The 51,584-nt window shown below is 44.1% G+C and carries 57 protein-coding genes; 13 read left to right on the top strand and 44 right to left on the bottom strand.

From position 1 onward, the window contains the following. From HY807_02620 to HY807_02695, 16 genes are all read right to left on the bottom strand, one after another. A partial coding sequence (locus tag HY807_02620) for a hypothetical protein (GenBank protein ID MBI4825300.1) occupies positions 1 to 116 on the bottom strand: 116 nt, incomplete at its 3' end. Between the two features lie 12 nt (positions 117 to 128). After that, entirely contained in the window at positions 129 to 2,207 is a 2,079-nt protein-coding gene (gene fusA / locus HY807_02625; protein ID MBI4825301.1) for an elongation factor G, read from the bottom strand. Positions 2,208 to 2,222: 15 nt separating this feature from the next. Then, a complete protein-coding gene (gene rpsG, locus HY807_02630) occupies positions 2,223 to 2,693 on the bottom strand; it encodes a 30S ribosomal protein S7 (protein MBI4825302.1) in 471 nt (156 codons plus the stop codon). Between the two features lie 18 nt (positions 2,694 to 2,711). Continuing rightward, on the bottom strand, positions 2,712 to 3,083 hold the full coding sequence (locus tag HY807_02635) for a 30S ribosomal protein S12 (GenBank protein ID MBI4825303.1): 372 nt from the start codon (positions 3,081 to 3,083) through the stop codon (positions 2,712 to 2,714). A gap of 133 nt (positions 3,084 to 3,216) precedes the next feature. Then, complete coding sequence (locus tag HY807_02640) at positions 3,217 to 3,927, bottom strand: YwiC-like family protein (GenBank protein ID MBI4825304.1); 711 nt, start codon at positions 3,925 to 3,927, stop codon at positions 3,217 to 3,219. Positions 3,928 to 3,931: 4 nt separating this feature from the next. Beyond that, positions 3,932 to 4,642 carry a tetratricopeptide repeat protein gene (locus HY807_02645; GenBank protein ID MBI4825305.1) on the bottom strand — a complete coding sequence of 237 codons (711 nt, stop codon included), beginning with the start codon at positions 4,640 to 4,642 and terminating at the stop codon, positions 3,932 to 3,934. 18 nt (positions 4,643 to 4,660) lie between these two features. After that, positions 4,661 to 5,206, bottom strand: coding sequence for a hypothetical protein (locus tag HY807_02650; GenBank protein MBI4825306.1), 546 nt, complete (start codon positions 5,204 to 5,206; stop codon positions 4,661 to 4,663). A 76-nt stretch (positions 5,207 to 5,282) separates the two neighbouring features. Continuing rightward, positions 5,283 to 5,951, bottom strand: coding sequence for a nucleotidyl transferase AbiEii/AbiGii toxin family protein (locus HY807_02655; protein ID MBI4825307.1), 669 nt, complete (start codon positions 5,949 to 5,951; stop codon positions 5,283 to 5,285). 33 nt (positions 5,952 to 5,984) lie between these two features. After that, positions 5,985 to 7,898, bottom strand: a complete 1,914-nt coding sequence (gene htpG / locus HY807_02660) for a molecular chaperone HtpG (protein MBI4825308.1) — start codon at positions 7,896 to 7,898, stop codon at positions 5,985 to 5,987. A 100-nt stretch (positions 7,899 to 7,998) separates the two neighbouring features. Then, a complete protein-coding gene (locus tag HY807_02665) occupies positions 7,999 to 8,385 on the bottom strand; it encodes a type II toxin-antitoxin system VapC family toxin (protein MBI4825309.1) in 387 nt (128 codons plus the stop codon). Further along, positions 8,385 to 8,621 (bottom strand): hypothetical protein, encoded by a 237-nt coding sequence (locus HY807_02670; GenBank protein ID MBI4825310.1) that lies wholly within the window; start codon positions 8,619 to 8,621, stop codon positions 8,385 to 8,387. The genes HY807_02665 and HY807_02670 overlap by 1 nt, the downstream gene beginning before the upstream one ends. Positions 8,622 to 8,829: 208 nt before the next feature. Further along, entirely contained in the window at positions 8,830 to 11,256 is a 2,427-nt protein-coding gene (locus HY807_02675; protein MBI4825311.1) for a hypothetical protein, read from the bottom strand. After that, positions 11,257 to 11,433, bottom strand: coding sequence for a hypothetical protein (locus HY807_02680; GenBank protein MBI4825312.1), 177 nt, complete (start codon positions 11,431 to 11,433; stop codon positions 11,257 to 11,259). It abuts the gene before it with no gap. 2 nt (positions 11,434 to 11,435) lie between these two features. After that, a complete protein-coding gene (locus HY807_02685) occupies positions 11,436 to 11,897 on the bottom strand; it encodes a hypothetical protein (GenBank protein ID MBI4825313.1) in 462 nt (153 codons plus the stop codon). Between the two features lies 1 nt (position 11,898). Next, complete coding sequence (locus HY807_02690; GenBank protein ID MBI4825314.1) at positions 11,899 to 12,114, bottom strand: KTSC domain-containing protein; 216 nt, start codon at positions 12,112 to 12,114, stop codon at positions 11,899 to 11,901. A gap of 290 nt (positions 12,115 to 12,404) precedes the next feature. Then, complete coding sequence (locus HY807_02695) at positions 12,405 to 13,112, bottom strand: alpha/beta fold hydrolase (GenBank protein MBI4825315.1); 708 nt, start codon at positions 13,110 to 13,112, stop codon at positions 12,405 to 12,407. A 70-nt stretch (positions 13,113 to 13,182) separates the two neighbouring features. Here HY807_02695 and bioC point away from each other — a divergent pair, with 70 nt between their 5' ends. Further along, a complete protein-coding gene (bioC, locus tag HY807_02700) occupies positions 13,183 to 13,959 on the top strand; it encodes a malonyl-ACP O-methyltransferase BioC (protein MBI4825316.1) in 777 nt (258 codons plus the stop codon). Between the two features lie 9 nt (positions 13,960 to 13,968). Here bioC and HY807_02705 read toward each other — a convergent pair whose 3' ends face one another. The 4 genes from HY807_02705 to HY807_02720 all read right to left on the bottom strand — a co-directional run bounded on the left by HY807_02705 (position 13,969) and on the right by HY807_02720 (position 15,548). After that, positions 13,969 to 14,430 (bottom strand): peptidylprolyl isomerase, encoded by a 462-nt coding sequence (locus HY807_02705; GenBank protein MBI4825317.1) that lies wholly within the window; start codon positions 14,428 to 14,430, stop codon positions 13,969 to 13,971. 216 nt (positions 14,431 to 14,646) lie between these two features. Then, on the bottom strand, positions 14,647 to 14,907 hold the full coding sequence (locus HY807_02710; GenBank protein ID MBI4825318.1) for a hypothetical protein: 261 nt from the start codon (positions 14,905 to 14,907) through the stop codon (positions 14,647 to 14,649). 11 nt (positions 14,908 to 14,918) lie between these two features. Next, positions 14,919 to 15,236: a HigA family addiction module antidote protein gene (locus HY807_02715; GenBank protein MBI4825319.1), complete on the bottom strand. Its 318-nt coding sequence runs from the start codon at positions 15,234 to 15,236 to the stop codon at positions 14,919 to 14,921. An 18-nt stretch (positions 15,237 to 15,254) separates the two neighbouring features. Next, positions 15,255 to 15,548, bottom strand: a complete 294-nt coding sequence (locus HY807_02720) for a type II toxin-antitoxin system RelE/ParE family toxin (GenBank protein MBI4825320.1) — start codon at positions 15,546 to 15,548, stop codon at positions 15,255 to 15,257. A 151-nt stretch (positions 15,549 to 15,699) separates the two neighbouring features. Between HY807_02720 and HY807_02725 the strand changes: the two genes are divergently transcribed. The 4 genes from HY807_02725 to HY807_02740 all read left to right on the top strand — a co-directional run bounded on the left by HY807_02725 (position 15,700) and on the right by HY807_02740 (position 21,730). After that, positions 15,700 to 18,141, top strand: coding sequence for a TIGR03960 family B12-binding radical SAM protein (locus tag HY807_02725; protein ID MBI4825321.1), 2,442 nt, complete (start codon positions 15,700 to 15,702; stop codon positions 18,139 to 18,141). A gap of 1 nt (position 18,142) precedes the next feature. After that, the gene (locus HY807_02730) at positions 18,143 to 19,624 is read left to right on the top strand and encodes an Rne/Rng family ribonuclease (protein MBI4825322.1); all 1,482 of its coding nucleotides are present in this window, start codon (positions 18,143 to 18,145) and stop codon (positions 19,622 to 19,624) included. Between the two features lie 79 nt (positions 19,625 to 19,703). Next, complete coding sequence (gene larE / locus HY807_02735; protein MBI4825323.1) at positions 19,704 to 20,552, top strand: ATP-dependent sacrificial sulfur transferase LarE; 849 nt, start codon at positions 19,704 to 19,706, stop codon at positions 20,550 to 20,552. Further along, positions 20,549 to 21,730 carry a (Fe-S)-binding protein gene (locus HY807_02740; GenBank protein MBI4825324.1) on the top strand — a complete coding sequence of 394 codons (1,182 nt, stop codon included), beginning with the start codon at positions 20,549 to 20,551 and terminating at the stop codon, positions 21,728 to 21,730. Before larE ends, HY807_02740 begins: the two co-directional genes overlap by 4 nt. Before the next feature lie 30 nt (positions 21,731 to 21,760). Here HY807_02740 and HY807_02745 read toward each other — a convergent pair whose 3' ends face one another. Next, positions 21,761 to 21,943, bottom strand: coding sequence for an SAP domain-containing protein (locus HY807_02745; protein ID MBI4825325.1), 183 nt, complete (start codon positions 21,941 to 21,943; stop codon positions 21,761 to 21,763). Positions 21,944 to 21,974: 31 nt separating this feature from the next. Then, positions 21,975 to 22,466: an Hsp20/alpha crystallin family protein gene (locus tag HY807_02750; protein MBI4825326.1), complete on the bottom strand. Its 492-nt coding sequence runs from the start codon at positions 22,464 to 22,466 to the stop codon at positions 21,975 to 21,977. A 151-nt stretch (positions 22,467 to 22,617) separates the two neighbouring features. Between HY807_02750 and HY807_02755 the strand changes: the two genes are divergently transcribed. Beyond that, on the top strand, positions 22,618 to 22,950 hold the full coding sequence (locus HY807_02755) for a PilZ domain-containing protein (protein MBI4825327.1): 333 nt from the start codon (positions 22,618 to 22,620) through the stop codon (positions 22,948 to 22,950). An 80-nt stretch (positions 22,951 to 23,030) separates the two neighbouring features. Here the strand turns inward: HY807_02755 and HY807_02760 are convergent, their stop codons facing one another. Next, positions 23,031 to 23,693: a cation transporter gene (locus HY807_02760; GenBank protein ID MBI4825328.1), complete on the bottom strand. Its 663-nt coding sequence runs from the start codon at positions 23,691 to 23,693 to the stop codon at positions 23,031 to 23,033. 165 nt (positions 23,694 to 23,858) lie between these two features. On the opposite strand from HY807_02760, the gene HY807_02765 reads away from it, so the two are divergent. The 6 genes from HY807_02765 to HY807_02790 all read left to right on the top strand — a co-directional run bounded on the left by HY807_02765 (position 23,859) and on the right by HY807_02790 (position 26,767). Beyond that, positions 23,859 to 24,098 carry a type II toxin-antitoxin system VapB family antitoxin gene (locus tag HY807_02765; protein ID MBI4825329.1) on the top strand — a complete coding sequence of 80 codons (240 nt, stop codon included), beginning with the start codon at positions 23,859 to 23,861 and terminating at the stop codon, positions 24,096 to 24,098. Further along, the gene (locus HY807_02770) at positions 24,082 to 24,477 is read left to right on the top strand and encodes a PIN domain-containing protein (protein ID MBI4825330.1); all 396 of its coding nucleotides are present in this window, start codon (positions 24,082 to 24,084) and stop codon (positions 24,475 to 24,477) included. Before HY807_02765 ends, HY807_02770 begins: the two co-directional genes overlap by 17 nt. A 90-nt stretch (positions 24,478 to 24,567) precedes the next feature. After that, positions 24,568 to 25,083, top strand: a complete 516-nt coding sequence (locus HY807_02775; GenBank protein MBI4825331.1) for an ORF6N domain-containing protein — start codon at positions 24,568 to 24,570, stop codon at positions 25,081 to 25,083. Between the two features lie 146 nt (positions 25,084 to 25,229). Beyond that, positions 25,230 to 26,072, top strand: a complete 843-nt coding sequence (locus tag HY807_02780) for a hypothetical protein (GenBank protein ID MBI4825332.1) — start codon at positions 25,230 to 25,232, stop codon at positions 26,070 to 26,072. 158 nt (positions 26,073 to 26,230) lie between these two features. Next, positions 26,231 to 26,437, top strand: a complete 207-nt coding sequence (locus HY807_02785; protein MBI4825333.1) for a zinc ribbon domain-containing protein — start codon at positions 26,231 to 26,233, stop codon at positions 26,435 to 26,437. A gap of 39 nt (positions 26,438 to 26,476) precedes the next feature. Next, positions 26,477 to 26,767, top strand: a complete 291-nt coding sequence (locus tag HY807_02790; protein MBI4825334.1) for a hypothetical protein — start codon at positions 26,477 to 26,479, stop codon at positions 26,765 to 26,767. Between the two features lie 395 nt (positions 26,768 to 27,162). On the opposite strand, the gene HY807_02795 is transcribed toward HY807_02790, so the two are convergent. The 6 genes from HY807_02795 to HY807_02820 are packed head-to-tail and all read right to left on the bottom strand — an operon-like array spanning position 27,163 to position 34,931. Then, on the bottom strand, positions 27,163 to 29,082 hold the full coding sequence (locus HY807_02795; GenBank protein ID MBI4825335.1) for an aconitate hydratase: 1,920 nt from the start codon (positions 29,080 to 29,082) through the stop codon (positions 27,163 to 27,165). 30 nt (positions 29,083 to 29,112) lie between these two features. Beyond that, a complete protein-coding gene (gene rseP / locus HY807_02800; GenBank protein ID MBI4825336.1) occupies positions 29,113 to 30,459 on the bottom strand; it encodes an RIP metalloprotease RseP in 1,347 nt (448 codons plus the stop codon). Between the two features lie 25 nt (positions 30,460 to 30,484). Next, entirely contained in the window at positions 30,485 to 31,630 is a 1,146-nt protein-coding gene (locus HY807_02805; protein ID MBI4825337.1) for a 1-deoxy-D-xylulose-5-phosphate reductoisomerase, read from the bottom strand. After that, positions 31,627 to 32,448, bottom strand: a complete 822-nt coding sequence (locus HY807_02810; protein MBI4825338.1) for a phosphatidate cytidylyltransferase — start codon at positions 32,446 to 32,448, stop codon at positions 31,627 to 31,629. Before HY807_02810 ends, HY807_02805 begins: the two co-directional genes overlap by 4 nt. Positions 32,449 to 32,463: 15 nt before the next feature. After that, complete coding sequence (locus HY807_02815) at positions 32,464 to 33,159, bottom strand: isoprenyl transferase (protein ID MBI4825339.1); 696 nt, start codon at positions 33,157 to 33,159, stop codon at positions 32,464 to 32,466. Beyond that, on the bottom strand, positions 33,156 to 34,931 hold the full coding sequence (locus HY807_02820; GenBank protein MBI4825340.1) for a VCBS repeat-containing protein: 1,776 nt from the start codon (positions 34,929 to 34,931) through the stop codon (positions 33,156 to 33,158). The genes HY807_02815 and HY807_02820 overlap by 4 nt, the downstream gene beginning before the upstream one ends. A gap of 164 nt (positions 34,932 to 35,095) precedes the next feature. Here HY807_02820 and HY807_02825 point away from each other — a divergent pair, with 164 nt between their 5' ends. Continuing rightward, a complete protein-coding gene (locus tag HY807_02825) occupies positions 35,096 to 36,889 on the top strand; it encodes a KUP/HAK/KT family potassium transporter (protein ID MBI4825341.1) in 1,794 nt (597 codons plus the stop codon). 23 nt (positions 36,890 to 36,912) lie between these two features. Here HY807_02825 and HY807_02830 read toward each other — a convergent pair whose 3' ends face one another. From HY807_02830 to HY807_02900, 15 genes are all read right to left on the bottom strand, one after another. After that, complete coding sequence (locus tag HY807_02830; GenBank protein MBI4825342.1) at positions 36,913 to 38,388, bottom strand: MCE family protein; 1,476 nt, start codon at positions 38,386 to 38,388, stop codon at positions 36,913 to 36,915. Next, positions 38,385 to 39,143 carry an ABC transporter ATP-binding protein gene (locus tag HY807_02835; protein MBI4825343.1) on the bottom strand — a complete coding sequence of 253 codons (759 nt, stop codon included), beginning with the start codon at positions 39,141 to 39,143 and terminating at the stop codon, positions 38,385 to 38,387. The genes HY807_02830 and HY807_02835 overlap by 4 nt, the downstream gene beginning before the upstream one ends. Further along, positions 39,143 to 39,916, bottom strand: a complete 774-nt coding sequence (locus HY807_02840) for an ABC transporter permease (protein MBI4825344.1) — start codon at positions 39,914 to 39,916, stop codon at positions 39,143 to 39,145. Before HY807_02840 ends, HY807_02835 begins: the two co-directional genes overlap by 1 nt. Positions 39,917 to 39,985: 69 nt before the next feature. Then, complete coding sequence (locus HY807_02845; protein MBI4825345.1) at positions 39,986 to 40,936, bottom strand: restriction endonuclease subunit S; 951 nt, start codon at positions 40,934 to 40,936, stop codon at positions 39,986 to 39,988. After that, positions 40,933 to 42,783 (bottom strand): N-6 DNA methylase, encoded by a 1,851-nt coding sequence (locus HY807_02850; protein MBI4825346.1) that lies wholly within the window; start codon positions 42,781 to 42,783, stop codon positions 40,933 to 40,935. Before HY807_02850 ends, HY807_02845 begins: the two co-directional genes overlap by 4 nt. A gap of 104 nt (positions 42,784 to 42,887) precedes the next feature. Beyond that, positions 42,888 to 43,946 (bottom strand): XRE family transcriptional regulator, encoded by a 1,059-nt coding sequence (locus tag HY807_02855; GenBank protein MBI4825347.1) that lies wholly within the window; start codon positions 43,944 to 43,946, stop codon positions 42,888 to 42,890. Then, complete coding sequence (locus tag HY807_02860; GenBank protein ID MBI4825348.1) at positions 43,939 to 44,526, bottom strand: hypothetical protein; 588 nt, start codon at positions 44,524 to 44,526, stop codon at positions 43,939 to 43,941. The genes HY807_02855 and HY807_02860 overlap by 8 nt, the downstream gene beginning before the upstream one ends. Before the next feature lie 165 nt (positions 44,527 to 44,691). Further along, complete coding sequence (rodA, locus tag HY807_02865; protein ID MBI4825349.1) at positions 44,692 to 45,816, bottom strand: rod shape-determining protein RodA; 1,125 nt, start codon at positions 45,814 to 45,816, stop codon at positions 44,692 to 44,694. 6 nt (positions 45,817 to 45,822) lie between these two features. Continuing rightward, complete coding sequence (gene mrdA / locus HY807_02870) at positions 45,823 to 47,682, bottom strand: penicillin-binding protein 2 (GenBank protein MBI4825350.1); 1,860 nt, start codon at positions 47,680 to 47,682, stop codon at positions 45,823 to 45,825. Positions 47,683 to 47,701: 19 nt separating this feature from the next. Then, complete coding sequence (locus HY807_02875; protein MBI4825351.1) at positions 47,702 to 48,208, bottom strand: hypothetical protein; 507 nt, start codon at positions 48,206 to 48,208, stop codon at positions 47,702 to 47,704. Further along, complete coding sequence (gene mreC / locus HY807_02880) at positions 48,205 to 48,993, bottom strand: rod shape-determining protein MreC (protein ID MBI4825352.1); 789 nt, start codon at positions 48,991 to 48,993, stop codon at positions 48,205 to 48,207. The genes HY807_02875 and mreC overlap by 4 nt, the downstream gene beginning before the upstream one ends. A gap of 12 nt (positions 48,994 to 49,005) precedes the next feature. Next, complete coding sequence (locus HY807_02885; protein ID MBI4825353.1) at positions 49,006 to 50,031, bottom strand: rod shape-determining protein; 1,026 nt, start codon at positions 50,029 to 50,031, stop codon at positions 49,006 to 49,008. A gap of 10 nt (positions 50,032 to 50,041) precedes the next feature. Continuing rightward, complete coding sequence (locus HY807_02890; protein ID MBI4825354.1) at positions 50,042 to 50,500, bottom strand: hypothetical protein; 459 nt, start codon at positions 50,498 to 50,500, stop codon at positions 50,042 to 50,044. 151 nt (positions 50,501 to 50,651) lie between these two features. Next, complete coding sequence (locus HY807_02895) at positions 50,652 to 51,083, bottom strand: hypothetical protein (protein ID MBI4825355.1); 432 nt, start codon at positions 51,081 to 51,083, stop codon at positions 50,652 to 50,654. Further along, the gene (locus HY807_02900; protein ID MBI4825356.1) at positions 51,080 to 51,361 is read right to left on the bottom strand and encodes a nucleotidyltransferase domain-containing protein; all 282 of its coding nucleotides are present in this window, start codon (positions 51,359 to 51,361) and stop codon (positions 51,080 to 51,082) included. The genes HY807_02895 and HY807_02900 overlap by 4 nt, the downstream gene beginning before the upstream one ends. Positions 51,362 to 51,584: the final 223 nt, after the last annotated feature.

Below are 51,584 nucleotides of genomic sequence, written 5' to 3' on the forward strand. Positions count from 1 at the left end.
CCAAATGCCAAATATTTAGTTATAGCTGCCGTTAATGTCGTCTTCCCATGGTCAACATGCCCTATTGTTCCTACGTTAACGTGCGGCTTCCCTCTGTCAAATTTCGCCTTTGCCATTACTCCCCTCCTTTATTCCCCTTTGGCCTTGGAGATTATATCTTCTGAAATATTTTTCGGGACTTCCTCGTAGTGCTCAAACTGCATTGTATAATTAGCACGGCCCTGCGTGTTAGATCTCAAATCAGTAGCATAACCAAACATTGAAGAAAGAGGAGCATGACAAGTTATTACCTGAACCGGCCCCCTCTGCTGCATGCTCTGTATCTTCCCGCGCCTTGAATTCAGATCGCCGATAACATCCCCCATATACTCTTCAGGAGTTACAACCTCTATTACCATTATAGGCTCGAGCAAAGCCGGGGATGCATTTTTTGCTCCGCTCTTAAATGCCATCGACCCTGCTATCTTAAATGCCATTTCAGATGAGTCAACCTCATGATACGAGCCGTCAATGAGAGTCACCTTCACATCAACAACAGGGAAACTTGCCATCACCCCGTTTTCAAGCGCCTCCTTGACTCCCTTTTCAACAGCGGAAATATATTCTCTCGGTATTGAACCGCCGACTACCTTATTAACGAACTCAAACCCACCGCCCGGCGCAAGCGGTTCCATATCTATCACCACATGACCGTATTGGCCGCGGCCTCCGGACTGCCTTATAAATTTACCTTCTGCCTTTGTTTTCTTTTTTATTGTCTCTCTGTAAGCTACCTGAGGCTTCCCGATATTGGCGCCTACCTTAAATTCCCTGATAAGCCTGTCGACTATTATCTCAAGATGAAGCTCACCCATACCTGAAATAATTGTCTGGGCGGTCTCTTCGTCAAAAGAGACCTTAAATGAAGGGTCTTCCTGTGCAAGTTTTCCAAGTGCGATAGAAAGCTTTTGCTGATCCGCCTTTGTCTTCGGCTCGATTGCAACAGATATAACAGGAGCAGGAAATTCCATTTTTTCAAGTATAACGGGGTGATCCTCGGAACAAAGCGTGTCGCCTGTCAAGGTGCTCTTTAATCCTACTGCAGCAACTATATCACCTGCATGTACATCCTTAATATCTTCCCTCTTATTTGCATGCATCTTAACAAGCCTGCCTATACGCTCTTTCACATCTTTCGAAGAATTATAAACGTAGGATCCGGTCTCTAAAACACCTGAATAAACCCTTAAGAAAGTAAGCTGCCCCACAAACGGGTCGGTCATTATCTTAAACGCAAGGGCAGAGAACGGCTCGTTGTCATCAGGCCTTCTGACTACCTCATTGTCTGAACCAGGATCAATTCCCATTATTGGCGGGACATCTAAAGGAGAAGGAAGAAAGTCTACAATTGCATCAAGGAGCTGCTGGACTCCCTTATTTTTAAATGCTGTACCGCAAATGACCGGGGTAATTTTTAACTCATTGGTGCCTTTTCTCAGAGCTTTCATTAACAGGGCGCTTTCGACATCTTCCCCTGCCAGAAACTTCTCCATTATCTCATTATCAACATCAGCAAGAGCCTCAATCATCTTCTCTCTGTATTGAATAGCCATTGGGATCAAATCATCTGGTATATCACATTCGCGGTATGTAGCCCCAAGATCTTCAGCATCATATATATATGCCTTCATCTTTACGAGGTCAACAGAACCCTTGTATTGATCCTCGCTTCCAACAGGCATCTGGAAAATAACAGGATTAGCTCCCAGCCTGCTGACCATGGAATTGACGCTCATGAAGAAATCAGCGCCGATCCTGTCCATCTTATTGATGAACGCTATCCTGGGAACCCTGTACTTCTCTGCCTGGCGCCATACTGTCTCAGATTGCGGCTCAACTCCTGAAACAGCATCAAAGACAGCAACTGCTCCGTCCAAAACCCTGAGAGCACGTTCCACTTCAATAGTGAAGTCAACATGTCCCGGGGTATCAATAATATTAATTCTGTGATCATTCCAGAAACAGGTTGTTGCCGCAGAAGTGATCGTTATGCCCCTCTCCTGCTCCTGAACCATCCAGTCCATAACAGCTGTGCCCTCATGAACCTCTCCAATCTTATATGTCACACCCGTATAATAAAGGATGCGCTCGGTCGTAGTGGTCTTGCCGGCATCTATATGCGCCATTATCCCGATGTTTCTTGTCTTATCCAGTGATATAGATGTCATAACCGCTTCCATAACCTACCATCTGTAGTGGGCAAAAGCCTTGTTGGCCTCTGCCATCTTGTGAGTGTCTTCCCTCTTCTTAATAGAGGATCCTGTATTATTTGCCGCATCCATTAATTCTGCAGCCAGTTTTTCTCTCATAGTCTTTCCGGGGCGTTTTGCAGCAAAACTAATTATCCACCTGTAAGCCAAAGCCTGGCGCCTGTCCGGCATTATATCAGTAGGCACCTGGTAGGTAGCTCCCCCGACACGCCTGGACTTAACTTCTACTGCCGGCTTGACATTATCAAGCGCAGACTTGAAAACCTTTAACGGGTCATTCCCGGTCTTTTCCTTGATAATATCCAGCGCGCCGTAACAGATCTTTTCTGCCACAGACTTTTTCCCTTCTTTCATGAGCGAGTTAATGAACTTGCTCACGACCTTGCTGTTATGTATCGGATCCGGGAGGATCTCTCTTTTATCTGCTACTTTTCTTCTTGGCATTTTTTTTACCTTTGGTAATTATTTTGGTCTCTTTGCTCCATACTTCGAGCGTCCCTGTCTGCGTTCAGTAACACCTAATGTATCCAGCGTGCCTCTTACAATATGATATCTGACACCGGGAAGGTCTTTAACCCTGCCGCCTCTTATCAGGACTATGGAATGCTCCTGAAGATTGTGGCCGACTCCCGGGATATATGCGGTCACTTCCATCTTATTGGTAAGTCTTAACCTTGCAACTTTTCTAAGAGCTGAGTTCGGTTTCTTCGGAGTGGTTGTATAGACCCTGGTGCAGACCCCTCTTCTCTGAGGACATTCCATCAGAGCCGGGCCCTTGGCCTTACTCACCACTTTCTTCCTGCCATTTTTTACCAGTTGTTGTATTGTCGGCACGTTCCCTCCGTTTTACCCTTCAAGCACTGCTTTTGATAAACCAGTTGTAAGACTATACAGAATATCAATTAATACTTTTTTTGTCAACAGGTTGAGAGATAAAAAGATAAATACCTGAAGATGTGGGGGTTTATTATATATAAAAAAGATATAAAAGTGTTAAAAACATAATGCCTTTTACAAGCTCGACATTACCTGTAACCTTCAATTTCTCATCTCTGAACCATATGGCATTTGCAATGTTCTCCAGCAAAGGAAGCAGCATTATGCAGGGTATATTTCTGTAATAATAAATGATCAAAACAGAGAAACAGTAAGTGGCCATTACCGCTCTGAAGAAGGCCGTCTTTTTCATCCTCATTCTTACCTTGAATACTCCAGCGCCAAAGAAGAGGAACACAGCAACATAAAGTTTTAATGATAAGACTCCGGTTGCCATAAAAAAAATAATCGGCGCAGCCATGGTCAGCAATGAAAAACCTGCAAGTTCAGCTATAAGAAGATGCTCCCTGTTGACAGCAATGAAGAACAGGTAAAAAACAACAAGAGGGGAAAATACAATGAAATGCGTCAGGCCTCTTTCCAAGAACGGCGACAGAAGAAGCAGACCTGAAGTTAGAAATAAGGCTGTCCATGCCAGAGCAGCTTTATCCATACGCCTGCCTTTGACAAGAGGGGAAAGTAACGCCTTAGAATTAATAAGAAGCGCAATGCCTGCCGAGGTCAGAAGTATCTTAAATAATGTTCCATACTCGCTGATAGTCTTTGCGGCCAAAATCCCGGCAGCACAGGACAACACAAAAACAAACCATGCGCCATGCTCTTTAACTAAAGGGATTCTCATGGCATTATTTCTCTATCAGATCCATCAGCTCCTGCGCCGCACGGTTATCTAACAATTTAAGCTTTTCATATATCTCATGGGCAGAATCACTGTCATGCAGTGCAATATAGGCGATCCCAAGATTATAATATGCCTCGGCATTATCAGGCCTGAAATTTATAAATTTCTCATAAGCCTCCACAGCTTCTTCAAATCTCATCAGCAGTGCATAGTTAAAACCGAGGTCATAATAAATATCAACATCCCCAGGGCTTATTTCCAGGGCCTTTTCATAAGCTGCTGCAGCATTCTTGTGCATACCGAGGGTGCCGTAGTTCCAGCCGAGATTGATATAAGCTTCACTAAAATCAGGCTTAAGCCGGATCGCCTCTTTATAGGCAGCGACCGCTTCTCTGTACAACTCCATGTTGCTGTAGTTAATGCCGAGGTTGAAATATGCCTCAGCAAAGTCAGGCTTGAGCCTGACCGCCTCCTTATAAGCGTCTGCAGCTTCACTATACTTGCCTATCCTGGCATAGCTGAGCCCTATATCGAATTGTATCCCTGCATCCCGGCTTTCTGTAGCAGCAATAGTATCGTTTTCAATTGCAGTATTTAACACGGCATCAGAGACCCCTGCAAACATAAGCAATATGAAATTAAGGATTACAATATGCGCTAAGAAAAGCCTGCCGCTAAAAAAGGATATCTTCATCTTTCCAGAATAAACTTTCACCTTTTAATATTAATCTGATCAAGGAAATGTTACAGCCTGAAATTTACCGTTCTTGTCTGTGAAATGCAATTTCTTAATATCCTTCCCGGAGATCAGATACTCAAGAGTAGCGTTTATCTCATCAGAAGAAGCGCCTTCTATCTGCTTTCTTACGAGATAAATGGCATCTACCACCTTGATACTGCGATGATGAGGATTGACGTACAACTCATCCAGCCCGGCAACAAGCTTATCACTTGCTATACCTTTGATAAAAAAGCGGGTCAAGTCCTTCTCATTATCATCCTGAAGATACATGATAAGTGAAGTTATTTCATCCTTCTTCTCCCCGGTTATTTTTGTGGATACCTCCTCATTTTTCATGTCCTTATTGATCATATCAGCCTGGCTGCTGATGGCTACATACGCCCCTCCGGCTATAAAACCGCCTATAAAACCATACTTGGACGGGATGTCCCATTTAACCCATTCATTTCCGGAAAAATGAAAGACATCTAAAACCTCGGAATGGCCGGTTGAAACAAAACTAAAGAGCAGTGCTATTAACAAAAGCGTTCTTTTCATAATACCCTCCTCATGTAGTATCTGATCGATCTGTATTTATTGTAAATCAAATGGGGAGATTATGGAAAAAAGGAAGTTATTTGCCGGATACAAGCACTCTTTCCAGGTCAGAAGAAAACTGTTTCGATTCCCGCTTAAAAAGAACCTTAACCTCGTCCCAGCTGACTTTATGGCCCTTCATGTACACAGGCTCAGGATTAAAATCAGCGCCGGAAAAATCAACAAGCGACCGGCCTATATCAATGGCATTCACCCGTTCTTTGCCAAAGCGCTTCACCATGTGCCAGGCGACATCAGTGAAAGGGGTATCTTTCAGGACAAAATAAATGTCCGCAAAATCACCTTTGGTGCCGTTCTGGCTTACAGCCATAAGTTTCATGGTGACTATATCCAGAACACCGGCGACCCGGATACCCTCAACAGATAACGTCTCCTGAATGAACGGGTAATCATATTCAAGCAGAGAGAATCTCACACCATCCACTTCAGCAAAAAGATATCCGTCTTCCTCGGAAATAATATTAAAAGGCCGGCCGGTCCTTCTTATATCTGCAATCAGGGATTCCATACTGAAGCAGATGTCTGTGTAAAAGTCCAGGTTGCCGGATATCCTGTGACCTATCTGCAATGCCAGTGCAGTTCCTCCTGCCATTGTCCCATGATATTTTTTGATTATATCCTTGAGGCTGCGCAGAACCTTCCAGCCTGCATCAGAGAGGCACTCTTTATGGATATGTATCGTCATATGGGTTAGATACTCATATATGAAAAGATGATGCTAATTGTCGTTATGCCCGGCATTATCAACCATAAGTTTTGCAACAGCCTTTGCAAATGCGGCCGAATCCTTCGGCTTGGAACCCTCAAGCAGAAGCGCCTGATTGTAAAGAAGGTCTACGTACTCCTGAAGTATCGGGCTGTTCTTGTCTTTTTCAAACATACCGTTCATGGAATGCAATATCGGATGTGCAGGGTTTATCTCAAGTATCCTAAGATTTCTGGGCACATCCTGGCCCATCTGCCTCAAAAGCTTCTCAACCTGTGCGTCCATCTCCCCTTCATCCGCCACGAGGCAGCACGCGGAATCCCTGAGCCTTCCTGAAAGCCGCACATCCTTCGCATCATCCTTCAGCCGGTCTTTTATAAGGTCAAGGAGCGCCTTATACTTCTTCCCTGCCTTCTCTTTCTCCTCTTTATTGTTACTGTCCAGCGTAACATCGCCCTTGATCACCGATTTCAGCTTCTTCCCTTTATACTCAAGAGAGCTCATTACGATATCATCAATATCATCCAGCATTATGAGAACCTCATAGTCTTTCTCCTTAAAAGCCTCCAGATAAGGAGAATTAAGGGCCTCATCAAGTGAGGCAGCTGTTATGTAAAATATCTCGCCCTGCCCCTCTTTCATATCCTTAACATAGTCATGGATAGTCCTGAGCTTATCGCCTTCGGCCCTGGTGGACTGGAACAGAAGCAGCTCTGCTATAGCCTCTCTTCGTTGAAAGTCAAAGTGAATCCCCTCCTTAAGCACCCTTCCAAAGTCATAATGGAACTTCAGGTATTCGTCATAATCATTGTTCTTCATCTCAGCGAGGGTATCAAGTATCTTCTTGGTAAGGTTGTTCTTTATGATATCGATCTGCCGGTTGTTCTGAAGCATCTCCCTTGAAACATTCAGCGGCAGGTCTGACGAGTCAACGACTCCTTTCACAAACCTGAGGTAAGGAGGGATAAGTTCCTCGCAATGATCCATGATCTTCACCCTCTTCACATAGAGGGCGAGGCCCATCTTGTACTCCTTGTATAAAATATCCAAGGGCCTCTTTGCCGGAATATAGAGAAGCGCCGCAAACTCGTAATTCCCTTCAGCCCTGAAGTGTATGACCTTTGCCGGGTCGGAAAAATCATGCGCAATGTGCTTATAGAATTCATTGTATTCGTCGGCAGAGACATCTGATCTCTGTTTAAGCCATATCGCCTTCTGGGAATTGAGCTTCTCTTCCTCTTTAATTTTAATCTTCTCACCTTTCACGACGGTGCTCTCTTCCTCACGCTCAATATCCATAACTACAGGGTGTTCGATGAAGTCGGAGTATTTCTTGACAGTCTCCCGTATCGTCCACTCATCAAGATACATCTTATCCTCTTCCTTGAGATGCAGGATAACATCCGTTCCTTTCATATCTTTTGCAGCATCCTCAACCGTAAAAGTACCGTCAGCCGCTGATTCCCATCTTACACCTGTAGCCTTATCATGGCCTGCCTTTCTCGAAAGCACTGTAACCCTGTCCGCAACCATAAATGACGCGTAAAACCCCACGCCGAACTGACCGATGAGTTCAGGATTGTCCTTAACCTCCCTGCTCTGTATCGCAGCAAGAAACTCTTTTGTGCCGGAGTGGGCGATGGTGCCTATCTCCGCAATAGCCTCTTCCTTTGTCATGCCGATCCCGTTGTCGCTTATGGTCAGCGTCCCGGCGGACTTGTCTGCGGATATCTTTATCTTCCACTCCTTATCATCTTCAAGCATGTTCTTGTTCGTCAGGGATTCATAACTCGCCTTGTCGATAGCGTCAGACGCGTTAGAGATAAGCTCTCTGAGAAAGACCTCCTTATGCGAGTATAGAGAGTGAATCATCAGATCAAGTATCTGCTTTGTCTCTGTCCTGAATTCCATTGTCTGTTTAGTCATTAGAGTTACCTCGCTGAGTTAAATATGAATTTAAAAACACAAACATATATATAATTTAAAAAGCGGAGGAAAGTCAATGAAAGGCGCGGCGATTGCAATGTTACCAAATCGTTGAAACAACCCCAGACGCTCGCAGGGTTTCATCCTTCGTGATCAAAGATGAATTGTTATACAAAGCAGTCGCAGCTATCAGTCTGTCATGCATCTCCAGATCGGCTTCAATTTTGTCTGCGGCCCTCAATATTTCCACATTTAAGGGAACAATTTCAAAGCTTCCATTTTCTTCAATTCGCTTAAGTGTATCTTCAAACGAAATCGTAATCCTGCCTTTTCTTGCGATAAACATTATCTCGGCCAGAACAACAGCGGGCACAAATACGGTTCCTTCTTCTTCTGACGCCTGAAAAGCCTTAAGTGCGTCACTGCTCAACCGGCTGTCATCTGTAAAGTACCAGACAAGCGAATGAGTATCGGTTACATAGTCCATTAGATGCCCCTGCCTTTTTCATATGGAAAAAGTGACTTCCTGGCCTCAGTAAACAGTGAATCATCAATCTGGCTGCCCTTCCATATCCCGCGTAATGAAACCCGTTTACCTGTTTTTTTTACGCCTGCCTTAATCTCATCGGTCAATAAATGGATAATCCGGTACACATTCGGCAGCTTGTCGGCAGGAATTTTTTCGAGATCCTTTAATATTTTCTCTTTATAACTTGGCTGCATATTAACCTCCTCTTAGATATATTATTATCTCATAAATTCATCATTGAGTGCTTTTATAATCCACAAGTGCTTTCCCCCGGCATGAGGAAAAAGCGCAGAATTGTCTGTTTTTGGCTTGTTGAGCATTGCAAATAAAACGTCTGCTTCAGATTGAATGAGCATGATTCTTTGATTTCCACTCCTCCATTCAATTGTCTACCCTGCGGGATTACTTTTTCCAAGTAAATTTCAAATTCCCACAAGAACACTGCATTAAATTTCCAACAGCGTCATAATGTTTTTTTGAAATGAAATTATTACATTTTGAACATTTGGAAAGCCTTTCCAATTCCAAAACATCAGCGTAAAACATTTTCAGATCATCAATACTTTCAGAAAAGGTGCTGTCATGCGATGTCCTGTTGCCGAGGAATAGAGAAGCATTAAGTCTTTCAAAAACAGCCTGATCTTTCAATTCACATTTCCTATCCTTAAGTTTGCCTCTTAATTCTGAGAGCAATTCATTGGCCATTCTGTTTTCATTATGCTCGTTAAAAAGAAATCTTACCTTGACCTCAAGATTCAAGCAGACATTCTTTAAAAGACGTTCAAGATATTTTCGTATCATGTTCCCTAATTCTGAAGAGTCTGAGTTTTCAAGCTTGGCCTCAATCTTTGCCTTAATATCGGTCAAAGGCTCTTCAATACTTGCTCCAGTATCATGATCCCATCGCATTTTCTTAATCAGCCAGTTTTTCCCTTTGACCATATTTAAAACAATTTCGAACCAATCTCTTTCATGGGTGAAGAGAATTATCTGATAGTCACTAAACTTCTCTATCAAAAGCCTTGCGAATCGTGCTCGATGGTTGATATCAAAACTGGATATTACATCATCTAAAACAATAAACCTATTGAACTTGTTAAACGCCTTTACAGATGCTAAAAACAGACATATACCAAGACAATTCAAATGAGATTCACTTAAATACTTGTGGGGTGGTGATTCCGGTTGGCCGTGAAATTTAAATTGAAGGGTTATTCCTACAAACTCATCATCCTCATCAAGAGGAACCAGTTCTATTTCACTAACATTTTCAGAGGCATTCATAAATAAGTAGAGGTCATTTATGTCTTTGGATATTGACTCTAAAAATGAGCAAAGACCTTCTCTTTGCTTTTTTACAAACTCGTTATAAATAAGCTCCATAGACTGCTGCTGCTGTGTAAGAATTTCCGAAGCCTTTTTCATGAATTTAATCTCATTATAAGACTGTCTGACAGAGCTTATCTTGCTATATGCTGTGAATGTGAGGTCATCTTTCTTTCCAGTAATTATTTTTTCCTTTTTAGCTGCAAGGGCAGAAATTATAGTTTGAATAGCGGGTATATCTAAACTGATAAAATCCTCAGGCTTATTTATTAGTTCAAGCTCTGCAAGGGATGCCTTTTTGATTTTTTCCAATGCAGTTGACGTTGTCTCTTTTATTTGTTCAATTTCTTTTCGTATAGCAGTGTTTTCCTCTAAGAGCAAACATTTTTCTTTTAAAGCAGTTTCTATCTCTGTTAATGCCCCTTGAATAATCCGATGCGTTGTATTTTTATCCTCTATTGCTGCGTCTTTTTCTTTCTTAACAATAGCTAATTCTTCAAGTCTCTTTCTTAACTCATCAATCAGTTCCTCTCTGCTTTTATCCTCTAAGCAAAGCGGGCATTTATCATCTTCATACAATTTCTTCTCAAGAATAGAAAGCCCTTGTGATAATAAAGGTTCAAGATTTATTTTTTTGAGTTTTTCCTGATCTCTTGCAATCTGCTGACACTTTTCATAGAATGCCTTGTAAGACGAGCAACCACTATTAGAAGAAGCCGTGAAGCAATTCAAATTCTCAATAACTTTTTCATATGAAAGCTGCTGTGCAATAGCCTCTGTATCTTCCGGTTTCTTTAGAAACTCCAATATTCTATCAATGCTTGCATCGTCTTTAATTTCAATAAGCAGGTTCAGAGGCACAACCAATTCTTTAATAGCATTTAGGTATTGTTCATCGTCAATAATATTTTGGCCTATTTGTTCTATTATCTGAGCCTGCTTAATATTTATATAATTGTCGTAGTTTTTTATTTTTAGTTCTTTCTTTAAATCATTAACAGCCTTTTTCAAAACACCTTTTATCTTGGACACCTCGGAAAAACCTATTATCTGAGATATTTCTTCGAGCTTCTGTGCCTTGGTATATAAAATAAACCTCGATAAATCTTTGTACCTAAGGATAAGATTTTCTCGTAAAGATGCGTTCAGATAATCTTTAAAATCCTGAGAAGTATTTGAGTGCTCGCTGGTTAGCTTTGATTTTTTATAAAACAACTTTTTCCGACTGTCGCATTTTGAATCTGAGCAGTTCAACGTAGCATAAGCATCGTCACTATCTGGCAGAAAGATATTTCTGAGGGCAGACACCCCCTTGGTTCCAATTTCCTCTGTCGAAAGATGTTCAATTTTATCGTAATAAAACCATTCAAAGGCATCTGCGATAGAGCTTTTTCCGCTGCCATTATCGCCATAAATAAGCACTGACTTAGATGATTCAATATCTATTCTAATATCCCTTCTGATTCCTCTAAAACTACTTATTTCAAGGCTCTTAATCTTCATTTATTGCTTCTCTCTAACCGTGCTCAATTCATTGGATAGATTTGTGTTTGTCAGGTTGCCCTCTTGATATAGCCTTAAAATAACGGAGGCAACTTCTTTATTTACACCGTCAATATTCTCAATCTGAGGAAAGAACTCATCGAGTATCGCCTGTCCGCTTTTTATTTCATTCGTCATAGTTACCCCCTCTTTTCAAAATACTTCCAGGCAATTTCAAGAGTCATCGGCACATCATGTTTTTTGATCTCAAATCCGCTCTTGTTATTACAAATAGGATATACGCCGTATTTATCCAGAAAATCAAGGATAAAATAACTTTCTAAATCCTCTATGCGGTATTTCCATATCTGCTTCAGCATTTCAAAATTGAGATATGTAAAATATAGCCCTTCAGATTTTCGATAGTTGGAAATACCTTCATTCCCTGAAACACCCTCATAGTGATCAGAAAGCCTCTTGCCTATACTGTTAGTCTTCTTTTCGCTCATGCCTATATATATCAGACTCGACTTACCAAAGGGATATGGCATTTCAGTCTCCTTCAAAAAGATAAAATAAAGACCGCATATGCCTATCAATGGCTTGATATTCCTTAATTCAAAGTCCTGTTGTCTGTCAAAATTGATCTTAAATACTTTCATCTCACCTAATTTTCTTGAACCTGTATCCTCCCTTTTTTATATAAGTATCAAAGTATGTTCCATGAGAACCGGCTTTCATCAGCCCTTCATATTTTGATTCCGGCACATTGGAATATTGATAAATGCCTCCACTGTGAAACTCAATCTCTAAAACCATACTCTCAGGGTCATAACCAACTGACGCAAGATTTGACGATGATACCGCAGTTCTATTCATGTTCTACCTCCTCTGAAGCATGTCTTTCAATTTAAGAATAGCCGCTTCTTCTATGGCGTTTGCTTCGTCCGTTCTCTTTGAATTTTATGAATTATACCATTTCCGATTTTACGCCTGCGAAAAAACTTACATACATAGCAAACGGCACATTTCTATAGGATCAAAGATGATTCAGAGAACTTTTCATCAAGGCTCATTTTATTTCTCTTTTCAATTATTATTTATTAGAAAATCTCCCCTTGCCCCTCTTTGCCAAAGAGGGGTGACACACCAATATATTGTCAAGGCAACTATATTGTTTTCATAAATCGCCGGACCTCTTTCACAATTGATCCGAAAAACCGTATCGGCAGGTCATGTCCCACGCGCTCGATCAATTTAAATGAAGCTTTAGGAAGTCTTTCTGACAGAAACCTGCCTGCCTGCCAAGGGATTATGGAATCTTCTTTGCCGTGAATTACAACTGCAGGTATCTTAATGTTTCCCAGCAAATCTCGCAGGTCTGTATCCTGAAGATATCGAAGCCCTTTAATCAATTCTTCATTTCCTATCAGACAAGACGCATCTGCTTCTCTTTCAAGTGAATCCATATCTTCTACAAACGGTTTGTGAGTATTTATCAGAAAATTAATGAGCGTTGTTCTTGCATCCTTTTTAATCCCGCTTATCATGGCACGCAATACAGAAGGAGAAGTTCCGAGATCATAATCCTTACATGAAGTGAACCTGGATGCAGCGCTTATTAAAATCATGCCGTCTATCTTATTTTGGCAATGAACAGCAGCCTCCAGAACTGCCATCCCGCCTGTTGACCAGCCGACCAGAAGACAGTTTCCGCCTGCGTCATTGATGATATCCACAAGTCCCGTGGCATAACCTGAAGAGAGATCATGTATTGATACCATCAGGACATCAGAGAAGACTGAACATGCATCAGAAAGTTTTTGCAATGACTCTTTTGGAGACGCCCAGCCTGAAACAATAATTATTTTTTTCACAATGAAGATCCTTTCTGCAGCAAATCTGGTCTAATCTAATCCTGAAAGACTATAATTACAATACCACAAAATGATACTGCAAAAAGACAAAATAGAGTCGGCTTTTTCTCAGGCGGCAAAAACATATGACACATATGCTGATGTTCAGAAAGAGTCAGCCTCAAGGCTTATGCTCCTGCTTGAACATATTGATCCGGCATCAATTCTCGAAGTGGGCGGCGCGACTGGGAATTATACTATCCGGCTTGCCGAAAGATTCCCCGAAGCCTCAATTACCTCGGTTGATTTCTCCCGTGCCATGATAGATGTTGCCATGACAAAGATCTATGAAAAACCTAATGTGCGCTTCATCTGTAAAGACGCGGAGAAATTGCTCAGTGAAACTGGTGAGATGTATGACCTGATAACTTCTAACGCAGCGCTCCAGTGGTTCAATGATATAAACAACTCTGTTAGGAACATCAAAAAGCTTCTCGCTCCTCAGGGAACCCTTATCTTCTCTGTCTTCGGCCCTCAAACCTTTAATGAACTTTCAGGCGCTCTTGACCATCTTTACGGCAGGCAGGTAACGATTCCGGCGCACAGCTTCTCTCAGAAAGATGATCTATTATCAATGCTGAATGACATCTTTGACAGCGTGGTTTTAGAGGAAGTAAATTTAACGCGTAAATATGCCTCAACCTTTGACCTTCTCAGGCATATAAAAAAGACCGGCGCCACAGGCGGCCGGCCTTCTTTAAGTCTTAACAAATCTATGCTCAGAACAATGGATGAGTGGTTCAAACAAAATCACGGGGAGTGCACAGCAACATATCAACTGTTCTTTGTCACAGCCCGCAATAAATAAGCTTTTCTGCTATTCAACCACACTGACCTTCATCTCGATCTTTTCGTTCGGTTTATCACTGGCGTTACGAGGCTGGCTCACTATCTTATCAACAGCATCCATGCCTGATACAACCTCGCCGAATACCGTGTACTGCTTATCAAGGAATTTGGAATCAGCGACACATATGAAGAACTGGGAACCCGCGCTGTCAGGATTTGAAGATCTTGCCATTGAAACTATCCCGCGCTTATGTGACTTATCATTGAACTCAGCCTTGACTGAATACCCGGGGCCTCCGGTGCCGTTTCCGCTCGGGTCTCCGCCCTGTATCATGAAACCGGGAATTATGCGGTGGAACGTCGTGCCGTTATAAAAGCCCTTCTTTGCGAGATCAATGAAGTTCTTCACATGATTCGGCGCGACATCAGGAAAGAACTTGATCTCTATCTTCCCGAATTTGGTATCTAAAACAGCTTTTGTTGTTGACATCTTCTTGATCTCCTCTTTTGTAAACTTAGCGTTTTTTGTCTCAGCAGCATTAACATGAAAAGTGAAAACAGCCGTAAGCATCAATACTAAAAGTGTTAACTTGAATATTTTCATACTTCCTCCCTGGTTATCATTTTCCAACAGAAGTTATATTACCCAAATTGAATACGGAAGTGCAATAAAAGCTGGCAAAACAGTACTACACGCCCATAATTTTTAGTAATAGTGCACGAAATCCTTGAGATTCTCGTCATTCACATATACGCAATAATAATCGCACCATTCATCACTGCTCTTCAGAAACCCTATGCATGTAGCATCATCCGCGTATGGCCCTGCAATGATGTCTTCATCAATCCAAACACAAGTCATATACCAACCCGGGCCATTCCAGTATTCTTTTTCACCTTCAGCATAGGACAATCCCGCACCGATCAGAACAAGAAATGCAAATGCCAGAACCAATGGTCTAATCATAACTTTCATAGTCAGAAGTGTGCAAAGGCAGGTAATCTTTTTATCTTTTGTATCTCCTTCGCAGTTGAGGAGTGCGTTAGATGATATAGATCCCATGCCAATTGCAAATTAAGCCAAAACTGAGCATCCATGCCGAAAAGTTTCTCCAGACGAAGAGCTGTATCAGGAGTTACCCCCCGCTTCCCATGTATCAGTTCATTAACTCGGGGATATGAAACCCCAAGCTTTTCTGCCAACTCACTCTGCGTCATTTTCAGCGGCTTGAGAAACTCCTCCAGCAGCATTTCACCGGGATGCGTCGGCGGACCATTTCTGGGTATGCGAACCATCTTTTACCTCCTCACTATTCAGTGATAATCTGTAATTTCGACATTTTCTGCGCCATCGTCTGTCCACACAAAGCAAACCCGAAACTGATCGTTAATTCGTATGCTGTGCTGGCCCTTCCGGTTATCTCTAAGGGATTCCAGCAGGTTACCCGGTGGAATTTTTAACGATTCCAGGGAAACGACGCCATTAAGTTGATCAAGTTTTCGTTGCGCCACCCGCCAAATTTGCTGCGGACAGGCATGGCGTGCATTGCTGGTATTTTTCCTGTCAAAAATGTCCTCAGTGCCCTTGATACGGAACGATTTGATCACCGGGCTTCCTCTCGTTTTGACATCACCGCCATAATGAAATTATAACGGTATCCGTTATATATAGCAATGCCTAAAAATAAAGATAATATTTTCACCTTCGCATCCCCCCTATAATTGCATTAAAGCCTGCCCTATGAAATAATAACAGGCTATGAATCTTGCTTCTTTTCAGAGACCCAGCCAATATATAGGCAATGAGATTAATATCATCCGCAAAGAGGCCGGCCTTAAGGTTGCCCTGTGCTTTCCTGACACATATGAAATAGGGATGTCCCATCTGGGGCTGAAGATACTCTACTCAATAATAAACAGCATCCCTGATGCTTCTGCCGAAAGAGTCTTTGCCCCGTGGACAGACCTTGAGGCGCACATGAGGAAAGAGTCCATTCCGCTCACCTCTCTGGAATTCGGGCGGCCGCTTAAAGATTTCAGCATTATCGGCTTTACGCTTCAGTATGAACTCTCTTATACGAATATCCTGAACATGCTTGACCTTGGAGGGATTCCTATCCGTTCTGAAGACAGAAACGACAGCTACCCTCTTGTGATTGCAGGCGGGCCATGTGCTATGAACCCGCTGCCGTTGGTGCCGTTCATTGACGCCTTTGTAATAGGTGACGGAGAAGAGGCTATCCTTGAGATCATCGAGGCATGCTCAAATATAAAAAACAAAACCGGACAGCTTGCCGCACTCTCAAAGATCGAGGGGATATATGTGCCTTCTCTTCATGATACCCAAAAGGACAGGATCAGGAAACGGATTGTTGAGAATCTTGATGATGCGCCGTTCCCTGACGCCCCGCTTGTGCCTTATGCCGCACCTGTGCATGACAGGATAGCTATCGAGATCTCGAGGGGATGCACAAAGGGATGCAGGTTCTGCCAGGCAGGCATGATCTACAGGCCTCTTCGCGAAAGGTCAAAGGAGAATCTCCTCTCCATTGCGCTGAACTCACTCACAAAGACCGGGCATGAGGAGTTATCTTTCTCATCATTGAGCACAGGCGATTACAGCAGTCTTCTGCCGCTGATAAAGTCTATCAACAGCGCCTGTTCAGGTTCACATGTCGCTGTCGCCCTTCCGTCTCTCAGAGTAGGCGCTATAACACGTGAGCTTCTAAAAGAAGTAAATAATGTCAGGAAGACCGGATTCACCATGGCGCCTGAGGCAGGGACCAAAAGGCTGCGCGACATCATCAACAAGGACTTCACGGAAGAAGAGTATAACGAGACGCTCGAGATACTCTTTTCCGAAGGATGGCAAAGTATCAAGCTCTATTTCATGATCGGCCTTCCTACAGAGACGCGCGCTGATTTGGACGGAATAATAGATATGGCAAAGACAGCCCTGACAAAGGGCAGAAAGATCACAGGAAAACGGGTGAATATCAATGTCGGCATATCCGCATTCGTGCCGAAACCGCACACGCCATTTCAGTGGCATGGACAAAGCCCTTCTGTTGAACTTCGCGCTAAACAGGATATGCTGAGAAATGTGCTGAGGAAGAGGGGCATGAACTACAAAGGCCAGCATGTTGAAGTAACGCTTTTAGAGTCTGTCTTTGCAAGGGGTGATGCTCAGAGCGCGATCCTTCTGGAGGATGCGTGGAGGTCAGGATGCCGCTTTGACGGCTGGTCAGAGATGTTCGACTATAACAAATGGACAAAGGCAGCGGAAAAGTCAGGCATGAACCTTGAGAGCTATGCCTGCAGGACATTCGATCTTGATAAGAGACTGCCATGGGAATTCATAGATACAGGAGTGACCACGGACTTCCTGAGGTCTGAATATAACAAAGCGCTTCAGGGCATCGTGACCCCTGACTGCACCGATGTATGCACAGGATGCGGGCTCAAGTGCGCAAGCAGAAAGAATATAACGGAATGCAGTCCCGCTCAAACAGATATGCTTCCTATGACTCAAAGCATCAACAAGAACCTGCCGCCGTCAAAGATACGGGCCAGATATTCAAAGACCGGGGTGATGCGTTACCTTTCTCACAGTGAGGTCATGACCGCTATCCTCAGGGCTGCAAGAAGGGCAAGGCTGCCTGTCGGTTATTCATCAGGTTTTCACCCGCACCCGAAGCTATCATTCGGGCCCGCGCTATCGGCAGGGGTTGAGGGGCTAAGCGAGTATTTTGATATAGAACTGTCAAATATAATGAATCATACAGATTTCCTGAACCGGATTAACCTTGAACTGCCTGAGGGGTTAAAAGTGTTAACTGCTGAGATGATACCTTTAAAGGCCAGAGCGCTGGATGATTTCATATGCCGTTACAGATATGAGATACTTATTGACAATGATGCTGAAAAACATATAAATTCCTTTATGCAGTCTGCTTCAGTTTCCGTGTCAAGAGAGAAAGGCGATGTGGATATAAGGCCTTTGGTTGAGAAAGCAGAAGTAAATAACGGGAAGCTCTACCTAACTCTTAGAGATGATGGTAGAATAAAAGTCAGGCTATGGGAGATATTAAAAGGCTTGCTCTGTAAGCCGGCTGAGGAATTATACGCGCTGACGATAAGCCGAACCAATGTTTACGGCCTTGAAAGCGGTGAATGGACAGAACCTTTAAAGGATCAATAATATGCCCGGAAAGATAATAATGAACGTAACTCCTGAAGAGACCCGCGTAGGCCTTCTGGAGTCTGACAACCAGCTGCTCGAACTCTATATCGAGAGAAAGAAAGACGCCAGCCTGGTCGGCAATGTATATAAAGGAAAGATCGTAAAGATACTTCCGGGGATGCAGTCGGCTTTCGTTGATATAGGCCTTGAGAAAGCGGCGTTCCTTCATGCTGCTGACGTTTACTCATCTTATGACAACTCGATCTTCAGTGAAGACCTTGATGAGCCGATACCTGTCAACCTTCCTATTGAGGACATGCTTCAGGAAGGGCAGGATCTCTTTGTCCAAGTCTCAAAAGACCTTATAGGGACGAAAGGCGCGAGAGTCACTTCTTATATCACGCTGCCCGGGAGGCACCTCGTATTGATGCCGGGCGTCGAGCACATCGGCATCTCTCGAAGGATAGTCAATGAAGAAGAGAGGGAAAGGCTGATGCAGATAATCACCAGGCTCAAGCCTGAAAACTTCGGCTTCATAGTAAGGACTGCGAGCGAAGGATGCACGGAAGAAGACATTGAAAAGGACATAGCCTTTCTTATGCTTCTGTGGAAGAACATCCAGAGCAAGATGGGCAACCCTGATGCGTCCCGCCTTATCTACAGCGACCTGGACCTGGGGCTGAGAAGCGTAAGAGACCTCCTCGGCCTCGAAGTCGACCAGCTTATCATCGACTCTGAAGAAGAGTATGACAAGATAGTTGATTTCATTAAAAATTATTTCCCGAAATTAATCGGCAATGTGCATCTTTACGAAGGCCCTGAACCTATATTTGACGCCTATGGCATAGAGCTTGAGATCCCGAAGGCGCTGGGAAGGCGCGTATGGCTCAAGTCCGGAGGATACATAGTTATCGACCAGACCGAGGCGTTGATATCAATTGATGTCAATACCGGAAAGTATGTCGGCAAGGCTTCGCTTGAAGATACGGTACTCAAGACCAACCTCGAGGCTGTAAAAGAGATCGCGTATCAGATAAGGCTAAGGAATCTTGGCGGCATAATAATCATTGATTTTATTGACATGGAAAAAGATGAGAACAAAGAGAAGCTCTTCAACGTCTTTCAGGAAGCTGTGAACAAAGACAGGGCAAAATGCACTGTACTGCAGGTGTCGGAATTCGGGCTTATCGAGATGACAAGAAAGAGGGTAAGGGAGAGCCTCGGCCGTGTGCTGGCGCAGACATGCTCCTATTGTGAAGGCAAAGGATTCGTGAAATCTCCCACCACCGTCTGCTACGAGATATTCAGGGAGATCAGAAAGATAGGTTCGACAAAACGAAACGGTAAGGTCGTGATCACTGCCCACCCTCTTGTTGTGGATCTTATATATGAAGAAGAGAGAGAGGGGATCGAGAACATAGAAAAAGAGAACAATCTCAAGATCATAGTCAAAGCCGACAAGAATTATCACCAGGAATACTACGAACTGGTGATAATGTGAAGGCTTTGGCAAATCCCCGGCTGAACCTGTCATAATATAAACACATCCTGCCTTAAGGAATTGTTGCGGATACCGTCAGATGAAGACCAGTGAGAAGCTCAACAGATTAAAGAAGAACCTGAAAAAGATGGATCGGGCCATCATAGCCTTTTCAGGCGGTGTTGACAGCACATTCCTGCTCAAGGCAGCCTCTGTCTCCGGGCTTAAAGAGATACTTGCGGTGACCGCGGTCTCCCAAAGCCTTCCTGAAGAAGAGCTCTCTTTCGCAAAAGAGATCACCGCTGAATTAAATATCCCTCACAGGATCATCACATCAGATGAGATGAAGGATGAAAATTACTCAAATAACCCGCCCGACAGGTGCTATTACTGCAAAAAAGAGCTCTTCACAAAGCTGAAAGAGATAGCGTCTGAAGAAGGATTTTCTCACATCCTTGACGGCAGCAATGCCGATGATATGAAAGACTGGCGGCCAGGAAGGCGCGCGGCAGAGGAACTGAATGTAATAAGTCCGTTACTGGAAGCCGGCCTGAGCAAAAACGAGATAAGGGAGCTATCAAAGGCTTTTGGCCTCAGGACATGGGACAAACCATCATCTCCCTGCCTTTCATCACGCTTCCCATATGGACAGAAGATCACCTCTGAAGCGCTCGAGCGGGTCGGCCATGCTGAAGCTTATTTAAAAACATTTAACCTGAAAGATCTGAGGGTGAGAGACCATGGCGATATAGCCAGGATAGAGGTTCTTCCTGATGAATTCCATATACTCTTTGATGCGTCTGTCAGAAAAAAGATCACCGCATACCTCAAGGCACTGGGTTATAAATATATTACACTCGATCTCCGCGGTTTCAGCAGCGGAGGATTCAATGAACATTTAAAGATAGAGGGAACAGGGAATAAGGGGCAGGGTTCAGGAAAGAAATGAATGACGCAAAATACTGCAGCGAGCTCTCCAGGTGCGTAAAATGCGGCACGTGCAAATCACTCTGCCCTACCTACATGACATCCCTGAATGAATCCATGGGCGCAAGGGGCAGGGTCGCTATGCTCGAAGCGTTGTGTAAAGAAGGGCTTGCCCCGAGCAAAGTGCTGGCCGACAGGATATTCAACTGCATACTCTGCGGCGCATGCAAGGGCCTTTGCCCGTTAGGCATCAATATCCCTGAGATGATATATCATGGAAGGGCACTTCTTAAGGATTCATACCGTAATAAAAACCTGCTGAACAAAGCCCTGCAATATTCAGCTTCAGGCATGGACACCACTTTTTCTCTTTTAAGCGTCCTTCAAAAGATACTGTACCGTCCGCTCTACAGGTCAGGAAAGCTGCGCTATATGCCTGCCGTTACTTCTCATCCATTCAAAAACGGCATACAGGTCTATAAAAATACAAAAAAGATCGGAAGGATAGCGATATTCACAGGCTGCCAGATCAATTATTTATACCCCCATATCGGGGAAGCGCTTGTAAACATCCTCCTCACAAAGAGATACGAGGTCATAGTATTTAAGGGCGAAGTATGCTGCGGCGCGCCTATGAGAGGCGCCGGGCTTGAGGATGAGGCAAAGGCGGCGGCAAGAAAGAACATTAATACCTTTAAGATGACAAGGGCTGAAGCCGTGATCAGCATGTGCCCTACATGTACAAATACCATCAGGTCAGAATACCCTGAGCTTACAGGCGACACGATTACAAACATAATGGATGTGAACGAGTTTTTTATAAAAAACAATATAACTCAGGGGCTGGAACTGCCGCGCGAAGTTGTAACTTACCATGACCCATGCCATGCACGGTACGGAATGAAGATGACAAGAGAACCGAGGGAGATACTCAAAAGCATTAAAGGTGTTGAGTTCGTAGAGATGAAGAATGCAGATGAGTGCTGCGGGTTCGGGGGTTTCTTCAGCATGAATTACAAAGACCTTTCGAGGGCTATAGGAAGAAAGAAGTTTGAGAACATAAACAACACCCATGCCGGTACGGTAGTAACATCATGCCCGGGCTGTGTCATGCAGCTTGAGGATATAAAGAGAGAGACAGGCAGCGATGTAAAGATCAAACACATCGTTGAAGTAGTTGATGATGCGATGCACGGCTGAAAATCCTCACCCGGCACTATTTACTCAAAATCACGCCAGACAATCTTCTTTCCACAGGCAATCAGTCTGAGGACACCCGATCGACGCATCAGTCCTGAAACAATCAGAGTTGCCTTCTGCCTTTTGTATGGAACGAATAAGCTCGTCTTTCTTCTTGTTTAAATCTTTTACGCCGTTCTTCTTTGCGATCTTCCTGATATCCTTCAGGTTCATTTCATCCCCCATAATGTCCGTTCATATCTATTTATTCGATATCTAACTTCTTTTCCTTCTTTTTTGCCTCTTCAGTCTTCGGGATAGTGATCTTCAGCACGCCGTCTTTAAAGGATGCCTTGGCCTTATCGGCCTGTATCTCCGCAGGGAGTGTAAAAGAACGGGAGAATGATCCGCATGAGCTTTCATATCTGTAATAATCCTTCTTCTCGGTCTTCTCCTCTCTCTTCTTCTCGCCGGAGATCGTGACAGACCTGTTCGTCAGGTTTACATCTATATCCTTCTTGTCCATGCCCGGAAGCTCTGCCTTTAATACGATATTGCCGTTCTCTTCATAGATGTCCACCGAGGGCGACAACTCTCCCTTCTCAAAAATGCCTGGAAATCCAGGAATCAAATGCCGCCCGAAAGGCCTTCTGTATAAGTCCTCAAAAAGCTCCTCCATCCTCTCAAGAGGTGAAAGCCAGTGTGCCGGGCGCTGTATCTGAAGCTCTCCTTTTTCAGCCTTCTTCTCCTTTGCCATCTTTTCCCTCCTTAAATAATAATTAATCTTCCCATAATGGAGTAATATTTCTTACACAATTATCAGGGAATTGTCAGGATGTCAAGTAATTTTTATCATAGATCTATAACTGAGTTTGATAACTGTGAAATGTCATCTGCTATAATACGACATGGAAAAAAGGCGTTCTGAAAGAAAACAGGTACATATCAGGGTCAAGCTTACCGTTGGCGATAATAACTATGACGCTTTTATAAATAATGTTTCATATGAAGGTATAGGCTTAAATATAATATTAGCCCCTGAAGAAAGGGTGGACGGCATTCTTCCCAATACAATACTCGGATTGAGATTTCATCCAGGCCCGGCAGTTGAAGTAACCCTGAAGTGCGATATCAAATGGGTGAATATATCTTCCGATAAAAGTGTCGGGATCATATACATGATAGGCTCTGAAATTTTAGACCCGCCTGCTGAATACAAACATTTCATAAAGAATTTATAGATTGCTAAGAGGGGATTTATAATTCTCACCTTAGCAAGGGAACCTGCCTGCCGGTAGGCGGGGACACAAAGGGGCCTCTTTTAATCCTTCTTACATCCACAACCGCACACGACGCTTTTTGCCTTTGCTTTTCCGAAAGCTTCCTTCCCTTCCAGATAACAGAGCCACGCTATCACGAACGTCCCGGCTGAATCTATCCAGCCGATATGTGTCAGCTCATAACCCGCGCTTGCGAGCAGAAGCACGACAGAGAGCCGCAGGCAGGCTCGGGTGCAGGCCGCGTCCGAGAGAATGGCATCCGAATTGAGCTGCTTCCCGACCTTTACCTTATAGTGTATCAACAGCCACATCGCTGCAATGGATACCATTGAGACCACAATACCCCATAAGGCGGTATCCGGTTTATGCCCCTGAAAAAGATTGACAGCAGCGGTGATCGAGAGCCCGATGGTCAGGACATAAAATCCGGCTCCTGTTATCTTGAGCGCAGTCTGTTCAAAATGGTCAAGATTCTCTGTTCCGCTATTCCGGATCCTCCGCACCATGTGCCATATGGCGATGCCCGAGACCACCTCGACAAATGAATCCACGCCGAACCCGAAGAGAGACATGCTCCCGTCCTCAATGCCGAATATGACGGAAACAACGCCTTCGATGATGTTATAAAAGATCGTAAAGAGCGCCAGCGCCGCTGCCGTGGAGTAAAGTTTGCTGTTCTGTTGTTGAGAATTGGAATTTATCATGGATGCTTCCCTCTATATAATAGATTATCGGGATCAAATTACCGTAGTTTCACTTTCCTCTCTGATTAATTCCTTATATAGCCATGAAAGGCCAGACCGTATCATCTGTTTGACTTTTTATTAAAAACACGCATACAATTAATGCATATCAAGGAGGTGCATAATATGCGTGCGACATTAAACATACCCGACGACCTCGTTTCTGAAGTTCAGAAGCTGTCCGGCGAGAAGTCCAAGACAAAGGCGATAACAGCAGCCATGAAGGAATTTGTCCGGCAGAAGAAGATCAAAAAACTGATCGCGCTAAGAGGCAAAGTACAGATTGATTATGATTGGCAGAAGGAAGAAGAACTCGAGATGAAAGCGCAGAAAGAACGGGAGAAACTACATGGAAGAAAAAAATAACGGCATATTAGCTGACACAAGCGTATGGATAGAGTTCTTCAAACTGGAATCTTTAACAGGCAAGAAACTTGAGTCGCTTATAATTAAAAACTCCATATGGACCTGCGGAGTGATACTCTTTGAACTGCTGCAGGGAGTAAGGTCAGGAGATGAAAAGGCATTAATTCTTGAAACCCTGTCGGATATGAAGCATATGGAAATGACACAGCCGCTTTGGGGAAAGGCAGCTGAACTTTCCGCCTTATTAAAAAGGAAAGGGTTGAATCTGCCGCAGTCAGACATATTCATCGCATCCATCGCCATAGAACATAACCTCTCAGTATTCACCCTCGACAAGCATTTTAAACAGATACCCGGAGTAAGAATATATAAGGCATAACATCCATCACAATAGGCTATGATTGTATTCCCCTCCCTGGTTAATTCCTTATCTTGAAAATGCAAATGGAAATGGTCTTTAATTATAACCATGACCGATATCATCTCTGCTGAAATAATCGAGAAGAAGATCTATCTTATCCGTGGACTCAAAGTCATGCTTGACCGCGACCTTGCAGAACTGTATGAAGTAGACACCAAGGTTTTTAACCAAGCTATTAAAAGAAATGCCAAAAGATTTCCAGACGATTTTATGTTTCAATTAAGCCAATCAGAAGCGGCAGAACTTTCAAGGTCACAATTTGTGACCTTGAAGAGAGGCCAAAACATCAAATACTTACCCTATGCCTTCACTGAAAATGGAGTAGCCATGCTGTCCGGTGTTCTGAATAGTGACAGGGCAATAACGGTCAACATTCAGATAATGAGAACATTCACAAAACTGCGTGAAATGCTCTCGTCCCATAAAGAGTTAAGGCAGAAGATCGAGGAGATGGAAAAGAAGTATGACAATCAGTTCAAGATCGTTTTTGACGCCATCCGCCAGCTGATGACACCGCCTGAGACTAAGAGTAAAAAGATTATTGGATTTGGAGGAGAAAAGTGAGAAATTAAGGAAGTCCGACTTACATGATATTACAAATCCTACTTTTTGATTTTTATGCTTGCTTGATTACTAATTAATCAAGCATAATATGCGAAAATTCAAAAATAGATTTCCCTGAATACTTAAAAAGTAATTCTAAATTAGAAATGTACTTTAATGAAATCATAACTGCGATTATTGCAATACCAGATGTTGTCTGGGCTGCTATTATTGCTTCATTTCTCACATTAGGAGGCGTGTTATTAACTAATAGAGGAAGCAATAAGCGACTCACTAACCAACTATTGCACGATGCTCAACAAAGGGATAGGGAACGCAGCATGGAACTGAAACGAGAAGTATATCTTAAAGCAACTGAAGCCATTACAGTAAATCACATGATTTTAATGAAACTTACAAATTTAAATGTTCAAGAACTGGAAATAGCTCAACAATTTTCAAACGCTGCTGCAACTATTGCTAAAGTGAATATTATTGCATCTACGAAAACAGTGAACGCAGTATCTGATTTATCATCAGAACTTGGAGAAAACTATCTCCAACTTTTAGCTCAAAGAATCCCTCTTGTTCAACGAAAAGCCAATATCGAAGTTTTGAATATTCTTATTAACAAGTTTTCTTCTGAACGAGATCAGATGATTGAGTTAATGAAAAAAAGCAATATCCAAGGCAACTATGATGAAAGACTTTGGAAAGTCATTAATGACAATTTTGAATTTGCTGGAGAACAAATAAAGAAATATTCAAACGAACGAGACCAACTGTTAGCGTTGAATAATCAAGAATTAGTAAACTTTACAAAAGATTGTTTTCAGGCATCAAAGAAAGTCGGCAATTTTTTTATACCTGCAATTCAAGCTATTAGAGAAGAAATGGATATACCGTTTGATGAAGACGGATATAAAGATACCATAGAACGCTCGTGGTCAAAAGCCGAACGTTCTATGAGTAAGTTTATTGAAGAGTTAACAAACAAGAAAAACCAATAATAACAAACAGTGAAACTTCATTATTGATAATTAGAAAACTTTTATGAAATTTCTCGCCCCTTTGCCTAAGTGGTGGGAAAAGTTAGATTCCCAATCGACTGCTCACGGTATGATTTAAATCATACAAAACTCACCCGCCATTCCTGTTATAATTAATCATGCCGATATACGAATACAGGTGCAATGAATGCGGTGAAGAGTTTGAGAAGCTTGTCATGGGGAAGGATGCTGCTATCTCATGCCCGAAATGCGATTCAAAAGATGTAACGAAAAAACTCTCGGTCTTCGGCTTGAGCGGATCTGAGAAGCAGGCTCCGTCAGGATGCACTTCTTGCAGCAAGTCAAGCTGCGGCACACGTCATTAGGCATAAGTCACAATAGAAAATACAACAGGAGGTTTTGATATGGGAGAAGGATGCGGATGTGGTTGCGGCAGCGGCGGTGGAGGGCCTTTTGCTGAAGGCAGGGAGCTTGTGGAGTTTGTATCTAAGGCGCATGGCGGAGCGATCAAGGATCAACTGCTCCAGGACGGCGGGTTAAAAACAAAGTGCCAGGGATGCGGCGAGCCTTTTACACTTAAAACATTTGTAGGGAAATGCCCGAAATGCGGAGGCGTGCATGCTGTCTCGCCGCCGAGATGTTCTGATGCTGCGAATATCCAGTACGCGGGTAAAGGCTTTAAACTGCCTGAATAGATAGAACCTATCTATAAACTTAAGATTAAGATGTCATTCCCGCAAGCAAAGCGCGTCGGGAATCCCTACTGGAGAAAGATTCCGGACAAGCCGGAATGACTAAAACAGGGCACTTTATAGACATACTCTGAATAACCACGGCCACAAAAAAGACCCCTGCTAAACACAGGGGTCTTTTTTTATCTGCTTTACCTAATGTGAAAGATCGTGAATTATTTCTTTGTAGTATCAGCCTGTTCCTGTTTCACAGCGTTATCTCTGTACTTGCAGGTTGTGGAGCAGCCGGCCAATGTAAATGAGAGGACAATTAATAATACGGCAAGTTTTTTCATATAACTCCTCCTTTTATTGTTCAAGTCAATTTTATATAAATTATAAGTATTATTTGCAAATATTCAAGCTTTTTTTGTCTTTATGTAATTAAGCATCCCGCCGGCAAGGATCATCTCTTTCTCCCGCTCAGTAAGGCCATGCTCAATTTTATACTCTATTCCTGACTTGCCTGTCATCGTGACTGAGGCGGATGTCTTTATATCCTTTGCGAGCGACGGGAAGAATATCTCATCATTCTCACTTAACAGGTCATATATTTCATCCTTGACAGTAAGGGGAAGTATGCCGAAGTTCACAAGATTGTCCCTGTGGATGCGGGCGAAGGATTTTGCCAGGACAGCCTTGATGCCGAGATACATCGGCGCAAGCGCGGCATGCTCCCTGCTTGAACCCTGTCCGTAATTTGTCCCTCCGAGAATTATGCCTGCGCCTGAGGCTTTAGCCTTTGCGGGAAAAGAAGGATCAACCTTTGAGAAGACATATTCACTTATCGCCGGTATGTTCGACCTCAACGGCAGTATCTTGGCTCCGGCAGGCATGATGTCATCGGTGGTTATATTATCATCAACCTTAATTATTACCTTGGCTTTTAAAGATTCCCCGATCTCATCAGCCAGAGGGAACGGCTTTATATTCGGGCCTCTTAATATCTCAACCTTCTCAGGCTCTTCAGACGGAGGTATTATGAGTGAGTCGTCTATATCATATTTCTCAGGAACGCCTACAGGAGCAAAGCCTTTAACATATTCACGTGCATCGGTTATCGTGCCTGTGATCGCTGAGGCTGCCGCTGTGAGCGGGCTGCACAAGTAGACCTTATCATTCTGAGTGCCGCTTCTTCCCGGGAAGTTCCTGTTGAATGTGCGAAGAGAGACCGAGCCGGTTGGCGGAGACTGTCCCATGCCTATGCATGGCCCGCATGTGCATTCAAGCAGGCGCGCGCCTGCGGAGATAAGGTCGGACAGAGCCCCGTTCTCAGTTATCATCTTTAAGACCTGTCGTGAACCCGGGCTTATCGTCAGGCTCACCTTTGGATGAACCTTTCTTCCTTTCATAATCCTCGCCGCGGAAACGATATCAGCAAAAGATGAGTTGACACAGCTGCCGATGCAGACCTGGTCTACGGCCATTCCTGAAAGCTCTTTAACAGTCATCACCTTATCCGGGCTTGACGGCGCTGACGCAAGAGGCTCAAGCTCGTTCACAGCTATAGAAATCTCTTCATCATAAGATGCATCGCTGTCAGCCTTAAGCTCTGACCAGTCTTTTTCACGCCCCTGAGCCTTGAAGAATGCGAGTGTCTGTTCATCAGAGGGGAATATCGAAGAAGTGGCTCCAAGCTCTGCGCCCATGTTGGTTATCGTCGCCCTTTCAGGGAGGGTGAGGTGTTTGAGTCCTTCGCCGCTGTATTCAATGACCTTTCCGACGCCGCCCTTTACAGTGAGCTTCCTGAGAACCTCAAGTATTATGTCCTTGGCGCTTACGCCCGGCTGAAATGTGCCTGTCAGATTTACGCGCACCACCTTGGGCATCACAAGCCAGAAAGGCTCTCCTGCCATGGCAAGAGCGACATTAAGCCCTCCCGCGCCGATGGCAAGCATGCCTGCTGCGCCTGCATTCGGGGTATGGCTGTCTGAACCTATGAGCGTCTCTCCGGGTTTTGCAAACCTCTCCAGATGAACCTGATGGCATATGCCGTTGCCGGGCTTTGAAAAATATAGGCCGTACTTGCTTGCGATGGACTGAAGGAACCTGTGGTCATCCGCATTCTCATATCCTGACTGAAGCGTATTGTGGTCAACATAGCTGACCGAAAGTTTAGTCTTTACCCTGGGTATGCCCATGGCCTCAAACTCAAGATACGCCATCGTGCCTGTCGCATCCTGCGTCAAAGTCTGGTCAATGGAAATGGCTATCTCATTTCCGGGCTTCATCGTGCCTGAGACTAAATGCGCTGCTATAAGTTTCTGAGTGACATTCATAAGATAAACTCCTTCTTTTTTAATTCCGGCTTACCACTGCCCCCAGACCTTCTGCGCCCACGGCACGATAACCTTGATGGTGTCGTTATACAGAACAAAAGCTATAAGCATCAGAAGCAGGCCGAAGCCGATCTTTGTCAATATATCCTGAAATTTTTCATTTAAGGGTTTTCCCCTGACAGCTTCAATGCACAGGAATACGAGATGCCCTCCGTCCAGGACCGGAACGGGAAAGAGGTTGATGACAGCAAGGTTAACGCTGATCAGCGCGATGAGATAAAAGTAATCAGCCATTCCTGATGATGCAGCCTTGGACGCTTCATTCACAATTACGATCGGGCCGCCTAACATCTTTGACGACATGTTGCCTGTTATCAGCCTTCCTGCCACATCCAGCGTAAGGGCGCACCATCCATAAACAGCCTGAACACCTTTCACAGGCGCAGACCAAATACTTGAACTCTGGATAACATTAAAACCCATTCCCTTTGATATGCCTATCCTGCCGTCAGCATCTGTCCTGACCTTTATGTCTATAACAGCCTCGCCCCTTTTTACATTAAGAGTTATCTCTGTGTCAGGATTCCCTGATATCAGCTTTGCCATCTCACCCCAGTCGCCCACCGCCTCACCGTTTACAGCAAGGACCGTGTCGCCTTCTTTCAGTCCAGCCTTCATTGCAGGCGAATCCTTGACAATGCCCTCAAGCCTTGTAGAGAGCCTTGATATGCCGATATCACCGATAGTGCTCTCATCCCCATTCTTGTTTCTGACCTTAGTCTCCTGAGGAGTTACGGCAATATCAATTATGAGCTCGCCTCTTTTTACCTTAATAAAGACTTCTTTAAGGGGGCTCTTCATGACAACCTCGTCGATCTCTACCCAGGTGCTGATCTCCTTGCCGTTCACGGAAAGCACGGTATCCCCGGACCTCAAGCCTGCATTCATTGCAGGCGAGTCTTTGGTGATGCCCTCTATCTTTGTATTGGTCAGGTCACTTAAGACCGGTATTACCACCGGAAGGCTCGCGCTCAGGAATGCAACAAAAATAAGGTATGCAAGTACCAGGTTAAATATGGGCCCGGAGATCACTATGGCCGCCCTCTTCCATACAGGCTGATTATTGTAAGCCCTCGGGATGTCCTCCTCAGGTATCTCGTCTTCCGAATCCTCGCCTAAAGGTTTTACATAGCCGCCGAGAGGCAGAGCTGAGAGTATGTATTCCGTCTCGCCGATCTTCTTCCCGAATATCTTCGGCCCGAAGCCAATCGAGAACTTGAGTACCTTTACATTTACAAGCTTTGCAACGAGAAAGTGTCCGAGCTCATGAAAAAAGATCAGAAGCCCGAAGAGTATTACTGCCCATAGTATTGTCATAAATTAATTTCTCCAATGATTGTTATCAATTTCCGATGAACTCCCCTGCCTTATTTCTTGCCCATTCCGAAGCATGCATTACATCTTCAATGCTCTCACATGGCTTCACATCGTGAGCAGTCATTGTATCAGAAACGAGTCCCGGGATTCCTGTGAAAGGGATCCGCCCCTTTAGAAACTTCTCTACCGCAACCTCGTTAGCCGTGTTTAAAACAGCAGGCATAGTGCCGCCCGCCCTGATAGCGTCATAACAAAGCGCGAGCGATTCATATTTATCCATATCCGGCTCCTCGAACATAAGCCCGCCGAGTTTTCCAAAGTCGAGAAAAGGCATCACATCCCTGAGCCGTTCCGGATATGAGACGGCGTAGCTGATGGCGCCCTTCATATCAGGGATTGACATCTGCGCGATGATGCTTCCGTCAATGAACTCGACCATCGAATGCACAATGCTCTGCGGATGTACCACGACCCCTATCTTCTCAACAGGCATCCCGAAGAGCCAGTACGCCTCTATGACCTCAAGCCCCTTGTTCATGAGCGTTGCAGAGTCTATCGTTATCTTCCGCCCCATCTCCCAGTTTGGATGTTTCAATGCCTCCGCAGGTGTTACCTTGCCCAGCTCTGCCTTGCTCTTTTCAAGGAACGGCCCTCCTGAAGCCGTAAGTATTATCCTTCTGACCTCATTCATCTCCCTGCCGTGCAGGCACTGAAAGACAGCGCTGTGCTCGCTGTCAACAGGGAGTATCCTGACATTATTTTTTGATGCCTCGGACATGATGATCCCGCCTGCCATGACCAGCGCCTCCTTATTGGCAAGCGCGACATCCTTGCCTGCCTGCACCGCCGCAAGTGTAGGCAGAAGTCCGGCTGAACCCACTATTGCCGAGACCACTATATCAACACCATTGAGCCGGGCTGCTTCAACAACACCCTCCTCGCCTGAAAGTATCTCTACGGGAAGCCCTTTCTTCCTTAACTCCGCTGCGGAAGCTTCATCGAATACAGCTACAACCTCCGGCCTCAATGCAGTTATCTGGGACTCAAGAAGTTCTATGTTGCTCATAACGGCAAGCGCCGAGACCTTGAACAGTTCAGGATTGCGCATGACGATCTCTACAGTATTCTTTCCGATGGAACCGGTCGATCCTAAAATAGAGAGGTTTTTCAAATGAACCCCAATAAAAAGTAAAGAACAGGGCCTGCGACAAGAACCCCGTCAAGTTTATCAAGAACGCCGCCATGCCCCGGGAAGAGAGCGCCGGAATCCTTCACACCGGCGTCACGCTTGAACATTGATTCGATCAGATCGCCGAAGATCGTTACTGATCCCAAGACAGCTCCAATGACCACAACTGCAAACACTGTCAGGTTGAGGTTTTCCAATATGTCGCCAAAGCCGAATATATAAGATATGAGAAGGCTCCCGGCGATCCCTCCAACTATGCTGCCGGCAGCGCCTTCATATGTTTTGTTAGGGCTGAGAGACGGGCAGAGCTTGCGCTTTCCAAGGTAAGTTCCGACATAATAAGCGGTGCTGTCAGCAAGCCACACTGAAGTGTAAAGCAGAAAGATATAATACCTTCCGTATGCATCGCCTCTCAGCAGCCATTGAAAGGACATAAACCACAATATATACAAATACCCTGTCGCAACAGGGCCGATCCCGCTCATCGCCCCGGCCGGTGAGTCAAATGCGAAGAGCCTTATCAGGAGAAGGATTAGAAAGCTGAAAAACATCGTCTCAATGATCAGGTACGGGGAAAAACATATTATAAAAAATAATAATGTTCCGGCAACAAGCGCAGGAATGCTTAGTTTATGGGGCATCTTGTACATCGCGTAAAATTCATGAAGCGCGGCAATGCTGACTATCAATAAGAGGATGAAGAACCAGGGCTCCGGCCTTGTGTATTGTATGAACAGAATCAGGAGGGGTATTACGCAGGCAGCGACGATCAGTCTTTTGAAATCAAAGGGCTTTTTCACAGTATCCCGCATCTCTTAACTCTTTGCCGGCAAAGCGCCGAACCTTCTGTCCCTTCTCCCGTATTCGGCTATCGACCTCCTGAACTCCTCTTTGCTGAAATCAGGCCACAGTGTCTCGGTAAAATAGAATTCCGAATAAGCAGACTGCCATATAAGAAAGTTGCTGAGCCTGAGCTCGCCGCTGGTGCGGATAATCAGGTCAGGGTCAGGAATGCCGTATGTATAAAGATGGGATTGCAGAGTCTTCTCGTCTATTTTGCCGGACGGCACGCCCTCTTCAACGATCTTCTTTACCGCGTTCACTATCTCGTCCCTTCCGCTGTAACTGAGCGCGCTTGTGAGGAGGAGGCCGGTGTTATGCTCTGTGATCTCCTCAAAATGCTTGAGCAGCTTCTGTATCTCTTTGGGAAGTTTCTGAAGGTTCCCTATCGCCCTGAAGACTATATTTTTATCAGCCAGGCCTCTCATCTCTTTCTTAAGATAAGACTGCAGGAATCGCATGAGGGCATTTACCTCTGCTTGAGGCCTCTTCCAGTTCTCCATTGAAAAGGTGTAGAGCGTGAGCGCCTTGAGCTTCAGCTCAATAGACTCGTCAATGATATCGTTAACGCGCTTTATGCCTTCCCTGTGCCCTTCAATGCGGGAAAGCCCCCTGTTCTCTGCCCAGCGCCCGTTCCCATCCATGATCACTGCGATATGCTTAACTTTCATTTCTCTTCAAAATTGTAATAATAAAGAATGCTGGGCCTTGATATTTCGCCCCTTACGGCATTGTTCGCAAAATCAAACAGGCCTGCCCTGGCAAGGAGATACAGCCTCTTCCCCTCTATCCAGTAATCTGAGACTGTGCCGGATACTCCCTCAAGCATAAGTTCCTCTTCCATACCGCTTCCGTCCCACGACAAGGCATAAACCTCCGCGCTGAAAGAACCAAGGCGCGGCGCCCGCGGCACCAATTCATTTCTCCTGACAACAATGACCTTCTGCCCCTTCTCAGTATTTACGGCTATGAGCCTGCCCCTTACGATCCACTCGGTTGAAGGGGTTATCATAGAGCCTGTATTTTTCTTAAAAGATATCACAGGTTTTCCGTAAGTATCTTTGCTTTCCCATAGCACCTCGTTATTTCTGTACAATCTCAGGAAACCGCTGTCATTAAGCGCCATTACATTAACATCACCTTTATTCTGCCAGTCAACATATACAAAACCATAGATATTGACACCTTCAGGAATCTGAAGCACTTTGTCCTGCTCATATCGCCCATTGCTCCATCTGCCAGTATAAACAGGCGTGGAAAATATCTCTTTATCAGCAAAACCCTGCATGAGCAGCCTCCCTGAGGTTACCCTTAAAAAATACGGCAGGCCTTCCGCTATCTTTTTATATCCTTCTGCCGGGCTGTATTCAATGACAAAAGAACTTATACTGCCCCTGTCTCCGCCGGCTGCGTTGCCGGTCATAGAGCTGATCCTGTCCTCATTGCTCATTGACGTAACAAATATCTCATCTATACCATTGTTGTTCAGGTCAAGGACATCTATGGAGATATGCCTGTCTTTCGCACTGCCGGTTATAGACCAGACCTCCTGCATCTCCTTGTCCATGTTATATATCCTTATCACATGGCCGTCACTGGCGATCAATTCCTTTGTGCCTGCGCCGGTTATGTTGCCTATCGCAAAGATCTCTCCGCCGTTCAGCTCAGAGGTATTCCACGGCTCTTTATCAGCAAGGCTTTTTGACAGGAAATCATCATATCGGGCCAGCTCATTGATGTATTCAGAAGAGACCTCAGAGCTCATATCTGAAAAAAGCTTTGAATCATCAACCCGGTACATCTCGGCCCTCAGTGATCTTTTATTATTCACAACCGGAGTGGACAAAAAGAGCATGACCTCGGCTCCAAGCGCCTTTGATATCTCAAGCAGTTTATCCTTTTCAGTGTTCGGAGAATACTTTTCGACCATATCAAAACGGCCTGTATCTTTTAAGGAACTGAAAAACGCATCAGCGACCGTCCAGTCTGCTGCCCTGTCCTGAAAAAAAGCAAGCTTCACTTTTGAAGAGGTTATCCTGACGATATCCCCGGCCTTAATATCTCCGCTCACCACAGAGCATATATAACGCCCCGACGCGGCATCCTCTTTACTGATCTCAACAATACCCGCAAAATCTTCAGCAGCGCCGATCAGCTCTTTGGTGGTAGGATGATAAAAAGGCTCGCCCTTTCTGAAGACAGAGAGCCTCGCCCCATTCTTGAGCTTCCTGCCCTCGCCTATGCTTATCGTAACAGTCCCGCCCTCAGACTCCCCGACATTACCGGTAACAGGCTCGAAATAGGAGAGCACCTCGCCTTTAAGAAAACTGACGGCATTATTCTTGCCCGAGTCCTGAGAAATGGTTTCAGAGGCATCGGCGATGCCGCAGATAATTAACGCAACAATAACAGCAGCCAGCCCGAATTTGATTAAATATTTCATGAACCGTCCTTAAGCCATATATAGAAGCAAAATAGTATAACCTATTTATATCGTTAATCCAAGAAGACGGCCGGCGGGTACATCTGTTGCTTTCGCATTCAGGGCTGGCGTATGATATATAGTTTTTTAATATCGGAAATAGTAGAATCTAACAGGTAACTGCGATGACAGGAATTCTTAAAGCACTGGGGCTTGTGTTCGGGGATATCGGAACAAGCCCTATATACACTGTTACAGTAGTTTTTATCCTCCTGCGCCCGACACCGGACAACATCATGGGGGTCATGTCTCTGATCATCTGGACGCTTGTGATCCTCGTCTTTCTGCAGTACAACTGGTTTGCGATGGGCCTCAGCATCAGGGGTGAAGGCGGAACCATCGTGCTCAAAGAGATACTTGCTCCCCTGATCAGCAGCAAAAAGAAGGCGGCGTTCATAACGATACTCACATTTATAGGCGTCTCGCTCCTCATAGGCGACGGCGTTATCACTCCTGCCATCAGTATCCTGAGCGCGGTGGAAGGATCAGCCCTTATCCCTGGCTTTGAGAATATTTCGCGGGGAACCATTGTGTCGATCGCTATACTTATCGCCATAGCGCTTTTTCTTGTCCAGCGCAAAGGAACTGAAAAGGTCTCCTTTGCCTTTGGCCCGATCATGTGCGTCTGGTTTCTGGCCCTTGCCTTTCTCGGCATTGCAGCTATATCCGAAGCTCCTGAAATACTGAGGGCGCTTAACCCTTACTACGGGATAAACTTTCTCGCACAAAACGGCTTTAAAGGCTATATAGCCCTTGGTGAGATCATCCTCTGCGCCACAGGAGGCGAAGCGCTTTACGCGGATATGGGGCACCTCGGGGCAAAGCCTATACGCGAGGCATGGGGCGGGGTGTTTATCGCCCTTGCACTGAGCTACCTCGGCCAGGGCGCATACCTGCTGAAACATCCTGAGGCGAGCAATGTACTTTTTGAAATGGCATTCCATTACATACAGATGCTGTATGTGCCGTTCCTCCTGCTCAGCATCTTTGCAACGGTCATCGCATCGCAGGCGATGATCAGCGGGATGTTCTCGGTCATATATCAGGCAATAACGATACGCATCATGCCTCCGCTGAAGGTAGGCTATACATCCATCGACAGAAAATCCCAGATATATATCCCTTCCGTAAACTGGTTCCTTCTTGCTGCCGTTATCTTCATCATGCTGGAGTTCAGGGCATCAAGCAGCCTTGCCGCTGCTTACGGGCTTGCTGTCACAGGCACAATGACCATTACAGGCATTATGATCACATGGATCTTCTACCGCAGGAGAAAACCCATGTACGCGCTGCTGGCAGCTTTCATCACCTGCGTTGACATGGTATACCTTTCGTCCAATTTCTATAAGATCCCTCACGGAGGCTACTGGTCATTGATACTCGCCTCTGTTCCGCTTGGTTTGATATTTATCTTTACAGAGGGACAGAAGAGGCTCTACAGAAAAATGACCTTCATGCCTTTTGCTGACTTCATCAAGAAATTCAATTTATCATATACAGCAGGGCCGAGGATAAAAGGCACCGCGCTTTTCCTTTTAAAAGATGTCAAAAACATCCCCCCGTATATTTCGCAGACCATGTTCTCTCACGGAATAATGTATGAGGAGAATATCTTTATCTCCATCATGAGCAGGAGCGACCCTTTCGGCATTACAGGTTTCTACCGGGAGGACATCGCAAAAGGGCTGCGATTCTTTGAGATACAGGCAGGCTATATGGAGCTTGTATCAGCAGAGGACATCCTGTTAGAGGAAGGAATTGAAGAGAGGGCGGTCTATTACGGGCTTGAAGATATCTCAGCCGGACATCCTGTCTGGAGAATATTCTCCCTCATCAAGAGAACCATGCCTACATTCATAAAGTTCTACGACTTCCCGCCTGAGAAACTGCACGGCGTCATCACAAAGGTGAGGATGTAGGTTTGGGGATTATTGAATAGAGTTTACGGCAATGACAGGTTCGGGGATTTGCCGAAGATGTATTTGAAGTCCTCGTCCTCGAACATGAGCCCGCCGCCGATATACGCGCCGACCTGGTCTTCATTAAAGAAGTTATCTATACCGCCGCTTACGAACATATATTTGAAGAATTTATAATCAACGCCGACCTTTGCATGTGCCCTCTCTGCCTTTACTTCATCGGCGTTAAAGTCCCAGATATCAAGCCTTACCCTGCCGATATCATCATTGAAATAATAATCGCTGCCGACCCCGAGAGTCGTCTCTGTCATGCCGATCCTTAGTGCAAGGTTCTCGAAACGTTTTGCAAACTGGGCAGTGAACTCAAACTTGCTGGCAACCTCCTCCTTTGTGGAAGTGGCCCCGTTTATGTCTGTGACAGTTGTCTCCACTGAACCGTTAGGGTCTTTTACAACTCCTAAAATATAGTATTTATCAGGCCGAGGCTGAAGCGTAAGGTCAAAATATCCCCTCCAGTCACTGCCCCTGACACTGTAGTCAGCCCTGAAATCCATGTAGGTTCTGAGCTTGTCAGTGACATCAATAGCCTTTTCTGCCCCTCCGGCAACCTTGTTCAGCGAGTCGTATAGCTCTTGTTCTTTCAATAGCTTCCCGATCGTGCCCTCGCCTTTTTCCAGCTTGGTGGTGATCTTATTTACTGATGCAGACACATCTCTGATATTCTGGACACTGTCCTTCAGCGCAAACCTGTTTTCCTCGATCACAACCTTAAGGTCTCCGGCAACCTGCTGAAGATCATCAACCAATCCCGGCGCCTTCTCATCCAGCTTGGCAGCGACCCTCTCAAGACTGGCGATAAGGCCGGGGCCTTTTTCAGCAAGCGTCTTTGAGAATTCCTCAAAATTGGCAAGGGTAACATGCAGCGGCTCCTTGTTTTCGGCAAGTATGACCTTCAGGTCTTCTGATATTATCTGAAGGTTATGAATCACCTCTGATATCGCTTTTTTCTCAGGATCCTGAAGTATATCTCCTAAAGATCCCGCAAGCGTGCCTACATTTGCGCCTGCGGCTGTGAGCTCAGTGGCAAGCACATCCATATCAGCGGAAGGGTCTATATGGGTTATATAATCGCCGTCTTTAAGAAGGGCATGGTCAGAAGTGCCTACTGTAAGAGAAAGGTATTTGTCGCCAAGAAGCCCGGTCATTCTCAGAGAGGCCTTGGCATTCTCATAGATCTTATTCTCAGGCCTTATCAGTAGCGTCAGCTCTGCCTTGCCGTCCTTGAGCTCTATCTTTTTAACAATGCCTGAATCAACGCCTGCTATCTTGATCCTTGAATTCTCGTCAAGGCCACTTATATTGTCAAAGGCCACATGCAGCCTGTAGCCCTTATCCAGGATATTCGAGAGAATGCCCACCTTAAGGGTCATATAGGAAAGGATAAGGATGACTATGATCGCAAATATCCCTACCTTGAGCTCTGCTGATAAATTTCTCATATTTTCATTCCCTGAAGTGTAATAGGGCCCTCGGCATTTCCCTCGACAAACTGTTTCACCGCAGGGTCTTTGGTATTTTTAATCTCATCAGGCGTGCCTTCTGAAATAATTACTCCATTATAAAGCATGGCGATCCTATCTGCAATCTTATAGGCGCTCTTCATGTCGTGAGTGATGGCGATAGAGGTTATGTTCAGCCTCTCCCGCATCTCAATTATAAGCTCATCTATTACATCAGCCATTATCGGGTCAAGCCCTGTTGTCGGCTCATCATAAAGCAGTATCTCCGGCTCCATCGCGATTGCACGGGCAAGCCCGACACGCTTTCTCATCCCTCCTGAAAGCTCTGAAGGCATGAGGTCCTCCACGCCTGCAAGCCCAACGAGTTTAAGCTTTTGCGACGCTGCCTCTTTGATCTCTTTTTCGGACATTCTGGTATGCCTCATCAATCCAAACCCGACATTCTCCCAGACCTTCATGGAATCAAAGAGCGCGGCTGACTGAAAGAGCATGCCGAACTTTTTTCTTATATTGTTCAGCCCGTCTTCATTAAGCCCTGACAGGTCAACGGTATCAATGAAGACCTTGCCCTTGTCAGGAGCCAGCAATCCTATGATATGCTTCAGGATAACGCTCTTTCCCGAGCCGCTTCCTCCTATGACAACAAGGCTCTCGCCCTTCTCTATCTTCAGGTTCACGCCGCGCAGGACGTGGTTACTGCCGAAGGATTTATGTATATCAATCAGCTCTATCATCAGAAGAGCCATGCTGACAGAAAATAGTCAGAGATAAGTATCGTCATTGATGAGAGCACGACAGCGCCGATAGTAGCCTTGCCAACACCCTCGGCTCCGCCCCTTGTGTAATATCCGCGGTAACAGCTGATAAGTGAGAAGGAGGCGCCGAAGAATGCCGCCTTGATCAGGCCGTTATAAATATCAGCAGCCTCAAGGTAGTCCCAGGTAGCGTTAAGATATGAGGTAGAACTTGCGCCAAGCAGTGTCACTGTGACAAAGTATCCGCCCATTATGCCTATGATATCCGTGACAATGACAAGCGCGGGCATCATTATCAGGCCTGAAAGAAACCTCGGCACAATGAGGTATTTGACCGGGTTGGCGGCAAGCGTCTCAAGCGCGTCTATCTGCTCTGTGACCCTCATGGTTCCAAGCTCTGCAGCCATGGCAGCTCCCGCGCGCCCTGTGACGATAAGGGCGCAGAGAACAGGCCCGAGCTCTCTCGTCATGGACAAAGCTACAACAGAACCTACAAGCCCCTCAGCCCCGAACCTCTTGAATCCGGTATAGCTCTGAAGGGCGAGGACCATCCCTGTAAATACAGCTGTAATGAGCACCACAGGGAGCGAGTTTATCCCTATCTCCACCATCTGCTTTGCCGTATTTCTTATCTCATATGGAGGTTTGACAGTCTGCTTTACAACAGAAACAAGCAGGAGGATTACCTGCCCAACCTCTTCTATCGGCTTTTTTACCGTCCTGCCTATGAACTCTGCGGTCTTAACAAACATTATTCACCTGCTTTTATTTTTATATGGATATTTAGCCTCTATCAACACTAACTGGGAAAGGTTTAAGATTTATAATGAACTTGAATATGGCAAGCTTTTTACAAAATCTTCCATAAAGTCAAAATCGGGACTACCTTTTTTATCTACTGGTAATTTTATTATAGATTCCTTCATTCGTTCAAGTCCCCATTTACGACCATATGAATACCTGTATTTTTCCATTTTAATTAATGTTACAAAAAATAGAGCAATATATTTATTGATCTTAAATTTCGGTGTGAAAATATGGACGTCTTCTGTTGAGCAATAGGCAAGTGGCTGATAAAATGCTTCTGCAACGCTGCCGTTCCTATTAACAGATATTGTATTTGCACTATGAACTGTTGGTGCATCAATAAAATTTGTTATTCCATTATTTGAATCAATAGAAGTTACAAATGGAGTGTTGCCTTTCACCACATCTTTAATTCTTGGGCCTTTTCCTCTTTCAATAGAAAATAATTCATTGTATTTGAAATATTTCCAATTTTCAGGATGTAACTCAATTTTCTTTTTAATAAGAGGGTTGGTGTTAGGCAATGGAACTGAATCAAGTTTAATTTTTCTAAAATCTTCAGGCAATCTATCAGGAACTAACAAGGTATCTAATGTGATATTAGCTTCTCTACCATGAGATGTGTATCTATATCTATTTGCCTCTATTACTTTACAGTAATAGAGTTTCTCAATCACAGACATTTCTCTTTTTGGCTTTAGCACTTTAATGTTTTGAGCCGTATAAAAAATATCTTGCTGAATAAAAGAACTTAATAAATAAGTGCCGCCAAGAGTAACAGTTATTAACCCAGCAGGAAATGGTTCTACATCATTAAATCTTGATACTTTTGCCATAACGCCAAGATTTTGACTACTTCGTGAAACAAAATTAATATCACTCAACTCATCGGTTTCCAATTTGTACAAGTCAAATTGATTACCGTATTGAATGTCAAAGATTGTGTTTAGCTCAACTAATTTCATTGATTTAAAACTTTAAAAGCTACATATTTCTTTACTTCATTAAGAAAATCAGAGGGAGTGAGTTTTGAATAGTCCGTTTCCATAAATGCTTCTGCACACCATTCATCATAAGCAGAAACAATTTTTTTTACACTAAATCCTGCTTCTTCAGTACGGTTTCTGAAATGGTGTACCCATTTATCTTTTATATTTTCCCATTTCCCATAAACATCGATTCTACCTTTATTTTTACGCTTTTCAAAACCATCATCTTTAAAATAACCAAAAAATGTTTCCTTGTTTTCAGGATGTGGTTTGTGTGCAGTAAACACCATAATACAAGCAACCACTCCCACATCAGAGTTGATAAACAACTCATCAGGCATTGATAATACAGCTTCTAATGTATGGTTCTCTAAAAGTTTCTTTTTCAACTCAAAAACTTTTCCAGATTGTGCTAAAGCACTTTGCATTGGCACAATAGCAACACAAGTCCCACCATCGACTAAGCATTCTAAATTATTTAGAACAAATTCAAGCTCATCAATATCTTTTTTCTTGTCTGCTTTGTATGGTGGATTTAAAAAACCAACGGTGGGTTTTCTGTTTTTTACTAATTTGATAATATCATCATCAAAACAATTTCCATTTATGATGTTTGTTTTCCCGTCTTGATGGATATACATATTTGAAACCGCTAAAGCAAAAATATGTGATTGATATTCCACGCCAATCAAATGATTCTTTTTTATTTCTTTTATTTTTTCTTGGTCTCCTTTTGCACTCTCAATCATTTTTTTCATTCCGCTAATTAAAAAACCACTTGTTCCAGTACAGTTATCATAAGCAATGCTATTTTTATTTACTTGGGCTAAATCGGAAAATAATTCAGTAATGTGGGGTGGGGTAAGAACTATCCCTAACCCTTTGTCGCTGTTTGCGTAACGTAGGAACTCAATATACAACTGACCAAGAACATCAAAGTATTCATGAGTTTTTATAAATGAATTTATGTTCTCATCAATATTTGTGATCAAATTTTTCAACACTTCTTTTTTCGTAGAAAGTGAAGTGTCAGTTCTGATAAAACTAAACTGAATGTTGAGGTTGTCAAGTTTATCGCCTTTGATGTTGGCATTTTTTAGCTCATTGCTTACTGTGTCAACAAGATAGTTTGCTAATTCTTTAGACGCATTTTCAACTTTCTCCTTTTTATCTTCTGCCGTGTCTTTTGTGTTTGTTGAACCAAATAGGGGATAAGCAGTTTTAAATGCCTTGTTCTCTAATGCTATTAGAATGCAACTGATTAATAAACTCCTCTGACTTTCTAAAATTTTATAAGAGTGTAATGTTTCATTCAACTGTTTTGTGAACTCTAGTAGAGTATTATAATCCTGGCGAAACTTTTCAGGGCTTTTTAAATAGCCGTCTAAGTAATCATTTGCTGAAAGTAGCTTGTTGCCAAAAATTGCAACTGCCTTTCTTTCGCCTTTTAATTGTAGAAAGTGAGAAACCTTAAGTTGTTGCTTTGTTTGCCCGCTAACTGCAATAGCCAATACATCAAAGTCTTTTGATAAATATGAAGAATACAAAAGTACACCGTCAACCGCGAATTCAGAAAACTTATCTTTAGTCGGGCTTTCATGTTTTGTATTGTCTGCCTTACACTCGATAACAATAAGTAATTCCGAGTTACCAAAAAAAGAAATGAGAAATTCAGGTCTACCTTTTCCGCTTCCCTTTTTTGATGCTGACTTTAAAAGCTTATTAATCTTGGCATTGTCTGATGCCTGTTCCTCAAAGTGGATAATATCCTTGAATTTTCCAAAGTGAGAGCGAACAATACTTTCGGTTTTTCTTTCATTCATTTCAGAAATTATATCATTTCCACGTATTATTAATTAACCAAAGAAACTATATCTTCAATCTCCCGAAGTTTATCAGTGATTCCAGTAGCCATTACAAATATATTTTAACTTACAAGCCTTAAATGTGATCTTTGACCAAAATACATATAACGCAATTCATGAGCATGAATTGCAAGGAGATGACTCAATTCAGATAAATTATAATTTAATTCTTTTTCATAAGTATCAAATAATTCTTTTAACAATGTGGGTTCTTCTATAGGAATATCAAGTTCTCTTGGTTCACATTTACGATAGCCAGCTTGACCCATTTGCATCCATAAATGACGTTTCATTCTATCGGATATTTTTCCAACTTCAGACGCCCTAAATAATAATGCAGCCATTGATACTTTCCAATAAGGTTTAAGATTAGCAAGCATTGGTAATGATACTGTATTAAAAACAGACCTTATCTCTCGTCTTGGCATAAGAAGTTCGGCTGCAAATCTATCTGCTTCTTTTTCCATATCACGATTTGGGGAGCGATGCATGATAACGTGACCAAGTTCATGGGCAAGAGTAAATCTTAAACGATCACCTGAAACATTTGTGTTAATAAAAAAGAGTGGCGGTAATCCATCTGTCCATTGACTGACGGCGTCAAGTAAACGAGTCTCAAAATTGCAAGGGACTACTATACCCCCAGCATCTTCAATAGATTTTGTTAGGTTTTTTATAGGGCCAAGTGGTAAAGACCAAGAAGCTCTAATGGCACGTGCAATATCTTCAACATTGCCGTTGTGTTCATCTATATCAAGTTTTGGTATCTTACATGTTTCAACATCAACTGCATGCAAAAGTTTAGATATATGTATACGTTTTATATTTATTTGAGCATGAATCTTAGCAATGATTTTATTACTAATACTTTGGCGTTTCCTATGATAAACAAGACTCATCCCAAATCCATATATTGGATCTGGAATCAAGAAAAAATGCTCAGGATAATCGAGTTGTTCAGAAAGTTTTTTCAGCATGTCCTTATTTATAGAACTCACTCCACTTTCTATTTTTGATATTATTCCTTGTGAAATAGATAATAAAGAAGCCAATTTGGTTTGAGTCAATCCACGTGACTCTCTGGCTATTATTATCATGTCAGGATTTATAACTTTATCCATAATTTTCCTTATCCTTCTTTATTTCTTTAACTTTTACTCTCTTAATTGTATGTGATATTTCTATAGGTTGAATAGGCATATTAACAATCTCAGCTTGTGATGGAATATCTAAGTCAAAATACCATTCTATTTCTGAACTGTTTTTAGGGCAGGTAATAGTAATGGCAGATATGTTTGTTTGTAAAGAATTTAATTCATAACCAACAATTAAGTTCTTTGCATGTTGTGGCATAGACGGTAAGTCTTGCTCTAAGAAATCTATTGTCTGTTGTGTTTTAATATTTCCGCTTATTTTGTTTTCATCTAATTTTTTAAACCGCAATAATACTGTGTCATGTATATTAACCATAAATAATTTATTTCTAATAATAAAATTTACACCTTCAATATCTTGAAAGAAATTGCGCGCATGGTGAATCATATGGGAATGAATAATATTTGCGCGTGTTGTCGGAGTGTGAATATGACGAACATGAGCATATTCTTTACCATAGTCAGTCCATGAGTTCATAACACAATAATAAAGAATTGCATTATATGGGTTTAAAAAGGAAATTGCATCTAAATTTGAATTAATCACTATAAATACCTCCTGAATTTTGCTTTATTTTCTTTAGATTATAAAGAGTTATTGGCATTTTGTCAACAAATTATTCCAATAATTATTTCAATCTAATAAAAATACATTATTACAAGGAGTTATAACTTTGTTAACTACTGATTCACTACAAATAATAAATCCATTTTAATTAAAAGGGTTGGGCAGCCTTCGCATCCTTACATTTTCTATCAGCGCCAGTGAAAGGAAATTAGAAAGAAGCGCAGTGCCTCCATAGCTCATTAAAGGAAGAGGCGCGCCGACTACCGGTGTCATCCCCATAGTCATGCCTGCATTAATAAGAAAATAAAAAGTGAACATGAATGTGATGCCTGCCGCAAGGTAAGCTCCCTCAAGGTCCCTTGCCTTTTTTGCGGTATCAAATCCCCTCAGAATTATGAAGAGATAAAAGAGAAAGAGGATGAGCGAGCCGACAAATCCCCATTCCTCGGCAAAGATGGCAAATATGAAATCCGTATGCTTTTCAGGAAGGAACCTCAACGGCCCCTGTGTGCCCTTCATATAACCCTTGCCTGTAAAACCGCCTGAACCTATCGTGACCTTTGACTGCTTGATATGATAACCGACCCCCTGCGGGTCAACCTTGGGGTCCATGAACGCCACTATCCTGTTCTTCTGGTATCCCTTCAGGCCTCCCCAGAATACATTCCCGACAAACGGGAGAGAGATTATCCCTATGATCACCGCTATCACCAGCAGCCTTCTTCTTATTCCGGCAATGAAGAGCATGGATACGAAAATAAAAAGCAATATAAGCGCTGTACCCAGGTCAGGCTGCGTGGCTATAAGAAGGGCCGGAAGGACAAAAAATACCGCGGCGATCTTTGATATCTTTAACATACCGAGGCCTAAATTCTCTCCCATTGCGGCAAGATAACGTGACATCGCCAATATAAAAAAGAGCTTGAAGAATTCAGACGGCTGAAAAGAGAGGAATCCGAGAGGTATCCACCTCTGCGCGCCCATGCCCTTCCTGCCTATGAACATTACCAAAACTAAAAGGATGATCCCGAATATATAGATCAGAAAAGAATGCCTGACAATCTGCCTGTAATCAACGCTGATAACTGCCAGAAAGAATATTACGCTGAGCCCGATCCAGTAAAGCTGCCTTATATAAAAAGACTGCTGTTCAGCGTCAAAGACAGGCCTGGTGGCGCTGTAGATAGTCGACACGCCTATCAGCGACAATACAAGCGCGGCAATGAACATGCCCCAGTCAAAATTGGATATCAGCCTTCTGTCTATCATAATTTTTCAGTCCCCGCTTCCGGGTTCCGAGCTCTCAGTTGCGGATGCCTCATTCACAATCTCCGGCATGGACTTCTCAGTCATCTCTTTCAGCTTCTCAAGCCTGAGCTTCTCGTTATCACTTTTGGATTTCATGTAAGCCTCTATTACGTTTTTTGCTATAGGCGCGGCAGCCACTCCGCCGAAGCCTCCGTTCTCCACAAAGACAGCCACCGCTATCTCAGCGTTATGCACCGGGGCAAAAGAGATGAACCAGGCATGGTCTTTGAACTTCTTATTATAGCCTTTAGAAAAAGAATCCTTGCCGACAACCTGCGCAGTCCCGGTCTTGCCCCCGATACTGGTGAGTTTTGAATTTGCAGACCAGCCGGTCCCTGACCTTTCCTGAACAGCGCCTCTCATTCCCCTCATTATGATATCAAGGGTCTCAGCCCTTACGCGGACCGGCTCCTCATTCAATGAAGGCCCGCCTTCATCCCTCATCAATATTGACGGCTTGATCAGCCTGCCGCCGTTCACAACCGCGGCGGTGAGCATCGCCATCTGCAGAGGAGTGGCGGTCAGGTATCCCTGGCCTATTGAAGCGCTGACCGTCTCTCCCATATACCATTTTTCGTGCCTCGTCCTCTCTTTCCATTCAGAAGTGGGCACTAGCCCTGTGATCTCTCCGTTAATATCAATGCCCGAAGTACTGCCTAATCCGAACCTTTTCGCGTAATCCGCAAGCGTATTGATATTTATCCTTTTGCCGATCTCATAAAAATAGACATCGCACGATTCAGCCAGTGCCCTTTGAAGGCCGATCCTGCCGTGTCCGTGTTTCTGCCAGCATCCGACATCCCTGCCGCCGATCTTCAAAGAGCCCCTGCAGTCAAATGTTGTGTCTTCAGTGATTATCCCCTGCTCAAGCGCGGCTATCGCCGTTATGACCTTAAAGGTCGAGGCGGGCGGATAACGGCTCTGTATCGCCCTGTTAAGAAGCGGCTTGTCAGGATTATCCGCAAGGCTGCTCCATTCATCATGGCTTATGCCTCCTGAGAAAAGGTTGGGGTCAAATGACGGCGAGCTTGCAAGCGCCAGTATCTCGCCTGTCTGAGGGTCAACAGCGACAACAGCTCCGGTCTTGCCTGCGAGGCTTCTCTCGGCCTCAAGCTGGGTCATCATATCAATGGTCAGCCTGATATCCTTTCCCTTTATGGACGGCTCAAAACTGACAACCCTTATCTCCCTCCCCATCGCGTCAACTTCGATTATCTCGCCTCCGGCAACTCCCCTCAGCAGGCCGTCATAGAATTTTTCCGCACCGTACTGTCCGACAAACGCCTCCTGCGGGACATCGCTGAAATCATCATTCTTAAGCTGGCCCGGTGTCAGCCTGTTCAAATAACCTAAAACATGTCCTGCAAGCGCCCCGTAAAGATACTTCCTGCCTGTCCTCACATCCACCTGAAGGCCCGGGAACTCGATCTTTCTCGCCTCTAACATCGCAACCTCATCGAACGAGAGGTTCTCTTTAAGCTTGACCGAATCAGAATTGTCCACAGGCCGTTTATTAAGTACCGCCTTTAATGTTTCAGTGGAGATGTTAAGGATTGAGCTTAGGGAAAAGAGGGTATTCCAGTCTTCGGGCAGGTCTTTCTTCACAGCAGAAGCATCAAAAAAAGGCATGTCGCTCACAAAGGCCATGCCGTTCCTGTCGTATATGATGCCTCTGGGCGCGGGCCTTCTTACGATCTTCAGCCTGTTATTGTCCGAGACCTTTTTATATTCCCCGCCTCTGATGACCTGAAGATTGAAGAGCTTCAGCACAAGGAGGGCAAAGACAAATAATACCAGATATGAACTGACAAGGATCCTTCTTTCCATAATGATCGATCAACAGGATTTATGATTTCCAATAAAGGTTCTTTGTGTAAGATGCTTCCTGCTGCATGAAATCTTTATCAGGTATTATGACGCGATAAAGAACAAACGCGGCGGCAGCTGTATAGATAACCTCCAGTATGGCAACGGCGGGAAATATCTCCGCAGGGGAAATGCTGGAGAAGGTCTTTGAATAAAGATAGATGAATATTATATCGGCAGCCGTGACCCCGCTGATCACAACGACACATATAAAGGAGTCCCACCTGAATAACTTTTCCCTGAAGAAGATAATTGCGGCAGCCGCGAGAAATTTTGAGATAATATTCGGCCCGATGAAGAAACCGCTCGCGGAGTCTGCCATCAGGCCTGCCAGAGACCCGAACGCCAAACTCTTCGCGCCCCCGTATCTGAGGCTGTAAAGACATACAAGCACAAGCAGCAGGTCAGGTTTTACAACCCTGAACAATACAGCCTGAAGGGAGATAAGCAGAAAAGCCGCTAACGTGTAAAGGAGGAAGTCTTTCATCTCTTAAGTATCGCAACCTCCTCCAGCGCGTTAAGGTCCTGTGAAGGCGCAACCTTTATGGCCTGAAAGATACCGCCCTCATCTTTTATCAGCTCTGTGACATAACCAACCACAAGCCCTTCAGGAAATATCTTGTCAAGCCCGGAAGAGATAACAGCATCTCCGATCTCAACCTCGGCCTCTGAAGGCACATATTTCAGAAAGCATATATTGCCGCCCCTGCCTTCGAGAATGCCTTCCGCCCTCGTTGACTGCATCCTCACGGCAAGCGCTGAATTCGCATCCGTAAGCAGTATGACGCTCGCGCTGTCATTAAATATCCTGTGCACCCTTCCGACAACTCCGGCAGGGGTGACGGCTATCATCTCTTTCTCAACGCCGTCATCAGAACCCTTGTTCACCCAGATGACCTGATGCCAGTTTGAAGGGTCTCGTGCAAACACCTCTGCGGAAGTTACAAATTCAGGCCTCTGGGATTTCAGGCCAAGGAGATCCCTCAGCCTCTGGTTCTCAAGTTCAGCCTCGATGTATTTACTGCTCTCTTCCTGAAGCTTGCTGAGCCGGGCATTAAGCTCCCTCTTCTCAAGGCCCTCACGCGGCAATATATATGTCCTGAAAAAATCTCCGGTGCCTTTTGTTGCAGCAGAGAGAACCTTCTCAATCGTCTTAATGGGGTATACAGGTGTGTCGGTGATACGGCCCTTCCCTATCCTGCTCTGGAAGACAAGAATAGCGGCAATTAATACGGCAAAAACTGTAAGGACAACATATCTTTTTTTAAACACATTATATAAGCTCTATTTAATAGAAACCCTGCTCAGGATATCAATGTTATCCAGCACCTTGCCCACGCCGTTAACAACCGCAAGAAGCGGGTCCTCTGCCACTATCACAGGAAGGCCTGTCTCCTCTCTCAGAAGCACATCCAGCCCTCTTAACAATGCGCCGCCGCCAGCAAGTATAATGCCCCTGTCAACTATGTCCGAAGCCAGCTCGGGCGGAGTATTCTCAAGCGCGACCTTTATCGTGTTTATGATGACCATGACCGATTCATGTATGGCTTCCCTGATCTCTTCTTCATTGATCGTGACCGTCTTCGGAATGCCTGATACAAGATCCCTGCCCTTGATATCCATTGTTTTGTTCTCTTCGTTAACCTTGAAGGCGGAGCCGATCTCTCTCTTGATAAATTCAGCCGTCCTGTCGCCGATAAGTATCCTTGCCTTGCTCTTGATATAGCTGACGATAGCCTCATCCATCTTGTCCCCGCCGACGTTGACCGCCTTGCTGTATACAACACCGTGCAGTGATATGACCGCGACATCTGTAGTTCCGCCGCCGATATCAACGATCATATTGCCGAAAGGATCGCCGATAGGCATTCCGACACCAATCGCAGCTGCCATAGGCTCTTCGATAAGATATATCTCTCTTGCGCCGGATGCCTGCGCCGCATCCTTGACCGCCCTCTGTTCAACCTGCGTGATGCCTGACGGAACGCCGATGACGATCCTCGGAGAGATAAAGCTCTTTCTGTTATGCACCTTTCTGATGAAGTATTTGAGCATCTCGCCGGTCTTGTCAAAATCAGCGATAACGCCGTCCTTTAACGGCCTCATCGCTATAATATCCGCAGGCGTCCTGCCTAACATCTTCTGCGCCTCAGCGCCTACAGCGATGACCCTTCCGGTATTTCTCATAACAGCCACGACCGAAGGCTCATTGCTGACTATGCCCTTGCCTTTCACATATACAAGCGTATTTGCAGTGCCGAGGTCAACTGCAAGATCATTTGAGAACCAGCCTAATATTTTCTGAAACATCTATTCCTCCCTATTTCCCTTCAATAACCATTGTCTTGGCGATCTCGTCACCGAAACGCCCTCCGTCCACACTGCCGAACATGATAAGCCATTCAAAAAATACAACAACTCCAAAAACCGCGATTGATAATATCCAGCCTATCAATGGGATCACCCTTAAGACGCCGAAGATAAGGTATGCGACGCCAAAGAAAAAATTTCTCAAAATAGACTCTTTCAAGCTGCAATGCACTGAAGGATAACCCCTGAGAACGACCCTCAATCCGATGAGCCATTTGCCCAAGCTCCTGCCTTCATTCACCCCGTCAGAGATAAGGAGATAGACCAGCCCGGCAAAATAGCCTGCAACGGGTATTATCTCAAGCAGCGCGCCGACAATTATAAAATCGATCGTCTTGGCAATGACCCTGTCAAGCTGTCCTGCCTTTCTTGGTTCTTCCTTTACAGTTAGAGCATCGGGGGAATTCATCTTGAAATTGCATTTAGAGTAACAGAAAGAATGGTTTATTTCAAGGAAGTTAATTACGGCTGATTAAGCGAAAATCTCGTGTCTATCACTGAGGATTTGAGTGGTCTTTTGGTATGGTTCGACAACCTGTCAAGTTCGTTCCTTTATGACATCACAATGAGTGAAAAAAGTACCGTCCCTGCATGGCCCCTACTCGGCCATCTTTTAAATATAGGATGACCCTGTATTCGCCTTCCCCTAATAGAAACCAGCGGTTTTTTTTCTGAGTACAGAATATGTACTCTTCGAAATCTGGATGCTCCGACCTCTTCATGTCTTTACTTGTAAAAACTTCAAATCCATTCTGCTGACACACTTTCATTGCATCTTCCTTCGTGGTTCCAATGGGGATGTGCTTAACAACGACTTCATCAAGATTTACCTGTGTGGCATTTGGAGCCTTTTCTTTCTTTACCTGCCGCATTTCGTCAATAAGGGCTTTATTTCCGTCCTCCAATGCATAACTCCGTGCGCTGCCTAATAGCAACACAGTTAGTAAAATGAAACCAAGCTTAACAAGGTCTTGCTTCTTTCCTTTTCTCATAATATTGCCGTTATGTCCTTATCAACATATTGTTTCATCCTCGGCTTGACGGAATGATAGATAACAACATCCACCTTCTTTCCTGTTACATCTTCAAGTTCCTGTTCTACGCCTACAAGGTCAAGAAGCGAAAACCTGCCTTTAGGCGGTTCGATAGCAACATCTATATCATGATAATTGCGCTCTTCCCTGGCAAAACTGCCGAAGAGATACGCCTTACTGATACCGTGCTCTCTGAGAGTCTTTTTTATGGTTTCGATTATTGATTCTCTTTTCATTTTCATCGCCTCTGCCTCAGATTATATCACATCTGTCCTCTTAGCATGGTGGTTTTAAATGTGTGCTAACCTGATGTTTTATAGACTTGTCATTGACATAGTATTAAATGAACTACCTCGCAGCAGAGCTGAACGAGGTATCAAAAACTTACTGCTCAAACAAGACTAACTGCTTATTATTATAAATTCTCTCATACTCTTTTGGATTTCGCCCTTGATTCTT

It is taken from the genome of Nitrospirota bacterium, assembly GCA_016207885.1.
GTDB lineage: Bacteria > Nitrospirota > Thermodesulfovibrionia > UBA6902 > UBA6902 > JACQZG01.

What these genes read in the sequence shown, in the direction of transcription:
- rpsG (MBI4825302.1), bottom strand. Translation starts at nt 2,693, where the DNA reads ATGCCAAGAAGAAAAGTAGCAGATAAAAGAGAGATCCTCCCGGATCCG.
- rodA (MBI4825349.1), bottom strand. Translation starts at nt 45,816, where the DNA reads ATGATAGACAGAAGGCTGATATCCAATTTTGACTGGGGCATGTTCATT.
- HY807_02895 (MBI4825355.1), bottom strand. Translation starts at nt 51,083, where the DNA reads ATGAGAAAAGGAAAGAAGCAAGACCTTGTTAAGCTTGGTTTCATTTTA.
- HY807_02675 (MBI4825311.1), bottom strand. Translation starts at nt 11,256, where the DNA reads ATGAAGATTAAGAGCCTTGAAATAAGTAGTTTTAGAGGAATCAGAAGG.
- HY807_02775 (MBI4825331.1), top strand. Translation starts at nt 24,568, where the DNA reads ATGACCGATATCATCTCTGCTGAAATAATCGAGAAGAAGATCTATCTT.
- HY807_02740 (MBI4825324.1), top strand. Translation starts at nt 20,549, where the DNA reads ATGAATGACGCAAAATACTGCAGCGAGCTCTCCAGGTGCGTAAAATGC.
- HY807_02795 (MBI4825335.1), bottom strand. Translation starts at nt 29,082, where the DNA reads ATGAATGTCACTCAGAAACTTATAGCAGCGCATTTAGTCTCAGGCACG.
- htpG (MBI4825308.1), bottom strand. Translation starts at nt 7,898, where the DNA reads ATGACTAAACAGACAATGGAATTCAGGACAGAGACAAAGCAGATACTT.
- HY807_02780 (MBI4825332.1), top strand. Translation starts at nt 25,230, where the DNA reads ATGTACTTTAATGAAATCATAACTGCGATTATTGCAATACCAGATGTT.
- HY807_02655 (MBI4825307.1), bottom strand. Translation starts at nt 5,951, where the DNA reads ATGACGATACATATCCATAAAGAGTGCCTCTCTGATGCAGGCTGGAAG.
- HY807_02715 (MBI4825319.1), bottom strand. Translation starts at nt 15,236, where the DNA reads ATGGTTCGCATACCCAGAAATGGTCCGCCGACGCATCCCGGTGAAATG.
- HY807_02845 (MBI4825345.1), bottom strand. Translation starts at nt 40,936, where the DNA reads ATGAAATTAGTTGAGCTAAACACAATCTTTGACATTCAATACGGTAAT.
- rseP (MBI4825336.1), bottom strand. Translation starts at nt 30,459, where the DNA reads ATGACAATACTATGGGCAGTAATACTCTTCGGGCTTCTGATCTTTTTT.
- mrdA (MBI4825350.1), bottom strand. Translation starts at nt 47,682, where the DNA reads ATGGAAAGAAGGATCCTTGTCAGTTCATATCTGGTATTATTTGTCTTT.
- HY807_02680 (MBI4825312.1), bottom strand. Translation starts at nt 11,433, where the DNA reads ATGACGAATGAAATAAAAAGCGGACAGGCGATACTCGATGAGTTCTTT.
- larE (MBI4825323.1), top strand. Translation starts at nt 19,704, where the DNA reads ATGAAGACCAGTGAGAAGCTCAACAGATTAAAGAAGAACCTGAAAAAG.
- HY807_02685 (MBI4825313.1), bottom strand. Translation starts at nt 11,897, where the DNA reads ATGAAAGTATTTAAGATCAATTTTGACAGACAACAGGACTTTGAATTA.
- HY807_02815 (MBI4825339.1), bottom strand. Translation starts at nt 33,159, where the DNA reads ATGAAAGTTAAGCATATCGCAGTGATCATGGATGGGAACGGGCGCTGG.
- HY807_02670 (MBI4825310.1), bottom strand. Translation starts at nt 8,621, where the DNA reads ATGCAGCCAAGTTATAAAGAGAAAATATTAAAGGATCTCGAAAAAATT.
- HY807_02850 (MBI4825346.1), bottom strand. Translation starts at nt 42,783, where the DNA reads ATGAATGAAAGAAAAACCGAAAGTATTGTTCGCTCTCACTTTGGAAAA.
- HY807_02875 (MBI4825351.1), bottom strand. Translation starts at nt 48,208, where the DNA reads ATGAAAGACTTCCTCCTTTACACGTTAGCGGCTTTTCTGCTTATCTCC.
- bioC (MBI4825316.1), top strand. Translation starts at nt 13,183, where the DNA reads ATGATACTGCAAAAAGACAAAATAGAGTCGGCTTTTTCTCAGGCGGCA.
- HY807_02710 (MBI4825318.1), bottom strand. Translation starts at nt 14,907, where the DNA reads ATGATTAGACCATTGGTTCTGGCATTTGCATTTCTTGTTCTGATCGGT.
- HY807_02840 (MBI4825344.1), bottom strand. Translation starts at nt 39,916, where the DNA reads ATGTTTGTTAAGACCGCAGAGTTCATAGGCAGGACGGTAAAAAAGCCG.
- HY807_02900 (MBI4825356.1), bottom strand. Translation starts at nt 51,361, where the DNA reads ATGAAAAGAGAATCAATAATCGAAACCATAAAAAAGACTCTCAGAGAG.
- HY807_02750 (MBI4825326.1), bottom strand. Translation starts at nt 22,466, where the DNA reads ATGGCAAAGGAGAAGAAGGCTGAAAAAGGAGAGCTTCAGATACAGCGC.
- HY807_02640 (MBI4825304.1), bottom strand. Translation starts at nt 3,927, where the DNA reads ATGAGAATCCCTTTAGTTAAAGAGCATGGCGCATGGTTTGTTTTTGTG.
- HY807_02665 (MBI4825309.1), bottom strand. Translation starts at nt 8,385, where the DNA reads ATGGACTATGTAACCGATACTCATTCGCTTGTCTGGTACTTTACAGAT.
- HY807_02885 (MBI4825353.1), bottom strand. Translation starts at nt 50,031, where the DNA reads ATGTTTCAGAAAATATTAGGCTGGTTCTCAAATGATCTTGCAGTTGAC.
- HY807_02835 (MBI4825343.1), bottom strand. Translation starts at nt 39,143, where the DNA reads ATGATAGAGCTGATTGATATACATAAATCCTTCGGCAGTAACCACGTC.
- HY807_02855 (MBI4825347.1), bottom strand. Translation starts at nt 43,946, where the DNA reads ATGGATAAAGTTATAAATCCTGACATGATAATAATAGCCAGAGAGTCA.
- HY807_02755 (MBI4825327.1), top strand. Translation starts at nt 22,618, where the DNA reads ATGGAAAAAAGGCGTTCTGAAAGAAAACAGGTACATATCAGGGTCAAG.
- HY807_02785 (MBI4825333.1), top strand. Translation starts at nt 26,231, where the DNA reads ATGCCGATATACGAATACAGGTGCAATGAATGCGGTGAAGAGTTTGAG.
- HY807_02760 (MBI4825328.1), bottom strand. Translation starts at nt 23,693, where the DNA reads ATGATAAATTCCAATTCTCAACAACAGAACAGCAAACTTTACTCCACG.
- fusA (MBI4825301.1), bottom strand. Translation starts at nt 2,207, where the DNA reads ATGACATCTATATCACTGGATAAGACAAGAAACATCGGGATAATGGCG.
- HY807_02690 (MBI4825314.1), bottom strand. Translation starts at nt 12,114, where the DNA reads ATGAATAGAACTGCGGTATCATCGTCAAATCTTGCGTCAGTTGGTTAT.
- HY807_02790 (MBI4825334.1), top strand. Translation starts at nt 26,477, where the DNA reads ATGGGAGAAGGATGCGGATGTGGTTGCGGCAGCGGCGGTGGAGGGCCT.
- HY807_02770 (MBI4825330.1), top strand. Translation starts at nt 24,082, where the DNA reads ATGGAAGAAAAAAATAACGGCATATTAGCTGACACAAGCGTATGGATA.
- HY807_02650 (MBI4825306.1), bottom strand. Translation starts at nt 5,206, where the DNA reads ATGAAAAGAACGCTTTTGTTAATAGCACTGCTCTTTAGTTTTGTTTCA.
- HY807_02820 (MBI4825340.1), bottom strand. Translation starts at nt 34,931, where the DNA reads ATGAAATATTTAATCAAATTCGGGCTGGCTGCTGTTATTGTTGCGTTA.
- HY807_02825 (MBI4825341.1), top strand. Translation starts at nt 35,096, where the DNA reads ATGACAGGAATTCTTAAAGCACTGGGGCTTGTGTTCGGGGATATCGGA.
- HY807_02890 (MBI4825354.1), bottom strand. Translation starts at nt 50,500, where the DNA reads ATGAATTCCCCCGATGCTCTAACTGTAAAGGAAGAACCAAGAAAGGCA.
- HY807_02705 (MBI4825317.1), bottom strand. Translation starts at nt 14,430, where the DNA reads ATGTCAACAACAAAAGCTGTTTTAGATACCAAATTCGGGAAGATAGAG.
- HY807_02730 (MBI4825322.1), top strand. Translation starts at nt 18,143, where the DNA reads ATGCCCGGAAAGATAATAATGAACGTAACTCCTGAAGAGACCCGCGTA.
- HY807_02725 (MBI4825321.1), top strand. Translation starts at nt 15,700, where the DNA reads ATGAATCTTGCTTCTTTTCAGAGACCCAGCCAATATATAGGCAATGAG.
- HY807_02745 (MBI4825325.1), bottom strand. Translation starts at nt 21,943, where the DNA reads ATGAACCTGAAGGATATCAGGAAGATCGCAAAGAAGAACGGCGTAAAA.
- HY807_02765 (MBI4825329.1), top strand. Translation starts at nt 23,859, where the DNA reads ATGCGTGCGACATTAAACATACCCGACGACCTCGTTTCTGAAGTTCAG.
- HY807_02830 (MBI4825342.1), bottom strand. Translation starts at nt 38,388, where the DNA reads ATGAGAAATTTATCAGCAGAGCTCAAGGTAGGGATATTTGCGATCATA.